This is a genomic window from Curtobacterium luteum (assembly GCF_014646995.1).
Lineage (GTDB): Bacteria > Actinomycetota > Actinomycetes > Actinomycetales > Microbacteriaceae > Curtobacterium > Curtobacterium luteum.
On the sequence record NZ_BMOI01000010.1, the window covers coordinates 1 to 55,280 of the forward strand.

At 72.7% G+C, this 55,280-nt stretch carries 57 protein-coding genes (1 of these 57 running past the window's edge); 30 read left to right on the forward strand and 27 right to left on the reverse strand.

The genetic code is table 11. The features are described 5' to 3' along the window. Positions 1–113 precede the first annotated feature (113 nt). Positions 114–377 (reverse strand): hypothetical protein, encoded by a 264-nt coding sequence (locus IEY20_RS17115; protein ID WP_229728018.1) that lies wholly within the window; start codon positions 375–377, stop codon positions 114–116. Here IEY20_RS17115 and IEY20_RS17485 point away from each other — a divergent pair. Further along, the gene (locus tag IEY20_RS17485) at positions 259–549 is read left to right on the forward strand and encodes a four-helix bundle copper-binding protein (protein ID WP_504739297.1); all 291 of its coding nucleotides are present in this window, start codon (positions 259–261) and stop codon (positions 547–549) included. The two genes, IEY20_RS17115 and IEY20_RS17485, sit on opposite strands and share 119 nt — an antisense overlap. Before the next feature lie 43 nt (positions 550–592). On the opposite strand, the gene IEY20_RS11575 is transcribed toward IEY20_RS17485, so the two are convergent. Together IEY20_RS11575 and IEY20_RS11580 are read right to left on the reverse strand one after the other, a co-directional pair. Beyond that, on the reverse strand, positions 593–841 hold the full coding sequence (locus tag IEY20_RS11575) for a nuclease (RefSeq protein WP_175328786.1): 249 nt from the start codon (positions 839–841) through the stop codon (positions 593–595). Between the two features lie 172 nt (positions 842–1,013). Next, the gene (locus IEY20_RS11580; RefSeq protein WP_022904357.1) at positions 1,014–1,850 is read right to left on the reverse strand and encodes an exodeoxyribonuclease III; all 837 of its coding nucleotides are present in this window, start codon (positions 1,848–1,850) and stop codon (positions 1,014–1,016) included. 76 nt (positions 1,851–1,926) lie between these two features. Between IEY20_RS11580 and IEY20_RS11585 the strand changes: the two genes are divergently transcribed. Genes IEY20_RS11585 through IEY20_RS11605 form a run of 5 tightly spaced genes read left to right on the forward strand, consistent with a single transcriptional unit; the run spans position 1,927 to position 4,139 of the window. Beyond that, the gene (locus tag IEY20_RS11585) at positions 1,927–2,370 is read left to right on the forward strand and encodes an Asp23/Gls24 family envelope stress response protein (RefSeq protein WP_031273832.1); all 444 of its coding nucleotides are present in this window, start codon (positions 1,927–1,929) and stop codon (positions 2,368–2,370) included. Continuing rightward, entirely contained in the window at positions 2,367–2,558 is a 192-nt protein-coding gene (locus IEY20_RS11590) for a DUF2273 domain-containing protein (RefSeq protein ID WP_175328785.1), read from the forward strand. The genes IEY20_RS11585 and IEY20_RS11590 overlap by 4 nt, the downstream gene beginning before the upstream one ends. Beyond that, a complete protein-coding gene (locus IEY20_RS11595) occupies positions 2,555–2,926 on the forward strand; it encodes a hypothetical protein (RefSeq protein WP_175328784.1) in 372 nt (123 codons plus the stop codon). Before IEY20_RS11590 ends, IEY20_RS11595 begins: the two co-directional genes overlap by 4 nt. Continuing rightward, the gene (locus IEY20_RS11600) at positions 2,923–3,546 is read left to right on the forward strand and encodes a hypothetical protein (protein ID WP_175328783.1); all 624 of its coding nucleotides are present in this window, start codon (positions 2,923–2,925) and stop codon (positions 3,544–3,546) included. The genes IEY20_RS11595 and IEY20_RS11600 overlap by 4 nt, the downstream gene beginning before the upstream one ends. Then, complete coding sequence (locus IEY20_RS11605; protein WP_175328782.1) at positions 3,543–4,139, forward strand: hypothetical protein; 597 nt, start codon at positions 3,543–3,545, stop codon at positions 4,137–4,139. The genes IEY20_RS11600 and IEY20_RS11605 overlap by 4 nt, the downstream gene beginning before the upstream one ends. 220 nt (positions 4,140–4,359) lie before the next feature. On the opposite strand, the gene IEY20_RS11610 is transcribed toward IEY20_RS11605, so the two are convergent. Together IEY20_RS11610 and IEY20_RS11615 are read right to left on the reverse strand one after the other, a co-directional pair. Continuing rightward, a complete protein-coding gene (locus tag IEY20_RS11610) occupies positions 4,360–5,727 on the reverse strand; it encodes a M23 family metallopeptidase (RefSeq protein ID WP_175328781.1) in 1,368 nt (455 codons plus the stop codon). A gap of 63 nt (positions 5,728–5,790) precedes the next feature. Then, the gene (locus IEY20_RS11615) at positions 5,791–7,449 is read right to left on the reverse strand and encodes a hypothetical protein (RefSeq protein WP_022904350.1); all 1,659 of its coding nucleotides are present in this window, start codon (positions 7,447–7,449) and stop codon (positions 5,791–5,793) included. A gap of 98 nt (positions 7,450–7,547) precedes the next feature. Between IEY20_RS11615 and pyrE the strand changes: the two genes are divergently transcribed. Both pyrE and IEY20_RS11625 read left to right on the forward strand, forming a co-directional pair. Further along, complete coding sequence (gene pyrE, locus IEY20_RS11620) at positions 7,548–8,099, forward strand: orotate phosphoribosyltransferase (RefSeq protein WP_175328780.1); 552 nt, start codon at positions 7,548–7,550, stop codon at positions 8,097–8,099. Continuing rightward, a complete protein-coding gene (locus IEY20_RS11625) occupies positions 8,096–10,342 on the forward strand; it encodes a septum formation family protein (RefSeq protein WP_175328779.1) in 2,247 nt (748 codons plus the stop codon). The genes pyrE and IEY20_RS11625 overlap by 4 nt, the downstream gene beginning before the upstream one ends. A 139-nt stretch (positions 10,343–10,481) precedes the next feature. On the opposite strand, the gene IEY20_RS11630 is transcribed toward IEY20_RS11625, so the two are convergent. After that, the gene (locus IEY20_RS11630) at positions 10,482–11,435 is read right to left on the reverse strand and encodes an aldo/keto reductase (RefSeq protein WP_175328778.1); all 954 of its coding nucleotides are present in this window, start codon (positions 11,433–11,435) and stop codon (positions 10,482–10,484) included. 106 nt (positions 11,436–11,541) lie between these two features. Here IEY20_RS11630 and IEY20_RS11635 point away from each other — a divergent pair, with 106 nt between their 5' ends. Beyond that, positions 11,542–12,186: a HEAT repeat domain-containing protein gene (locus tag IEY20_RS11635; protein WP_175328777.1), complete on the forward strand. Its 645-nt coding sequence runs from the start codon at positions 11,542–11,544 to the stop codon at positions 12,184–12,186. A 341-nt stretch (positions 12,187–12,527) separates the two neighbouring features. Continuing rightward, positions 12,528–13,832 (forward strand): calcium:cation antiporter family protein, encoded by a 1,305-nt coding sequence (locus IEY20_RS11640; protein WP_022904344.1) that lies wholly within the window; start codon positions 12,528–12,530, stop codon positions 13,830–13,832. Here IEY20_RS11640 and IEY20_RS11645 read toward each other — a convergent pair. Beyond that, on the reverse strand, positions 13,762–14,655 hold the full coding sequence (locus IEY20_RS11645; protein WP_229728020.1) for a metal-dependent transcriptional regulator: 894 nt from the start codon (positions 14,653–14,655) through the stop codon (positions 13,762–13,764). The genes IEY20_RS11640 and IEY20_RS11645 overlap by 71 nt on opposite strands. 23 nt (positions 14,656–14,678) lie before the next feature. On the opposite strand from IEY20_RS11645, the gene IEY20_RS11650 reads away from it, so the two are divergent. Next, positions 14,679–15,557 carry a CPBP family intramembrane glutamic endopeptidase gene (locus IEY20_RS11650; protein WP_175328776.1) on the forward strand — a complete coding sequence of 293 codons (879 nt, stop codon included), beginning with the start codon at positions 14,679–14,681 and terminating at the stop codon, positions 15,555–15,557. A gap of 118 nt (positions 15,558–15,675) precedes the next feature. On the opposite strand, the gene IEY20_RS11655 is transcribed toward IEY20_RS11650, so the two are convergent. After that, positions 15,676–16,473, reverse strand: a complete 798-nt coding sequence (locus IEY20_RS11655; RefSeq protein ID WP_022904341.1) for an HAD-IIA family hydrolase — start codon at positions 16,471–16,473, stop codon at positions 15,676–15,678. 184 nt (positions 16,474–16,657) lie between these two features. Here IEY20_RS11655 and IEY20_RS11660 point away from each other — a divergent pair, with 184 nt between their 5' ends. Together IEY20_RS11660 and IEY20_RS11665 are read left to right on the forward strand one after the other, a co-directional pair. Further along, positions 16,658–17,356 carry a TetR/AcrR family transcriptional regulator gene (locus IEY20_RS11660; RefSeq protein ID WP_175328775.1) on the forward strand — a complete coding sequence of 233 codons (699 nt, stop codon included), beginning with the start codon at positions 16,658–16,660 and terminating at the stop codon, positions 17,354–17,356. A 10-nt stretch (positions 17,357–17,366) separates the two neighbouring features. Beyond that, on the forward strand, positions 17,367–18,029 hold the full coding sequence (locus IEY20_RS11665; protein ID WP_188889153.1) for a TrmH family RNA methyltransferase: 663 nt from the start codon (positions 17,367–17,369) through the stop codon (positions 18,027–18,029). Between the two features lie 8 nt (positions 18,030–18,037). On the opposite strand, the gene IEY20_RS11670 is transcribed toward IEY20_RS11665, so the two are convergent. From IEY20_RS11670 to IEY20_RS11690, 5 genes are all read right to left on the reverse strand, one after another. After that, complete coding sequence (locus IEY20_RS11670; RefSeq protein ID WP_175328774.1) at positions 18,038–19,198, reverse strand: PP2C family protein-serine/threonine phosphatase; 1,161 nt, start codon at positions 19,196–19,198, stop codon at positions 18,038–18,040. 54 nt (positions 19,199–19,252) lie between these two features. After that, positions 19,253–20,275 (reverse strand): LacI family DNA-binding transcriptional regulator, encoded by a 1,023-nt coding sequence (locus tag IEY20_RS11675; RefSeq protein ID WP_229728021.1) that lies wholly within the window; start codon positions 20,273–20,275, stop codon positions 19,253–19,255. Between the two features lie 232 nt (positions 20,276–20,507). Next, positions 20,508–22,742, reverse strand: a complete 2,235-nt coding sequence (locus IEY20_RS11680) for a YhgE/Pip domain-containing protein (protein ID WP_175328773.1) — start codon at positions 22,740–22,742, stop codon at positions 20,508–20,510. A 1-nt stretch (position 22,743) separates the two neighbouring features. Then, positions 22,744–23,430, reverse strand: coding sequence for a P-loop NTPase family protein (locus IEY20_RS11685; protein WP_175328772.1), 687 nt, complete (start codon positions 23,428–23,430; stop codon positions 22,744–22,746). Continuing rightward, positions 23,427–24,080 (reverse strand): TetR/AcrR family transcriptional regulator, encoded by a 654-nt coding sequence (locus IEY20_RS11690; RefSeq protein ID WP_175328771.1) that lies wholly within the window; start codon positions 24,078–24,080, stop codon positions 23,427–23,429. Before IEY20_RS11690 ends, IEY20_RS11685 begins: the two co-directional genes overlap by 4 nt. A 160-nt stretch (positions 24,081–24,240) precedes the next feature. Here IEY20_RS11690 and IEY20_RS11695 point away from each other — a divergent pair, with 160 nt between their 5' ends. The 6 genes from IEY20_RS11695 to IEY20_RS11720 all read left to right on the forward strand — a co-directional run bounded on the left by IEY20_RS11695 (position 24,241) and on the right by IEY20_RS11720 (position 31,425). Then, a complete protein-coding gene (locus tag IEY20_RS11695) occupies positions 24,241–27,897 on the forward strand; it encodes a S8 family peptidase (protein WP_175328770.1) in 3,657 nt (1,218 codons plus the stop codon). 75 nt (positions 27,898–27,972) lie between these two features. Continuing rightward, positions 27,973–28,143, forward strand: coding sequence for a hypothetical protein (locus tag IEY20_RS11700; RefSeq protein WP_022904330.1), 171 nt, complete (start codon positions 27,973–27,975; stop codon positions 28,141–28,143). A 184-nt stretch (positions 28,144–28,327) separates the two neighbouring features. Further along, positions 28,328–29,620 carry an adenylosuccinate synthase gene (locus tag IEY20_RS11705; RefSeq protein WP_175328769.1) on the forward strand — a complete coding sequence of 431 codons (1,293 nt, stop codon included), beginning with the start codon at positions 28,328–28,330 and terminating at the stop codon, positions 29,618–29,620. A gap of 2 nt (positions 29,621–29,622) precedes the next feature. Next, positions 29,623–30,180, forward strand: coding sequence for an arsenate reductase/protein-tyrosine-phosphatase family protein (locus IEY20_RS11710; protein WP_175328768.1), 558 nt, complete (start codon positions 29,623–29,625; stop codon positions 30,178–30,180). Positions 30,181–30,587: 407 nt separating this feature from the next. After that, positions 30,588–30,917, forward strand: a complete 330-nt coding sequence (locus tag IEY20_RS11715; protein WP_022904328.1) for a hypothetical protein — start codon at positions 30,588–30,590, stop codon at positions 30,915–30,917. Between the two features lie 175 nt (positions 30,918–31,092). Beyond that, positions 31,093–31,425, forward strand: coding sequence for a hypothetical protein (locus tag IEY20_RS11720; RefSeq protein ID WP_175328767.1), 333 nt, complete (start codon positions 31,093–31,095; stop codon positions 31,423–31,425). Positions 31,426–31,560: 135 nt separating this feature from the next. Here the strand turns inward: IEY20_RS11720 and IEY20_RS11725 are convergent, their stop codons facing one another. The 3 genes from IEY20_RS11725 to IEY20_RS11735 form a co-directional block, all read right to left on the reverse strand. Then, entirely contained in the window at positions 31,561–32,289 is a 729-nt protein-coding gene (locus tag IEY20_RS11725; protein ID WP_175328766.1) for an SOS response-associated peptidase, read from the reverse strand. A gap of 181 nt (positions 32,290–32,470) precedes the next feature. After that, on the reverse strand, positions 32,471–34,063 hold the full coding sequence (locus IEY20_RS11730) for a GMC family oxidoreductase (protein WP_188889155.1): 1,593 nt from the start codon (positions 34,061–34,063) through the stop codon (positions 32,471–32,473). Further along, positions 34,060–35,418 carry an alpha/beta hydrolase gene (locus tag IEY20_RS11735; protein WP_188889157.1) on the reverse strand — a complete coding sequence of 453 codons (1,359 nt, stop codon included), beginning with the start codon at positions 35,416–35,418 and terminating at the stop codon, positions 34,060–34,062. The genes IEY20_RS11730 and IEY20_RS11735 overlap by 4 nt, the downstream gene beginning before the upstream one ends. A gap of 91 nt (positions 35,419–35,509) precedes the next feature. Between IEY20_RS11735 and IEY20_RS11740 the strand changes: the two genes are divergently transcribed. After that, positions 35,510–36,124, forward strand: a complete 615-nt coding sequence (locus tag IEY20_RS11740; protein WP_175328763.1) for a hypothetical protein — start codon at positions 35,510–35,512, stop codon at positions 36,122–36,124. Positions 36,125–36,126: 2 nt separating this feature from the next. On the opposite strand, the gene IEY20_RS11745 is transcribed toward IEY20_RS11740, so the two are convergent. Then, a complete protein-coding gene (locus IEY20_RS11745) occupies positions 36,127–36,795 on the reverse strand; it encodes a hypothetical protein (RefSeq protein WP_175328762.1) in 669 nt (222 codons plus the stop codon). 31 nt (positions 36,796–36,826) lie between these two features. Between IEY20_RS11745 and IEY20_RS11750 the strand changes: the two genes are divergently transcribed. Further along, positions 36,827–37,219, forward strand: coding sequence for a YchJ family protein (locus tag IEY20_RS11750; protein ID WP_022904321.1), 393 nt, complete (start codon positions 36,827–36,829; stop codon positions 37,217–37,219). On the opposite strand, the gene IEY20_RS11755 is transcribed toward IEY20_RS11750, so the two are convergent. Further along, on the reverse strand, positions 37,206–38,075 hold the full coding sequence (locus IEY20_RS11755; protein ID WP_175328761.1) for a shikimate dehydrogenase family protein: 870 nt from the start codon (positions 38,073–38,075) through the stop codon (positions 37,206–37,208). The genes IEY20_RS11750 and IEY20_RS11755 overlap by 14 nt on opposite strands. Positions 38,076–38,129: 54 nt before the next feature. On the opposite strand from IEY20_RS11755, the gene IEY20_RS11760 reads away from it, so the two are divergent. Continuing rightward, the gene (locus tag IEY20_RS11760) at positions 38,130–39,137 is read left to right on the forward strand and encodes an iron-siderophore ABC transporter substrate-binding protein (RefSeq protein WP_229728022.1); all 1,008 of its coding nucleotides are present in this window, start codon (positions 38,130–38,132) and stop codon (positions 39,135–39,137) included. 160 nt (positions 39,138–39,297) lie between these two features. Here IEY20_RS11760 and IEY20_RS11765 read toward each other — a convergent pair whose 3' ends face one another. Continuing rightward, on the reverse strand, positions 39,298–39,702 hold the full coding sequence (locus IEY20_RS11765) for a DUF1304 domain-containing protein (protein WP_175328760.1): 405 nt from the start codon (positions 39,700–39,702) through the stop codon (positions 39,298–39,300). A gap of 66 nt (positions 39,703–39,768) precedes the next feature. On the opposite strand from IEY20_RS11765, the gene IEY20_RS11770 reads away from it, so the two are divergent. From IEY20_RS11770 to IEY20_RS11780, 3 genes are all read left to right on the forward strand, one after another. Further along, entirely contained in the window at positions 39,769–40,089 is a 321-nt protein-coding gene (locus IEY20_RS11770) for a chorismate mutase (protein ID WP_175328759.1), read from the forward strand. Then, positions 40,086–41,237, forward strand: coding sequence for a lactonase family protein (locus IEY20_RS11775; RefSeq protein ID WP_175328758.1), 1,152 nt, complete (start codon positions 40,086–40,088; stop codon positions 41,235–41,237). Before IEY20_RS11770 ends, IEY20_RS11775 begins: the two co-directional genes overlap by 4 nt. A 207-nt stretch (positions 41,238–41,444) precedes the next feature. Next, positions 41,445–41,858 (forward strand): GNAT family N-acetyltransferase, encoded by a 414-nt coding sequence (locus tag IEY20_RS11780; RefSeq protein ID WP_175328757.1) that lies wholly within the window; start codon positions 41,445–41,447, stop codon positions 41,856–41,858. Positions 41,859–41,877: 19 nt separating this feature from the next. Here the strand turns inward: IEY20_RS11780 and IEY20_RS11785 are convergent, their stop codons facing one another. From IEY20_RS11785 to IEY20_RS11800, 4 genes are read right to left on the reverse strand one after another with little or no spacing between them, the layout of a single operon-like run. Further along, positions 41,878–42,798 carry a 2-hydroxyacid dehydrogenase gene (locus tag IEY20_RS11785; RefSeq protein ID WP_175328756.1) on the reverse strand — a complete coding sequence of 307 codons (921 nt, stop codon included), beginning with the start codon at positions 42,796–42,798 and terminating at the stop codon, positions 41,878–41,880. A 58-nt stretch (positions 42,799–42,856) separates the two neighbouring features. Then, a complete protein-coding gene (gene purL, locus IEY20_RS11790) occupies positions 42,857–45,259 on the reverse strand; it encodes a phosphoribosylformylglycinamidine synthase subunit PurL (RefSeq protein ID WP_175328896.1) in 2,403 nt (800 codons plus the stop codon). A 17-nt stretch (positions 45,260–45,276) separates the two neighbouring features. Then, positions 45,277–45,972 carry a phosphoribosylformylglycinamidine synthase subunit PurQ gene (gene purQ / locus IEY20_RS11795; protein ID WP_022904800.1) on the reverse strand — a complete coding sequence of 232 codons (696 nt, stop codon included), beginning with the start codon at positions 45,970–45,972 and terminating at the stop codon, positions 45,277–45,279. A gap of 4 nt (positions 45,973–45,976) precedes the next feature. Continuing rightward, positions 45,977–46,228, reverse strand: coding sequence for a phosphoribosylformylglycinamidine synthase subunit PurS (locus tag IEY20_RS11800; protein WP_022904799.1), 252 nt, complete (start codon positions 46,226–46,228; stop codon positions 45,977–45,979). Positions 46,229–46,373: 145 nt separating this feature from the next. Between IEY20_RS11800 and IEY20_RS11805 the strand changes: the two genes are divergently transcribed. Beyond that, positions 46,374–46,988 carry a PadR family transcriptional regulator gene (locus IEY20_RS11805; RefSeq protein WP_175328755.1) on the forward strand — a complete coding sequence of 205 codons (615 nt, stop codon included), beginning with the start codon at positions 46,374–46,376 and terminating at the stop codon, positions 46,986–46,988. After that, positions 46,985–48,607 (forward strand): DHA2 family efflux MFS transporter permease subunit, encoded by a 1,623-nt coding sequence (locus IEY20_RS11810; RefSeq protein ID WP_229728024.1) that lies wholly within the window; start codon positions 46,985–46,987, stop codon positions 48,605–48,607. The genes IEY20_RS11805 and IEY20_RS11810 overlap by 4 nt, the downstream gene beginning before the upstream one ends. On the opposite strand, the gene IEY20_RS11815 is transcribed toward IEY20_RS11810, so the two are convergent. Further along, on the reverse strand, positions 48,604–49,587 hold the full coding sequence (locus IEY20_RS11815; protein WP_175328754.1) for a cytochrome c oxidase assembly protein: 984 nt from the start codon (positions 49,585–49,587) through the stop codon (positions 48,604–48,606). The two genes, IEY20_RS11810 and IEY20_RS11815, sit on opposite strands and share 4 nt — an antisense overlap. A 141-nt stretch (positions 49,588–49,728) precedes the next feature. Then, positions 49,729–51,033, reverse strand: a complete 1,305-nt coding sequence (locus tag IEY20_RS11820) for an acyltransferase family protein (RefSeq protein WP_175328753.1) — start codon at positions 51,031–51,033, stop codon at positions 49,729–49,731. A 181-nt stretch (positions 51,034–51,214) separates the two neighbouring features. Between IEY20_RS11820 and IEY20_RS11825 the strand changes: the two genes are divergently transcribed. Then, positions 51,215–51,739: a Fur family transcriptional regulator gene (locus IEY20_RS11825; protein ID WP_229728025.1), complete on the forward strand. Its 525-nt coding sequence runs from the start codon at positions 51,215–51,217 to the stop codon at positions 51,737–51,739. A 104-nt stretch (positions 51,740–51,843) separates the two neighbouring features. Then, the gene (locus IEY20_RS11830; RefSeq protein WP_175328752.1) at positions 51,844–53,370 is read left to right on the forward strand and encodes a catalase; all 1,527 of its coding nucleotides are present in this window, start codon (positions 51,844–51,846) and stop codon (positions 53,368–53,370) included. A gap of 99 nt (positions 53,371–53,469) precedes the next feature. On the opposite strand, the gene IEY20_RS11835 is transcribed toward IEY20_RS11830, so the two are convergent. Continuing rightward, positions 53,470–54,036, reverse strand: coding sequence for a GNAT family N-acetyltransferase (locus IEY20_RS11835; RefSeq protein ID WP_175328751.1), 567 nt, complete (start codon positions 54,034–54,036; stop codon positions 53,470–53,472). 34 nt (positions 54,037–54,070) lie between these two features. Beyond that, complete coding sequence (locus IEY20_RS11840; protein WP_022902826.1) at positions 54,071–54,940, reverse strand: VOC family protein; 870 nt, start codon at positions 54,938–54,940, stop codon at positions 54,071–54,073. A gap of 109 nt (positions 54,941–55,049) precedes the next feature. On the opposite strand from IEY20_RS11840, the gene IEY20_RS11845 reads away from it, so the two are divergent. Next, positions 55,050–55,280, forward strand: the beginning of a protein-coding gene (locus tag IEY20_RS11845) for a hypothetical protein (RefSeq protein ID WP_175328750.1). The gene runs 294 nt beyond the window's last position; the window shows 231 of its 525 coding nt (coding positions 1–231); its start codon is at positions 55,050–55,052; its stop codon lies off the right edge, out of view.

Here is a 55,280-nt window from a genome sequence, read left to right on the forward strand (position 1 = left end):
CGCACCGTGCCTCCCGTCGGGTGGTGGGCGCGGACGCGCCGAGAGCGAGCGGGTGCTGCGGACTCTTCACGCGCTCGTAGCCTGCGCCGCGGACGGCGCGCGTACCGTGGCGGTCACGACCACGAGGAACGGGAGACCACGATGGACACGATGGCGATGATGAAGACCATGTCGGCGGACGCGATGCCGATGGCGATGGACATGGAGATGATGCAGGACACGATGATGGCGATGAACGCCGCGTCGATGGCCGCGACCATGTGCTCCGCCTCCGACATGCGCACGGGCGGCGAGATGGCCACCTGCGCGGCGATGTGCTCGAACACGGCGATGCTCGCGGACACCGGCATGCGCATGATGATGCGTCCGATGGGCATGGACGCCGAGGCCATGCGCACGATGCTCGCCGCCTGCGTGGCGATGGGCACGGCGTGCGCAGCGGAGTGCCGGCAGCACGCGGACATGGACGAGTCGTGCCGCTACTGCGCGATGGCGTGCGACGAGATGGTCGCCAAGTGCCGGGCGATGATGGACGCGATGCCCGCCTGACGACGTGACCCCGCGTTCGGCGGGCCGTGCTCAGCCGAGGCGGTCAGGCGTCCCGAGCGGTCGTGCGGACCCCGCCGGAGCTGAGGAGCTCAGCCACCGGATGGTGGGCGACCGGGGCCCCGACGGACGCGAGGGCGTCGGCGTCCGCCACCCGGAGCCGGGTCAGCGCGCCGTCGAGGAACGCGACGACGAGGTGAGCCTCGTGCGCCTCGACGACGATGCCGTCACGCCACGCGGCGGGGTTGGCGTCGGCCATGACGCGCTGGATCGGGAGGACGGTCGTGCGGGACATGGCTTCACCTGCTCTCGGGAGCGGCGACGGTGCGTCGCCGGTGCAGGAAACCTACGTCCGCCCCGGGCCGTCGACAACGGCGGCGGACGCCGGGCGTAACAGAGCCGCACACGGTGCGGTGCCGCTGTGCTCCGAGCGGTGCAGCTGTGCTCCGAGCGGTGCCGCTCGGGCGTCAGAAGATCATCGGCCGGTCGTCGTCGAGCGAGGTGTCCAGGTCGAGGTCGACCGACACCGGCACGTGGTCGCTCGGCGCGTCGCCCTTGCGCTCGTTGCGGTGGATCGCGGCGTCGGTCACCACGTCGGCGAAGGCCTGGGAACCGAGCACGAAGTCGATGCGCATGCCCTCGTTGCGGGGGAAGCGGAGCTGCTTGTAGTCCCAGTACGTGTAGCCGTCCGGCACGATCGGCCGGACGACGTCCTGCAGCCCGCGCTCCTCGAACGCACGGAACGCGGCGCGCTCGGGTTCGCTCACGTGCGTGGCGCCCTCGAACACCCGCACGTCCCAGACGTCCTGGTCGAGCGGCGCGACGTTCCAGTCGCCCATGAGCGCCAGCGGCAGTTCCGGGTCGTCGGACAGCCACTCCGCGGTGCGGTCGGCGAGCTGCGCGAGCCAGTCGAGCTTGTACGTGTAGTGCGGGTCGCCGAGCTCGCGACCGTTCGGCACGTAGAGGCTCCAGAGGCGGACACCGTCGACCGTGACGCCGATCGCGCGGGCCTCGACGGGGAGGTCCGGGCCCTCGTGGCCCTTGAGGAAGCCGGGCTGCCCGGGGAAGTCGCGCGTGACGTCCTCCATCGGCAGCCGGCTGGCGAAGGCGACGCCGTTCCACTGGTTCAGGCCGTGCGCCTCCACCTGGTAGCCGGCCGCCTCGAACGCCTCGGTCGGGAACTGCTCCGGTTTGCACTTGATCTCCTGCATGCCGAGGACGTCGACGTCCTCACGCACGAGCCAGTCGACGATCCGCCCCACTCGGGTGCGGACGGAGTTCACGTTCCAGGTCGCCACGCGCATGGTCCGAACCTACCGGTCCCTCCCCGGCCGGATGGTGTTCGCTGGGGTGCACCACCGGATCAGATCGGGGACCACCATGGCACCCACCACGGACCGCGTCGACGGGCCCACCACTGGCTCGCCGACGACGCAGGTCACCACCAAGGGTAGGACGATCATCGACGACGCGGTCGTCGCGAAGGTCGCCGGCATCGCCGCCCGCGACGTGCCCGGCGTGCACGCCCTCGGCGGCAACGCGGCCCGGGCGTTCGGCGCGATCCGCGACGCCATCGGTTCCAGCGCCCTCGGGCAGGGCGTCCGCGTCGAGGTGGGTGAGACGCAGGCCGCGGTCGACGTCACCATCGTCGTCGAGTACCCCGTCCCGATGATGGAGGTCGCCTCGGCCGTCCGTGCTGCCGTGACCACCGCCGTCACCGACCTGGTCGGGCTCGAGGTCACCGAGGTCAACGTGGCGATCAACGACGTCGAGATCCCCGGACTGCCCGCCGCGACCGAGGACGCCGAGGGCCGCGTGCGATGAACGCCACCGTGGTCGGCGCCGGGGTCGGCGCCGTGCTCGCGATCGTCGCCGTCACGCTCGGCTTCTGGGCGTTCGTGGTGGTGGCGGCCGCCATGCTCGTCGGGGCACTGGTGGGTCGGATCGTGAGCGGCGACCTCGACGTCCGCCGCCTCGCCGACGTCCTCCGCGGACGCCGGAGCTCGTCGTGAGTCACGCCGTCGTCGCCGGCGCTCCCGGCAGCGGCGGCGTCGTCCCCGGTTGGGACCGCATCGGTTCGGCCGCGCTCGTGCACACGGCCCAGGCCGTCGCCGCCGAGGCGCTCCGCGCGCCCCTCCGGGACGTTCGCGCCCGGGTCACCGGCGACGGGCGCGGTTCGCTGTCGGTCGAGGTCACCGCCCCGCTGCGCGTCCCCGTGCTCGGCTCCGGCGCGGTGCCGACCGAGCCCGTGCTCGTCACCACGCACCGCGCCCGGGGCACCATCGCGGACCGGGTCCACGCCATCACGGGACGCCAGGTCGACCGGGTCGACGTCACCTACGCCTCGTCGGTCGTCGACGTCCCCCGGAGGGTCCGGTGAGCGCCGCCGCTCCACGCGACGTCGACGTGCCGCGCGCCGCCCCGGACGACCGGGTCCACCGCCGCGTGCTCCGTCGCGAGACGACGGCGTCCCGCTCGGGGACCGTCGTCGTCGCGATGCTGCTCGTCGTGCTCCTCGCCGCCGTCGTGGTGATCGCCGCGTCGGCCGTCCTGCTCGGCCAGGGGGTGCTCGGCGTCGACCCACGCGCGGTCGTCGACGCGGCTGCGCGGGCGCCCGGCGGGCTCGACACGACCGTCGTCGTCACCGTCGGCGCCGTCGTCGCGGTCCTCGGGCTGACCCTGCTGCTCCGGGGTCTCCTGCCGAAGCGCCTGCCCCGGCACACGATGCCGTCCGAGCGGCTCGCGGTCATCGTGGACGACGAGGTGCTCGCCTCCGCCGTGGCCCGCGCCGCCCGCTCGGCGACCCGGCTCGAACCCGACGCGGCCGTCGGCACCGTCGGGCGCCGGACCGTGGACGTGGTCCTCCGCCCGGCCGCCGGCGTGGACGTCCCCGTGCTCGACGCCACCGACGCCGTGCAGCGCGAGCTCGACGCCGTCGCCGCACAGCCGACCGTCACCGCGCACGTCCGGGTCCAGCCGACCGGGAGGGTGGACGGGTGAACGCGACGAACCGTGTCCTCGGACGCATCGCCCTGGTGCTCGTCGGGCTCGCCCTGCTGGGCGTCGGGGTCGTGACCGCGCTCGTGCCGACCATCCCGGCCGTCGGGGCGGTGTGGCAGGACGTCGCCCGGGCGGGGCTCGCCGACCTCGCCCCCGGAGCGGCACGGCAGGCCTCGATCGCGGCGTGGACGGCGCTCCTCGGCGGGGCCGTCGTGCTCGGCGTCCTCGCCCTCGTGGTGCTCAGCACGCTCGGCGGCGGGCGGACCGGCACGGTCGTCGAGGACGACGGCGGCGCGGACGGTGTCGCCGGCTCCGTGCGGATCGAGGCCGCGGCGGTCCAGCACGCGCTGTCCTCGGCGATCGGCGACCTGCCCCAGGTGCCCTCGCTCGCGGTCGACGTCTACCGGGTCCGGGGGCGTCGGGCCGTCCGCATCCGTGTCCGGCCCCGCCGGGGTGCGGGACCGCGGGAGCTCACCGAGCGTGTCGAGGCCGTCGTCGCGGACCTCGACGCGGTGCTCGGGGAGCGGCTGCCCGTGCTGCTCGAGATCGCGCGCGGGGGAGCGGGGTCGGGGAAGCCGGACCGCGTGCACTGACGCTGGCGGCGGTGCCGGTGCGGGCGGTGGCGCCTGCCGGTGCCGGTGCGGGTGCCGGTGCGGTGTGCTGGCGCACAACCGAAAGCACCCCGAACCACGCGATCACGCGGTTCGGGGTGCTTTCCGTTGTGCGAGCGCGAGCGCGGGCGCGGGCGCGAGCGCGCGGCGGCGGGGCGCTGCGCGGGCGCGCGGCCGCCCGCCGCCCGCGCGCGGCGCTCGGCTAGAACGCGACGCCGCGGGCCGCGAAGAACGGCACCGGGTCGGTGGTGGTCCCGCCCGTGTGCACCTCGATGTGCGAGTGGCAGCCCGTCGAGTTGCCGGTCGACCCCACGAGCGCGATGAGCTGTCCGGCCGAGACCTGCTGGCCGGGCGACACCCGGAACCCGCCGTTCACGATGTGGCCGTAGGCGGTCTGGTAGCCGCCCGCGTGGGAGATGCGGACGTAGTTGCCGTAGCCGCCGTACCACCCGACGTAGTCGACCGTGCAGGCAGCCGCCGCGACGATCGCACTCGAGCACGCACTCCCGAGGTCGACGCCCTCGTGGAAGATCACGCCGCCGTGGATCGGGTGCACCCGGTACCCGTACGGGCTCGTGATCCAACCGCTCGCGGGCCGCACCCAGCCGGTGCCGGAGCCGGACCCGGCGGAGCCACCGGACGAACCGCCGCTCGACCCGCTCGACCCGCTCGACCCACCCGACGAACTCCCGCTCGACCCGCCGCCGCTGTTCGCCGCGGCTGCCCGCGCGCGTTCGGCGGCCGCGGCGCGCTCGGCTGCTTCACGCGCTGCCTTCTCCTCCGCGGCCTTGCGGACGGCCTCGCCCTTCGCGAACTCCTTCTCGGAGCGGACGCGCCCCGAGGTCAGGGTCGCGAGCTGCGCGTCGAGCCTCGCCTTGTTCGACTGCTGTTCGTCGTAGGCCGTCTGCACCCGGTCGGACGCCGCCTGCGCCTCGTCCATGCGGTCCTGCGCCGCCTGCGCGAGCTCGTCGAGCTTCTCCGCGGCGCGGTCGGCCTGCGCGGTCAGCGACCGGGCCACCGCGGCGTCGGCGGTCGCCGCGGCCTCGACCCGTTCGGCCTGCTCCGACAGCTTGCTCAGGGCGCCGAGGTTGTAGAGGAGGTCGGAGGCGTCCTCGGTGCTCCCCACGACGGAGGCGGTGACGTCCGCACCGCCGGAGCGAGCCATCTGCGCGGCGAGCTGGCCCGCCTGTGCGGCGCTCTGCTCGGCCACCTCGGCGTGCTCATCGGCATCGGCGCGGAGGCGCTGCTCGCGTTCGGCTGCCTGCTGGGCTGCGGTCTGGGCGTCGTAGAACTCGTCGCCGAGCCGCTCCGCCTCGTCCTGCGCCGCCTCGAGGTCGGCGGACAGCCCGTCGATGATGCCGCGGATCCGGGTGATCTGGCCCTGCTTGTCGGACTCCTTGCCGCGGGCGGCGAGGACGTCGTCCCACGAGGGGTACGTCTTCGCCTGCGCTGCCGGGGCGTCCAGCACGACGGTGCCCACGAGTCCGGCGAGCGCCAGGCCGGTCACGGCGAGACGGAGCGGGAGGACCGGGAGCCGGCGGGCGGGACGGTGGCGGGTGGCGCGGGTCACGGTGGCGAGCCTATACATCCGTACAGGCAGGACCGGCTGTCGGCGCGCCGCTGTGGACGACTCTCAGAAGCCGCGGTCCCGGAGCGTCTGCTCGGCGCTCTGCACCACGCGGTCGCGGAGCACGGCCGCCCCGGTGGTCCCCGCGTAGTCGTAGACGTCGAAGCCCGTGCAGTGGGTGATCGACGCGGGGCTCCCGAGCGAGTCCTCCACAGCCCGGGTCCACACGTCCCCGGACCCGATGACGACGAACGTCGGCCGTGCCCCGCGGTACGCGCCGAGGTCGACGAGCCAGGGGTAGGTGTCGAACGTGTCCCGGACCTGCAAGAGTTCGACGTTCGGGGCGGCGTACGTCGCGAGCGGCCGCACCGTCCAGAACTGACCGACGCCCGTGACGTCCCGTCCGGCCGCCCACCGGTCGAGGCAGCGGGCAGCGGTGTAGCGCGCGTCCGTGACCGTCCGGACCGTGCCCGGGACGGCCGCGACCCCGGCGACGAGCACCGCCGCCGCGCCGATCGCGAGGACGGTCCGCACCGCCCGCGACGGTCGGTGCACCCGTGTGGCGCGGACCGCGGTGCGGGTGAGCTCGGCGACCGCGACGATCGCGAGCAGCGGCGCGGTGACGATCGGCTCGAGGTAGCGCGGGGTCTCCGATCCGGCGACGACGACCCCGACGGACACCGCCACGACCGTCACCAGCGGCAGCACCGTGGCGACGAGGACCGTCCGTGCGGTCCGGACCCGCCACGCCCACACGGTGCCGCCGACGGCGAGCAGCACGCCGACGAAGAGCAGCAGCAGCCCGGCGTCGCCTGCCGCGGAGGCCGCACGGTCGTCGGTGAGCTGCGCGAAGAACGCCAGGGTGTCGACCGCACGGGACGGGTGCACGTACGTCGCGGGGTCGAGGGAGACGAACGGGCGCAGCGGGACCCGGACGAGGTACCCGGCCACGGAGCCGACCACGAGGACCGACCCGAGCAGCAGTGACGGCCGCCACGGCACCCGGCGCGCGAGCGCGAGCAGCACCAGCGTCACGATCACCGGCCCGGCCGACCACGGGACGTACAGGGGGTTCGACGCCGTCGTCAGCGCGGCGACGAGCCCGAGCGTGACGAGGACGGGCACGGACGCCCGGCCGGTCCGCACCGCGCGGAGCACGAGCACGGCCGTGCCGAGCATGGCGAGCACCGCGCCGTAGTAGTAGGTGGTCGTGAGCAGCAAGGAGGCGAGCTCGAGCGACGTAGCCGTCGCCGTCGACTCCGTGAGCACGAGCGCCGTCACGAAGGCGAGCGCGAGCCCGGCGACCGCGATCCGTGCCGGGCGCCCGGCGGCGGGCATGAGCTCGTTCGCCGCCGCACGGAGGAGCGCGTACACGGCGAGCAGCACCAGCAGGCCGTTCAGCGTGAGCGCCTGCTGCGGCGTCGCGGTCACGACCGAGCACAGGAGGTAGACGGGCAGCTCGGGGAAGAAGAACAGCGCGGGGGACATCGCCCACTCGAACGGCTGCCCGGCGTCGAGCGACCGTCGGACCAGCGGCAGGAGCACCGAGTCGCCGTCGTACCAGAGGAGCGCGACGCGCGGCGTCGCGATGACGTGCCGCAACGCGATGACGGACAGGGCCAGCGCGACCAGCGCGCCCAGTGCCTCCCGGCCGACCGCGACCCACCTGCCCGCGGGGGCCGCGCGCCCGGCCTCGACTGCGGGCGACGGTGCGGAGCGGGACATGCTCCGGAGCGTACCGAGGCGGGCTCGGCGCAGGCCTCCCGGCGTGCAGCGGGCGATCAGCAGCGGCGTACCACCCCGACCGGCTACTCTGGTGCGCTGTGACGGACGTGCGTGCCCAGTTGATCGACCACATCAAGGCCGATGCCGTGTTCCACGGCGACTTCACCCTGACGAGCGGGAAGCAGGCGTCGTACTACATCGACCTGCGCAAGGTGAGCCTCGACCACCGGGTCGCGCCGCTCATCGGACAGGTGATGACCGACCTCATCGCCGAGGTGCCGGACGTCGCCGCCGTGGGTGGGCTGACCATGGGTGCCGACCCGATCGCGAGCGCGGTGCTGCACCAGGCGGCCGCCCGCGGACTCGCGTACGACGCCTTCGTGGTGCGCAAGGAGCCGAAGGACCACGGGCGCGGCCGCCAGGTCGAGGGCCCCGACGTCGCGGGCAAGCGCGTCATCGTGCTCGAGGACACCTCCACGACCGGCGGCTCGCCGCTCAAGGCCGCCGAGGCGCTCGAGCGCGAGGGCGCGATCATCGCCGCCGGGGCCGTCGTGGTGGACCGCGACACCGGGGCGAAGGAGAAGATCGAGGCCGCCGGGTACCCCTACTTCGCCGCGATCGGACTGGCCGACCTGGGGTTGTCCGCGTGACCGGGGAGCGTCCGGACGACGCGCAGCGCCCCGGGGACACCGCCGGTTCCGGAGACGGGACCGACGGCCTGGAGGCGCGGCGCGCGTCGGACGCGGACGCTCCGTTCCACGGTCTCCGCAGTGCCGCGGACATCTTCGGCGCTCCCCGCTCGGCCGACGACTGGCCGTCCCGACGGGAGCGTCGAGAGGCGATCAAGGCCGCCCAGGAGACGGGTGCACCGCTGCCGGAGCCGTTCGCCGCTCCGGAGGAGGAGCCGACCTCGGCGCCCGAGCCGACCTCGGCGCCGGAGCCGGACGACGCGACGCCGTCCCGTGCCGACCGCGACGGCGGTGCGGGTGCCGGAGCCGACGACGCCGCCACCCAGGCGATCTCGATGCCCGAGCAGCTCTCGGCGCCGTCGCAGCACGCACACCCGAGCTCGATCCAGCTCCCGACGGCCCGGTCGAACCGCGACGCCCGTGCGGCCGAGGCGCGGGCACTCGACGACGAGCGTCGACGGGTGGACCCGACCGGGACCGGACGCGAGGACGTCGACTGGCTCGGCCGCGCCACCGGGACGGGCACCGGCGCGGTGACCGTGGGCGAGCCGATGGCCCGCCAGCCGCTCGGGGTCGAGGACGCGCTGCCCTCCTCGGACGAGCCGCCGAGCTTCACCGAGCTGCTCGGGCTGGAGTCCTCCGACCGCGACGTCGACGCTCCGGGCCCGGACCGCCCGTTCGACTGGGCGGTGCGGGACGACGCGACCGGTGAGGTGCCGACGGCGCTCACCTCGGACGCCTTCGCGACGACGGCCTTCGAGACCGTCGCGCTGGCGGGGGAGCAGCCTGCGTCCGCGCCGGGTGCGGGCGGCATCGCTGCGGCCGGGGCGGGAGCGGCTGCGCTGGCCCCGGGCGAGCCGGCTTCGGGTGCGGCTCCTGCGGGTGCGCCGGCTGCCGGAGCGCCGTCGGACGGGGACGACCCCGACGCGCCGACCACGCGACTGTCCGTGCCGGACGCGGCCACGGGCCTCCCTGTCGAGCCGTCGCGCCCCGCGACACCGGTCGAGGCGGCACCGGCCGAGCCCTCCGCGACGACGCCGGCCACGAGCTGGTCGCTGTCGGACGAGGCCGAGGACACCCCCACCGTCGCCTTCGAGCCGCCCCGCTCGGCCACTGCGTCGCCCTGGTGGGCCGAACCCGACGACGTGGCCCCGCCGACGGCCGCTCCGCCGCTCGTCGAGCCCACCCCCGAGACCTACCCCGCACACCTGCCGCCCTCCGTCGGGCAGGACTTCGACGGCCTGCTCGGATCCGACGACGACCGTCCCGTCACCGAGCCCGTCGCCGCGCCCGCTGCCCGCCCGTTGCGCCCGGAGGACATCGACCAGTCGGAGTGGACCGACCGCGAGACGAGCGACACGAGCGCGATCAAGGACCTCTTCGGCACCGCCGCCGTCGACCAGCTCGGCGCGACCGGCTACGACCCGCACGACACCGGCACGGCGATGCTGCCCGCCGTCGGTGCGGCGTCCGGAGCCGCCGCCGGCTCCTCCGGCCGTGGGACCGGTGCCACGACCGCGCCGTCGTCCTCGCCGGCGAAGCAGGGCGTCATCAACCAGCAGTTCGCCCGGCTCCAGGGCGAGGGCAAGCGCGGGAAGCAGATCCTCATCGGCGGCTCGGTCGTGCTCATCGTCGTGCTGCTCGTGCTGGTGTTCCTCTTCGCCCGGTGGATCATGGGCAACACCGTCGCGGACCACCTCACGCCGACCTCGTCGCCGAGCGCTGCGGCGCAGTCCGCCGAGTCGTCGAGCTCGCCGTCGACCACACCCTCCGCCGAGGCGCAGCCCGCCCAGACGCAGCCGGCGGGCATCGTGTTCGCGACCACGCAGGCGACGCCCGGGGAGCACTCGTGGACCGAGCTCGCGGGCGGGGAGTGCCTGGCGGCGCCGTACACGGACGCGTGGGCCCAGACCTACACCGTCGTCGACTGCTCGGCGCCGCACGTGGCGCAGCTGACCGCGCGGCTCCCGGTGCAGGCGGATGCGTGGCCGGGGGCGGACGCGCTCGCGGCGCAGGCGAGCGAGCAGTGCCAGACCTCGGCGGCACTCGACACGGCGGCTGCGGCGTCGTACGGCGACGTGCAGGTGCAGGGGTCGTACGCGCCCGATTCGTCGACGTGGGACCGCGGGGACACGTTCATCGCGTGCTTCGTGACGCGGTCGTCGGGGCAGACGCTCACAGGGTCGCTCGCGCCGACGTCCTAGGCCGCGGGGGCGGTGCCGCTGTCGGGGACGCCGCTGTCGGGCGACGTGGTCGTCGTCGTGCGACCGCGGCGGTGTCGTTCCGCGTCGGCGCAGCGCGCCCGCGCCCGCACCCGCGCCCGCACCAGAGCCCGCGGCCGGGTCAGCGCGCGGCGGGGACCTTCGCGGACGCGTCCGTCAGGGTCTGCAGCTCCTCCGGCGTGAGCTCGAGTTCCGCCGATGCCAGCAGGGCAGGCAGCTGCTCGGTGTTCCGTGCACTCGCGATCGGCGCGACCACGTCCGGCTGTGCCTGCAGCCAGGCGAGGGACACGGTCGCGATCGCCACGCCGTGGGCGTCGGCGATGGTGTCGAGGGCGTCGACGACCGCGAGCCCCTCGTCGGTGAAGTATCCCGACACCTGCCCCTCGCGGTCCGCGCCGGCGAAGTCCTCCTTCGTGCGGTACTTGCCCGTCAGGAAGCCGGCCGCGAGCGCGAAGTACGGCACGACCCCGAGGTGCTCGGCGGCGGCGAGCGGCGCGATCTCCGACTCGTACGGCTCCCGCGTCACGAGGTTGTAGTGCGGCTGGATCGCGACCGGCTTCGCGAGTCCGTTCTCGTCCGCGATCCGGATCCACTCCTCCGCGCGAGCTCGGGAGTAGTTCGAGATCGCGGTGTACCGGACGAGCCCCTCGCGGACGAGCTGGTCGAACGCGCGGACGGTCTCCTCCAGCGGCGTCGACTCGTCGTCGAAGTGCGCGTAGTAGAGGTCGATGCGGTCCGTCCCGAGCCGCTCCAGGCTGGCACGCGCTGCCGCCGCGACGGTCGACGCCGACAAGCCCTTGTACTCCGGGTGCTGCGAGACCTTTGTCGCGATGACGACGTCGTCGCGCTTGCCCGACGCCCGGAGCCACGATCCGATGACCCGCTCGGACTCGCCGCCGCTGTTGCCCGGCGCCCAGGCCGAGTACACGTCGGCGGAGTCGACGAAGTCGCCGCCGGCGCCCGCGTAGGCGTCGAGGACACGGTGTGAGGTCTCCTCGTCAGCGGTCCAGCCGAAGACGTTGCCGCCGAGGGCGAGGGGGAACACGGTCAGGTCACTGGTACCGATGCGGGGCATTGCGGGTCCTCTCGTGGTCGTTGCCGCGGCGGACCGTCGCGACCCTCCCACGCTATGCCCGGCGACCTGTCGCCCGACCAGAGGCTTCGCAGTGTTGCATGAGGGGATGCCCACGCTCACCGACCACCTCGCCGACCCCCGCTCCTCCGTCCGGCTCCGGGCGGTCATGGCGGCCGGGACGACCGCGGACCCGGCCGACCTCGACGTCCTCCTCGAGCAGTGCGCGACCGACCCCGACCTGCAGGTGCGCGAGGCTCTGACCTGGTCGCTCGTCCGGCTCCCGGCGGAGCTCGTCGTGCCCCGGCTCGTCGCGGAGCTCGACCGCCCCGAGGCGCAGGCGCGTTCGCAGGCGCTGCACACGCTCTCGAAGATCCGCGACGGCTCGGTGTTCGACGAGGTCGCGGAGCGGATCGGGGACACCGACCCCGGCGTCCGGCGGACCGCCTGGCGTGCGGCGGTGGTCCTCGCCCCCGACGCGGAGCGTCCGGCCCTGGCCCGCCGCCTCGCCCTGGAACTCGGCGAGGGCGACCGCGACCGGCGCCTCGCGCTGAGCCGCGCGCTCGTGTCGCTCGGCGAGGACGTCGTCGCACCCGTCCTCGCGGGGGCGACAGCACGACGCGGCGACGCGGTCCGTGCGCACGTGGCCGAGACGGAGCGGCTGCTGCACGACCCGGACGCCGCCTCCTCGCTGGCGCTGGAGCGCGCGCGACGCGAGATGGCGCTGGGACGCAGCAAGCGCGCCTCCGGCTGACGAGGGCCGCTGCGGTGACCCCGTGACGGCCTGGAGGCGCGTGGCGGGCCCGTCCCGTGCCTCCAGGCCGTTCCGCGCCAGCGCTGGGCGGGTGACGGAACCCACGGATTCGGCGTCTCGAACACCCCGGATCGGCTTGCGTGTCGGCGTCGACACCGGCCAGGGTGGGTGTCGAAGGGGAGTAGCTCCCAGCGCGTGCATCGACACACTGACCATCACGACGATCGGTCCGGTGCACCACCCGCGGCCGTCCGGCCCGGGCGAGCGAGACCTTCGGCCGTTCCGCCGTGGCCGAGGTCCTCCCGTGATGCTCCGCCGTGGCTCCGACCAGGAGACCCACCATGACCGACACCCTGTCGAACCCGACACCGCGCACCGCGTCGACACCGACCGCAGGCGCCTCCCGCATGGGCCGCAGCGCCTGGGGCCGCGTCGCGATCTGCGTCGTGCTCGCCGTCCCCGCCGTCGTCTTCCGTCTGACCGGCTTCGCGCCGAACCCCGTCGTCGACCTCCTCGTCTTCGGCGGTGCGGTCGTCGCTGCGTCGTTCCTGCTCGCGTGGGCCGCCGAGGCTGCGCAGAAGGACATCGCGGGTGCCCTGGCCATCGCGATACTCGCGCTCATCGCGGTGCTGCCCGAGTACGCCGTCGACCTCTTCTACGCGTTCCGCTCCGGCTCCGACCCCGCGTTCGAGCAGTTCGCCGCCGCGAACATGACCGGGTCGAACCGGCTCCTGCTCGGGTTCGGCTGGCCGCTCGTCGTGGTGATCTCGCTGCTCGTCGCCCGCCGGTACGTCCGTGCCGGGTCGCTGCCCGCCTCGGCGACGAAGGTGCTGCAGCTCGAGCAGTCCTCGCGGCTCGACATCGGGTTCCTGGCGCTCCTCGCCGTCGTCGCGTTCCTCATCCCGCTCCTCGGCTCGATCCCGCTGTGGTTCGGGTTCGTGCTGCTCGCCGCGTTCGTCGCCTACCTGTGGCGCGCGTCGAAGGTCGCCGACGGTGACGACGACGAAGAGGAGATGGTCGGCATGGCGGGGAACATCGCCTCGATGCCGACCCGTGCCCGGCGCTGGACGATCGTCGCGCTGTTCGTCGTCGCCGCCGCCGTGATCCTGTCGTCCGCCGAGCCCTTCGCCGAGGCGCTCGTGTCCTCCGGCAGCGCACTCGGCATCGACAGCTACTTCCTCGTGCAGTGGCTCGCGCCCCTCGCGACCGAGGCGCCCGAGTTCATCGTCGCCGCGCTCTTCGCCCTGCGCGGCATGGGCGGCGCGGCCATCGGGACGCTCATCGCCTCGAAGGTGAACCAGTGGTCGCTGCTGGTCGGGTCGCTGCCGATCGCACACGTCCTCGGCGGCGGGACCACGGGCGGGCTGCCGCTCGACGGTCGGCAGGTCGAGGAGTTCATGCTCACCGCGTCCCAGACGGTGCTCGGCGTGGCGATCATCATCGCGCTGCGGTTCCACCGGTGGTCGGCGATCGCGCTCGTGGCCCTGTTCGCGGTCCAGTTCGTGGTGACGGACACGAGCGGACGGTGGGTGCTCAGCATCGTGCACCTCGTCGCCGCGGTGGTCGTGTTCTGGATCAACCGGCGGGACATCGCGCCGACGCTCGCGGCACCGTTCCGGCGGCAGCCCGCGGTCGAGCGCGGCTGAGCGCGGGGCGCGGGGCCGAGTCTTGCGTTGAGCGACAGATCTCGCGCGGTTCCGCGCGAGATCTGTCGCTCACCCCGAGTCCCGGGGCCTCGCCGGGGCCGCGCGGCTGCCGCGCGGCCGCGGCGGCCGCGCGGCAGTCGCCGTCGGGGGCGAGCCAGATCGCGGTCGCGGCCGCGGCCGGCAGGTCCACGAGCGACTCCGAGCCGTCGGACGACCGCCGAGACACCGCGATCACGCCCGCGTAGTCCCGGACCTGCTCGACGCGCAGGTGCGTCCCGAGGGCGACTCCGAGCTCGTCGAAGTACCGCAGGAGCGAGGGGTCGTCGTCCGACACCCGGTCGACCGTGCCGCACGCCCCCGGGGCCACGGTGCCGAGGAGCGCACCCGGCGAGTCCGGCACGGAGCCGTCCGCGCGCGGGATCGGATCGCCGTGCGGGTCGTGCGTGGGGTGCCCGAGGTCGACGTCCACCCGGTCGAGGAACGTCTCCGAGACCGCGTGCTCGAGTGCCTCGGCCTCGGTGTGCACCTCGTCCCAGCCGTACCCGAGCCGCTGCACGAGGAACGTCTCGATGAGCCGGTGCCGCCGGACCATCGCCACGGCGACCTGCTGGCCGAGCGGCGTGAGGACGACACCGTAGTACGGGGTGTGCTCGATGAGCCCGTCACGGTCGAGCTTCCGGAGGTTGCCCGACACCGTCGACGCCGAGACCCGGAGCGCCGCGGCGATGTCCCGCGTCGCGAGTCCGCCGCCGCCGCGTTCGCTCGCCTTCCAGATGAGCTTCACGTAGTCCTCGGCCATGGTGCTGAGGGAGGGAAGCCGCATGTGCCAATGGTACAAACGCAGACGTGACGTCAGCAGCCCCGGTCCGCGGGCGGCGCTGGCCGGTCCCTCCGTCGCTGCTGGTCGGCCTCGCCCCGCTCGTGCTCTTCGCCGCGGTCAGCGCCTGGCGGGCACGGCCGAGCGACGACTACCCGACCCTCGGCCAGACCGTCGACAGCGTCGTCCGTTCCCTGGTCGTCCCCGAGGGGATCGCGGTCGTGGCGCTCGCCGTCGTGGTCAGCGGCCTCGGCTGGTGGCGCATCGCGACCGTCGACCCGACCCGCACCCCGCTCCGGTGGACGATGATCGCCCCGCTGGGGATCCTGCTCGTCTGCCTCGTCCGGCTGCCGCTCATCGACTGGAGCGCGCTGCCCGTCCGCTACTTCCTCCTGCTCACGGTCGGGGTGCTGTTCGTCGGCGTGTTCGAGGAGCTGATGACCCGCGGTGTCCTGCTCGTCGGCCTCCGGCGACGCGTGCCCGAGTTCGCCGTGTGGGCGGTGTCGTGCGTCCTCTTCGGCCTGCTGCACCTGCTCAACGTCCTCGCCGGTGCCGGTCTCGGGACGACCGCCGTGCAGGTCGTCTTCGCGGCCTCGTTCGGGTCGACGCTGTACGTGACGCGGCGGCTCACCGGCTCGCTGGTCCCGGCGATGCTGCTGCACGCGTTCTGGGACTTCGGGTCGATCGGCTTCTCGGCGACGGTGCGGCCGGGCGACACGAGCCTGCTTGTCCCGGCCGGGATCATCGGGCTGTTCTCGTTCGCGGTCCTCGCGTTCGGCATCGTCGCCGGCGGGGTGGTCGCGTGGCGGGACGACCGGCCGCGCCGCCTGCGGCGCCGGTGGCGGACGGTCCCGCCCATGGCGGCCGACGCGGTGCGCGGGGACGAGCCGCGCCTCCAGGCGGTCTGACACCGCGCCACACGCGCAGCGCTCGGGCCTGCGGCCGCACGCGCCGCGCTCGGGCCTGCGCCCGTCCGCAACGGGCGCGCACGCCGCGTTCCCGCCCGCACGTGGCGGGCGCGCGCTGCTACAGCTCGACCTCGAACGGCTCGGTCCGGACGAGCTCGTGCACTCCGGAGATGACCTCGCTCGGGCGGAACGGGTAGCGCTCGATCTCGGCCTGGTCGCTGATGCCGGTCATGACGAGCACGGTGTGCAAGCCCGCCTCGATGCCCGCCTGCACGTCGGTGTCCATCCGGTCGCCGATCATGCCGGTGTTCTCGGAGTGCGCCCCGATGCGGTTCATCGCGGAGCGGAACATCATCGGGTTCGGCTTGCCGACGACGTACGGCTGCTTGCCGGTGGCCTTCTCGATCATCGCCGCGATCGCCCCGGTCGCCGGCAGCACGCCCTCGGCGCTCGGTCCCGTCGCGTCCGGGTTGGTGACGATGAAGCGGGCGCCGTCACGGATGAGCCGCACGGCCTTCGTGATCGCCTCGAACGAGTAGTTCCGGGTCTCTCCGACCACCACGTAGTCGGGGGCGGTCTCGGTCATGATGAACCCGGCCTCGTGCAGGGCCGTGGTCATGCCGGCCTCGCCGATCACGAAGGCGGAGCCGCCGGGCATCTGCGAGCGGCAGAAGTCCGCCGTCGCGAGCGCGCTCGTCCAGATGCGCTCCTCGGGCACGTGGAGGCCCGAACCGCGGAGCCGGGCGCTGAGATCGCGCGGGGTGAAGATCGAGTTGTTCGTCAGGACGAGGAACTCCGTGCCCTCGTCGAGCCACTGCTGGATGAGCTCGGGGGCCCCGGGGAGGGCCTGGTTCTCGTGCACCAGCACGCCGTCCATGTCGGTCAGCCAGCACTCGACTTCGTCGCGGGTCGCCATGGCCTCACCCTAGCGGGCGGGTCCGACCCGGCGCGGGTCGGGCCCGTGCCGTCAGGGAGCAGGCCGGGAGGCCCGGAGCGGCTCTTGTGCACCGGCCGCGGTGTGCGGGATGGTCGGTTCACCGAATGTCGTTCGGCTTTGCCCTAGGCTTTTCGGTACACGTACCAGAACAAGGAGTCCCACCGTGCTCGTCGACCCCGCCGTCCCCACCACCGCACCCCGACCCGCTGCCGCGGCGGGCGAGGCCGAGGTGGCACCGCGACGACGCCGGGGCCGACCGAACGTGCTCTCCCGCGAGCAGGTCATCGACGCCGCGACCCGGATCGCCAACGAGGAGGGACTCGACCGGCTCTCCTTCCGCGCCCTCGGTGCCGCGCTCGGCGTCGCGCCGATGACGGTGCACCGCACGATCGGCGGCCTCGAGGACCTGCACGCCGAGCTGGTGCGCCGCACGGTGGACGAGTTCGCCTCGACGTTCGTGTGGCCGTCGGACTGGCGCGAGGTCGTCCGGGTCTTCGCGGTCACCTTCCGCGACCTCATGACCACCCACCCGCTCGTGCTCGAGTCGCACAGCCAGCACGCACCCCTGGCGTCACGCGAGTCCGACGGGGTCGTCCGCACCGTCGTGGGCGCGCTGCGGTCGGCCGGGCTGCCGGACCGCGAGGCGATGTACGCGTTCTTCGTGGTCTACGACTTCGTGGTCGGACACGTCGGCGTCCTCGTGGGCCGGGGCTCCTCCGAGGCCGGACGCCCGGAGCGGCACGCCCTCGTCGGGGAGATCCTCGGCGAGCACTCGTACGAGGAGCGATTCGCCCTCGGCATCGACGTGCTGCTCGCCGGGATCGAGGCGCGGGTGGCCGGGCGACGGGCGTCCGCGTCCTAGTCTGGAGCGCGTGACCGAGCGCCTCCCGTCCGACCCCGGTGCCGCGCCGTCGCCACAGCCCTCCCACGAGCGCACGACCAACGGCGTCGGACCCCACCCCGAGCCGTGGCCGGACGACCCGCGACTCGACCCGGAGCTCCTCGCCGAGGGCGACTCCCGCAACGTCGTCGACCGCTTCCGGTACTGGTCGATGGAGGCGATCGTCGCCGAACTCGACACGCGCCGCCACGCCTTCGACGTCGCGATCGAGAACTGGCAGCACGACCTCAACATCGGGTCCATCGTCCGGAGTGCCAACGCGTTCCTCGCCGGCACCGTGCACATCATCGGCCGGCGACGCTGGAACAAGCGCGGCGCCATGGTGACCGACCGCTACCAGCACGTGCGGTACCACCCGGACGTCGCCGCGTTCCTCGAGGCCATGCGCGCCGAACGGCGGCCGGTCGTCGCGATCGACAACACCGACGGCGCCGAGCGCATCGAGACGGCAGCGATCCCGGAGCGCTGCGTGTTCCTGTTCGGGCAGGAGGGGCCGGGGCTGACCGACGAGGCGGTGGCCGGAGCTGACGCCCACCTCGAGATCACGCAGTACGGGTCCACGCGGAGCATCAACGCGTCGGCGGCCGCGGCCATCGTGATGCACAGCTGGATCGTCCAGCACGCCGCCGACTGACCGGAGCGTCAGGCGTCGCGGGTCAGCAGCACCACGGTCACGTCGTCCTCCGCCCGCTCGGCGGCTCGGAGCCGGACGGCGTCCAGGAACGCGTGGTGGTCCCGGGTGCGCTCGAACGTGCGGGCGAGTTCGGTGAGGGTGTCGATCGTGCCGTCGCCGAGGTCGAGCGCTCCGTCGCTGGCCACGAGCAGCGCGTCGCCGGGGTCCAGCGTCAGCCGGGTCACCGCCCGAGGCGCACCGCCGGGGTGGAGGCCGAGCGGGAGGTCGTGCGACCGGACGACCCGGTGCCGTCCGTCGGCCGCCAGGTGCACCACGAGCCCGTGCCCGGCGTCCACCGCCTCCACGGCACCGCTGTCGAACGCCACCCGGGCGTGGAAGAGCGTGGCGAACGCACTCGTCGCCACGAGGTCCTCCGCGAGCGCCGGCTCCGCGGCCCGGACGGCATCCGCGGGGGCCGCGTCCCGGTGCTGGCGCAGGGCCGCCCGGATGCCGGCCGCGAGGATCGCCGCGGGCTGCTCCTTGCCCATGACGTCGGCGAGCGTGACCGTGAGGTGGTCACCGTCGCTCGACCAGTCGTGCAGGTCGCCGCTCGTGTCGCCGTACGGGACGGACACGGCGGAGACCCGGAAGCCACGGACCGCGACGGACGCCGGCGTGAGCGCACCGACGACGTCGAGCAGACGGTCGTGGTGCAGGCCCTGGCCGAGGGCCCGCTCCGCCCAGCGCCCGAAGTCGATCAGTGCGGCCTCGTCCGCGAGCGAGAACTCGCGCGGTCGGGTGTCCATCAGGCAGAGCGTGCCGACCGGGACCCCGCCGGGCATGGTCAGTGGGACGCCCGCGTAGAACCGGATGCCGCGGTTCGTCACCCCGGGGAGACCGGCGGTCCGCGGGTCGGCGGTGGTGTCGGTGATGACCGTCGGTTCGACCTGCCGGACGGTGAGCTGGCAGAACGACCAGCCGATCGGCCCGGACACGATCTCGTCCGGGATGTTCGGGGTGAGCGTGTGCAGGAGGTCGTCGTCGAGGACGTTGACGTAGGACAGCGGCACGTCGAAGACCTCGCGCGCGACGCGGACGATCCGCTCGAAGCGCTCGGACGGTGCCGCCCCGACCACGTCGAGGGCCGCCACGAGCGCAGCACGCGTCGAGGCCGTGTCTCCGGTGTCCATCGCCCGCTCTCCTGATCCGTCGCGAACCAGGTCAGGCTACCTCTGGGGTCCGTGTCAGCGCCGTGCGGTCGTGCGCCGCGCCACCAGCCGCGGCTCGACCAGGATCTCCCGCGCCGGGGCACCCGGGTCGGCGATGCGCGCCAGCAGCCGCTCCCCGGCGCCCCGCCCGATCTCGACACTGCGGTCGTCGATGCTCGTCAGTCCGACGTAGCGGCTCGCCGCGACCGGGGTGTCGTCGTAGCCGATGACCGACACGTCCTCCGGCACGCGCAGGCCGCGCTCCGCGAGACCGGACAGGGCGCCGATCGCCATCACGTCGTTCGCGGCGAACACCGCCGTGACGTCGGGGTGCTCGTCGAGGAGCACGCCGACGGCCCGCACGCCGGCCTCCTCGGTCGGCTCGCCGGAGAGGACCGCACTGACGACGGACGCACCGGGCCCTGCGGCGGCGATCCGTGCCTCCAGGCCGGTCCGCCGTTCGTCGGAGGCGGCTGACCGCGCGCCCACGAAGCCGATGCGACGGTGGCCGAGGTCGAGGAGGTGCGCAGCGGCGATCGCGCCGCCGGTGCGGTCGTCGTTCGCGACGGTGTCCGCTCGGGGGATCGTGACGCGTCCGCCGGCGACGACGAGCGGCATCGACGCGGGGACCGCGAGGTCCGTGTCCGGCTCGCCCGCGATCACGATCCCCTCGACCCGCATCGACAGGAAGCCCTCCACGGGGGACGCGTCGAGCCCGGTGTTGAGGAACCGGTCGGCGACGACGAGCCGGTGGCCCTGGTCCTGCAGGGACTCGCGGAGGCCGGTGAGCAGGTCGACGAACCACTGGTTCCGGAAGTCGTCGAGGACCACGCCGATCGTGCGGCTCCGCGTGCCGGCGAGGGCGACGGCCGCGGTCGAGGGACGGTAGTCGAGCTCCTGGATCGCCCGCAGGACGGCGGCACGCCGCTGGTCGCTGACCCGGGGGGAGCGCTGGAGCACGAGGGAGACGAGCGACTTGGAGACGCCCGCCCGCGCGGCGACGTCGTAGATGGTCGCCGGCTTGCTGCCGGCGCGCTTGCCGTCGCCCATGATCGGCATCGACCTCCTGGTGTCCGTGTCGATCCTAGCGGGGGTGTCCCGGATGCTGTCGGCGTGACATTTCAGTTCGACCGCCCGGCTCGTGGCCTGTCCGTCGACCGGACGGCGGCGTCCGGCGGGTGCTGATCGGTGGCGCACAACCGAAGTCACCTCGAACCGGACGGATGCGCGGTTCGAGGTGACTTTGGTTGTGCGGCGGCCGAGCGTGCGGCGGCCGGACCCCGCGGCGCTGCTAGCCGATCAGGCTCGGCCGCAGGTCGCGCAGCGTGCGGCTCCGGGTCTGCCGGGCCGTCACGACGTACGACACGAGCAGCGCGCCGAGCAGCCAGCAGAGCAGGATGCCCGTGTCCGACCAGGCAGTGGCCGCCGAGCCGCCGTACATCGTCTGCCGGATCGCGTCGACCGAGTAGGTCATCGGCAACGCGAAGTGCAGCGCCGCCAACGGCCCCGGCAGCGTCTGCCACGGGAACGTCCCGCCGGCGGTCACGAGCTGGACGAGCATGAGCACGAGGCCGAGGAACTGCCCGACCGACCCGAGCAGCACGTTGAGCGCCATGATGATCGCCGCGAACGTCGCCGAGGCGAGCACCATGATGCCGATCGTCGGACCGGCCTGGACCACGTTCAGGTCGAGCGCGAACCGGACGATGAGGAACAGCGCCACCATCTGCACGACCCCGAGGAGTGCGGGGGTGAGCCAGCCGCCGAGCACCACGCGGAGCGGCTTCCGTACGGCGGTGATCGCCCGCTTCGAGATCGGCTTCAGGATGAGGAACAGCGCGTACATGCCGATCCAGGCCGCGAGCGAGATGAAGAACGGTGCGAGGCCCGCGCCGTAGTTGCCCGCCGACGCCACGTTGTCGTCGCCGACCTTGACCGGGTCGGAGATCACGGACGCCTGGGCTTCCCGCGACGACGCGGTGGACGACGGGATCTTCGTGCGACCCTCGTCGAGCTCGTCCGCGAGCTTCGTGGACCCGCTCTCGAGCTTCGTCAGGCCGGACGCGAGCGACTTCGCGCCGTCGTCGGCCGATGCCGCACCGGTGGCGAGCCGGGAGGCGCCGCTCGACAGGGTCGGGGCCGCTGCCGCGAGCTTCGACGTCCCCGCTGCGACCTGCGACGCACCGTTCGACAGGGTCGACGCGCCGTCGGCCGCCGAGGCGATGCCCGACGAGAGCTCGGGAGCCTTCGCGGCGAGGGTGGAGGTGCCCGCTGCGAGCCGGTCCGACCCGTCGGAGGCCTGCTGGATGCCCGAGGTCAGGGCCGGGGCCTTCGCCGCGAGGTCGGATGCGCCGGCGGCGACCTTCGCGCTCCCGGTCTTCAGGTCCTCGATGCCGGTCGACACCGCGGACGCGCCCGTGCCGAGCGTGGTGGAACTCGTCCGCAGCTGTTCCAGCGCGGCCACCAGCTGCGCCTTCTGGTCGGCGTCGAGCACGGTCGACGCCTCGACCACCGGCTCGAGCTGGGATGCCAGCGCGGGGGACTGCGCCGCCAACTGCTGTACGCTGGCGAGGAAGGGCGCAGCGTCGTCGGCCAGCTTCGCGTTGCCGTCCGCGACGGCCGTGGCGCCCTCGGACAGCGTCGATGTCCCCGAGGGCAGCGCCGCGCTCGCGTCCCGGAGCTGGTGCAGCCCGCTCTGGAGCTGCTTCGCGCCCGTGTCCAGCTGCTTCGTCTGCGACGGCAGCGCGGCCGTCTGCCGCTGGGCGTCGGACAGACCGGACGCCAGCTTCGACGCCCCCGTCGCGACCTGCTGTGCGCCGCTGTCGAGCTGCGCGGTCTGCGACGGCAGGTCCTCCGTGCCCGCCGCGAGTTCCGACGCCCCGGACGAGAGCTGCCCCGTGCCGTCCGCGAGCCGGTCGGCCCCGTCCTTCGCGCTCGTCGCACCGGACGCGAGCTGCCCGGCACCGTCGACGGCGTCGCCGAGGCTGTCCCGCACGTCCGCGAGGCCGACGAGCAGGGACTTCGCCGCCTGCTTGCCGACCCGCTCGGCCACGGCGGTCCGCATGGTCTTGCCCGCTTGCTCCGCGATGGTCGACGCGAGGTACGAGTTCGTGTCGGCGGTCGTCATCGTGAGCTTCGCCCGGCGAGGGTCGTCCGACTGCGCCGAGACGAGCGCGGCCGAGAAGTCGTGCGGGATGGTGACGACGAAGTCGTACGTGCCGTTGCGCACGCCCGAGCGCGCGTCGGCCGCGGAGGTCTCGGTCCACTTGAAGTCGCCGCCGTCGATCGCCTCCTTCGCGACGTCCTTGCCGTAGTCGACGCGGTCGCCGTCGAGCGTGGCCCCGGCGTCCTGGTCGACGATCGCGGCGGGGACCTGGTCGAGCTTCGCGTACGGGTCGCGGTTCGCCCACAGGTAGGCGCCGCCGTAGAGCAGCGGCACGCACATCAGCGCGATGAACGCGAGTCGGGCGAGGGGGGTGGCGGTGAGCCGCGCGAGCTCCGCGCGGACGAGCGAGGTGGTGGTCACGTCAGGACGCTTCCTGGAGGCGCGGGTCGTCTCCGTCGTTCCGGGCCGCGTCGTCGGGGCTCTGGTCTTCCGTTGGGGTGGGGATGGTGTCGAGGAGGGCGGAGGCGGTCTGGGCCGCCGCCTTCGAGGTCACGAGCAGGACGGTGACGCCGCGGAGGGCGACGTCGCGCACGACGGCGAACCAGTCCTCGACGGCGCCGCCGTGCCGCTCCGGCGAGGTGATCACGAGTCCGGAGACGCCCTCGCACAGCAGGGCGAGCTCGACGAGCAGGCGCACGCGGACCTCCGTCGGGACGCGCTGGACGTGCGTGTCGGCGAACCGGGTGATCCCGAGCGAGTCGAGCACGGTGTCGACGTGCTCCCGGGACGGGCGCTGCCCGGCGTACGCCAGTTCTTCGCGCACGATGCGGCGGCAGCTCATCACCGGGAAGGGCTCCGCGACGCCGGGGGTGTCGACGAGGGCGAACGCGCGTCGGACGGCTGCTGGGTCCTCGTGGCCGTCGACGAGCACGCGGCCCCGGTCGGGACGCATCCGGCCGCCGGCGACGAGCGAGGCGAGCACCGGCGCCTGTTCGGTCTCGACGGCGACGATGCCCGGTCGTCCGGGGCCGGCCACGGCCGACACGGTCGGCAGTGCGGCACCGGGCTCGTCGCCGATGCCGACGTGGTCGAGTTCGAGCGTGGTCATGCGGCGGGCTCCTGGGTGGTGGTGTGCGCGGGGGCGGGTTCGGAGAGCAGCGCGGTACGCCAGTCGATGCCGGCCATGCCGAGCGCCGAGAGGACGACCATCCGGCGGCCGTCCTCGTCGCTCGTGCCGGACCGGGTCGCCTCGTCGAGGACCGCGATGCAGGCGCCCTCGACGAGGCGACCGAGGGTCGCCGCGTCGACGTCGTCGCGCATGCTGCCGTCGGCGATCCCGAGCGCGCAGGCGTCCCGGACCTGGGCGCGCAGCGGTTCGAAGACGGCGGCGACCGCCTCGATGAACGGACCGCGGACGGCGACGCGCGCCATCGAGCGGACGTGCGAGACCTCGCTCCAGAGCGTCACGGCGATCGCCGCGACCCGGGCGGCCGGCGGGAGGTCGGCGAGGTCCGAGGTGGAGGGCATGGCCGCGGCGATCCGTGCTGCCCCGGCGGTGACGACCTCGCGCACGAGGTCGTCCCGGGACGGGAAGTGTCCGTACACCGCACGGCGGGAGAGTCCGGCGGCCGCGGCGATCGTCTCGAGGCCGGCGTCCGGGTCGCGCTGGAGTTCGGCCTTCGCCGCCTCGATCAGTGCGGCCCGGTTCTCGGTGGCGTCGCGGCGGGGCGCGCGGATGGGCGGGACGGGGGTGTTCACGGGCCCATCGTAATAACTTGCACAGTGCTGTGCAAGTTGTCCTACGCCGTCCCCCGAACGGGTGTCGGTCCTCCGAAGTGGGGACTAGGCGGCCTGAGAGGAACCGCATAGCTTCACAGGAATTCCACGAGAACCACGGACAGAGCCAGGAGTGCGCCCTTTGAACCGTGCAACACCGAACCCCGACCCGACACCACGCCGACTCACCCGCGTCCTGACCGCCGGCATCGCCGCCGCGGCCCTGGCGTGCGGTGGGCTCGCGGTCGGCGGCGCAGCAGTCGCCGCGCCCGCCAGCCACACCGGCGTGTCCATCCCCGGGCTGAAGCTCGCGCAGCCGCTGCGTGACGCCAAGCCCACCAAGACGGTCACCGCGTTCGTGCGGACGACCGGCAAGGGCGCGCTCGAGGTCGACGCCCAGGCGAAGGGCGGGGACCTCACCCGCTCGAAGGCCCCGTCCGCACAGGCGAAGCAGCGCGTGCAGGCGATCAAGTCGACGACCGAGGCCGTGCGCGCCGCCGTGCAGAAGGCCGACAAGCGCTCGACCGAGCTGTACACGACCGAGTACACCGTCCCCGGTGTCGCCGTCGTCGCGGACGTCGCGGCCCTCCAGGAGATCGCGAAGCGCTCCGACGTCGAGAGCATCATCCCGCTCACGCCGAAGAAGATCGTCGAGCCGACCGTCAACGCCGACGCCTCGGCCGCGCCCTCCGGCGTCGACCCGAGCACGGCCAAGGCCGGTGCCGACGGCGTCGCGCCGAAGAACGCCGCGAGCGACGTCTACACCCGGGCGCTCAACGCCTGGACGCAGACCGGCCACACGGGCAAGGGCGTCAACGTCGCGGTGCTCGACACCGGACTCGACTACACGCAGGCCGACTTCGGCGGCCCCGGCACGGCCGAGGCCTACCAGGCCGCGCTCGACTCGACCGCGGCGCCGGCCGACGGCTCGTACGACCCGCAGAAGTTCCTCGGCGGGTACGACTTCGCCGGCCCGACCTACAACGCGGACCCGAGCGACCCGGACAGCTACCAGCCGGTCCCCGAGCCGGACGACAACCCCATCGACGGCAAGGGCGGCGACCACGGGACGCACGTCTCCGGCACCGTCGCCGGGTACGGTCTCACCGCCGACAAGCAGACCTTCGACGGCGACTACACGAAGCTCACCGCCCAGCAGGTCCAGGACATGTGGGTCGGCCCCGGCACCGCGCCCGAGGCGGGCCTCTACGCCCTGAAGGTGTTCGGTGACGGCGGCGGTTCGACCGACCTCACCGGTGCCGCGCTCGACTGGGTCGGCCAGGCGCTCACCGAGGGCAAGGACATCAACGTCCTGAACCTCTCGCTCGGCTCCGACTACGGTGCGCCGGACGACCCCGACAACGCCAAGATCGACGCCCTCACCGCCCGCGGTGTCCTCCCGGTGATCGCCTCCGGCAACGCCGACGACTTCACCGACATCGGTGGTTCCCCGGGGACCGCCGAGGGTGCGCTGACCGTCGCCGCGAGCGCGACCGGCCAGTCCCTCTACGACGGCGTCGAGGCCACGGCCCCGAGCGACGTCGCGAAGACCTGGCGCGGGCAGTACTCGCAGGACTACCAGGGCACGCTCCCGGTCGAGGGCGACGTCGCCGTCCCGACCACGGACATCGACGGCTGCAAGCCCTTCACCGGGGCGGACGCCGCGGCGATCGCCGGCAAGGTGGCGTGGCTGAAGTGGACCGACGGCGCGCTCGAGTGCGGGTCGAAGACCCGCTTCGACAACGTCGCCGCCGCAGGCGGCGCCGGCGTGCTGCTCGCGGGCACGGTCAACACCTTCGACTCGGGCATCGCCGGGAACGCGACCATCCCGGGAGCCGAGCTGACCAAGGACAGCGTCACGGGCCTCCAGGCCGCCGCGAAGGCGGGGACCCTGCACGTGCGCTTCGCGGACGAGCTCGAGGGCTTCGAACTCGCCACCGACCCCGAGGCCGTGAACACGCTCGCGTCGTTCACCAGCCGGGGTGTCCACGGTTCCTTCGGTGACATCGTCAAGCCGGACATCGCGGGCCCTGGCGTCAACGTCATCTCGGCCGCCAACGGCACCGGTGACGGGCGCATGTCGATGAGCGGCACGTCCATGGCGACCCCGGACGTCGCGGGCATCGCGGCGCTCACGTTCGAGGCGCACCCGACCTGGTCGGCACCGGACGTCAAGGCAGCGCTGATGAACACCGCGACGCACGACGTCAAGGACGGCTCCACCACGGCGACCCTGCTCCGCCAGGGCACCGGCAGGGTCGACGCGCTGCAGGCGGTCAACGCCGACACGACGGTCCGGAGCGTGCAGAACGGCCAGCTCGTCACCGCCTCGTTCGGTGTCGTCGAGGTCGCGGCCAGCACGTCCGAGAAGCGGTCGCTGCTGATCGAGAACACGGACTCCGTGGCGCACACCTACGACGTGGCCTACCAGTCGCGCGTGGCACAGCCCGGCGTCGCGTTCTCGCTCAGCACGAAGCGCGTCACCGTCCGTGCCGGTGGCGGTGCCGTCGTCGACCTGACGATGACGGTCGCCGACCCGACGAAGCTCCGCCGGGTGATCGACCCCACGCAGGAGGCCGTCCAGCTGGGCTACCAGCGCGAGTTCGTCGCCGCGGCGACCGGGCTCGTGACGTTCACCCCGACCGACTCGTCGCTCGACGCGCTGCGCGTCGGCACCTACGCGGCGCCGAAGCCGACGAGCTACGTCAAGGGCCACACGGCGACCTTCACGAAGACCCGTGTCGCGGACGTCGAGCTGACCGGGCGCACGCTCGACCAGGGCGGCCTCACCACCGGGTACCACGCGGCCGTCGCGCCGTTCGTGCTCGGCGGCACGGACGCTGCGGAGTCGTTCCCGGACGGGTCGGCGAAGCAGTCGCTCCAGGCTGCCGACGTGCGCTCCTACGGCGCCAGCTACGACAAGGCCTCGGACGTCCTGTCGTTCGGTGTGCAGACGGCCGGTCCCGACGCCAACCCCGGCGCCGTGACCAACGTCGAGGTGTACATCGACGTGGACGGTGACGGCACGGACGACTTCCTGGTCTACGACGCCAAGTCCTCCGCGGTCGACGCCACCTTCGTCACGACGATCGACCTCGCCAAGGCCGCGTCCGACGACCCGGACGTCGACCCCGTGGTCGACGCCTACCCGCTGAACGGCGGCGCGCCCGGTCAGGACGTCAACACCTTCGACAGCTCCGTCAAGGTGCTGCCGGTGACGGCCTCCCTGATCGGTGCGACCGGCAAGCTCACCTACCGGGTCGAGACGGAGTCGGCGTACGCGCCGGGTGCCGCGACGACCGGCTCGTCCGTGGTGGACGTGACCGAGCCGACGACGTTCGACGTCGCGAAGCCCGCGCTCACCTTCGCGCAGGGCGGCACCGGTGGGACGCTCTTCGCCGACCAGGGCTCCCTCCAGGTGACCCGTGCCGCCGGTGTGACCGACGCCCAGGTCCTGCTCCTGCACCTCGACAACGGGGTCGGCAAGCAGGCCCAGGTCGTCGCCACGAAGGTCGTGCCGAAGCTGACGCTCGTGAAGGGCAGCAGCGTCACGATCAGCGGCAAGGCCAAGGTCGGGCAGCGCCTGACCGCGGCCCACGGCACCTGGGACGCGAAGGGCGTCACGTACCAGTACCAGTGGTTCCGGAACGGGAAGGCCATCGGGAAGGCGACCGCGTCGAGCTACAAGGTCGCCTCGGCCGACGTCGGCTCGACGCTGACGGTGCGCGTGTACGCCAAGGCCAAGGGGTACGTCGACGGATCTTCCACCTCGAAGCCGACCGCGAAGGTCACGAAGTAGTCGGACGGTTCGCCCGGAGTGCGCTGACGGGACAGGTAGTTAGACAAACTAGTTGTTCTCTGGGATGGTGATCGCATGCGAACGCAGAGCGAGATCAAGCAGCTCCGGGCGAACCCCATGGAGTGGCGTCGACGGGGACTCACCCCGCCCGACGTGATCCAGGCCATGGTCGAGGAACGGCTCCGCGAGCCGGGCCACAGCCAGCCGGTCGGGGATCCCGCCTACGCGGACTTCTTCCGCAGCTGACGCTGCGGCAGCGGTCGCGATTCGGGCGCGACCGTGCAACCAACGGGAGGCGCGGTGCCAGGTGGCACCGCGCCTCCCGTCCGTCTGTCCGGACGGTGGCGGGCAGGTGACCAGCCGATAGACTCGGGTGGACCACCGGCAGGAACGGCCGCGTGCGGTCCTCCGCCAACGTGAGGAGAACCAGATGCCCGCAGCAGTCATCATCGGCGCCCAGTGGGGCGACGAGGGCAAGGGGAAGGCCACCGACCTCCTCGGGGCCCGCATCGACTACGTCGTCAAGTTCAACGGCGGGAACAACGCCGGCCACACGGTCGTCGTCGGCGGCGAGAAGTACGCGCTCCACCTGCTGCCGTCCGGCATCCTCACGCCCGGCGTCACCCCGATCATCGGCAACGGCGTCGTCGTCGACCTCGAGGTGCTGTTCCAGGAGCTCGACGCGCTCCGCGCCCGCGGCGTCGACACGTCGAGGCTGCTCGTGTCCGCGAACGCGCACGTCATCACGCACTACCACCGCACCATCGACAAGGTGACCGAGCGGTTCCTCGGCAAGCGCCAGATCGGCACCACCGGTCGCGGCATCGGCCCGACCTACGCCGACAAGATCAACCGCGTCGGCATCCGCATCCAGGACATCTTCGACGAGAACATCCTGCGGCAGAAGGTCGAGGCGGCCCTCGACCAGAAGAACCACCTGCTCGTGAAGGTCTTCAACCGCCGGGCGATCGACGCGGACGAGGTCGTCGAGTCGCTCCTGTCCTTCGCGGACCGGCTCCGCCCGATGGTCGCGGACACCGCCCTCGAGATCCACCGCGCACTCGAGCGCGGCGACACCGTGTTGTTCGAGGCCGGCCAGGCGACCATGCTCGACGTCGACCACGGCACCTACCCGTTCGTGACGTCCTCGTCCGCGACGGCCGGTGGTGCCGCGACGGGCTCCGGCATCGGCCCGGGCAAGCTCGAGCGGATCATCGGCATCGTCAAGGCCTACACGACCCGCGTCGGCGCCGGGCCGTTCCCGACCGAGCTGTTCGACGAGTCGGGGGAGTTCCTCCGCGCCAACGGCTTCGAGTTCGGCACGACCACCGGCCGCCCGCGTCGCTGCGGTTGGTACGACGCCCCGATCGCCCGGTACACGGCGCGCATCAACGGCGTGACCGACTTCGTGCTGACGAAGCTCGACGTGCTCACCGGCCTGGAGACCATCCCGGTGTGCGTCGCGTACGAGGTCGACGGGGAGCGCGTGGACGAGGTCCCCGTGAACCAATCGGACTTCCACCACGCGAAGCCGATCTACGAGGAGTTCCCCGGCTGGACCGAGGACATCACCGGTGCCCGGTCGTTCGAGGACCTGCCGGCGAACGCCCAGTCGTACGTCCTGGCGGTTGAAGCGATGTCGGGCGCGCGGATCTCGGCGATCGGGGTCGGCCCCGGCCGTGACGCGATCGTCGTGCGGCACGACCTGCTCGGCGCCGTCTGAGCATGCGGGTCCTGTTCGTCTGCAGTGGCAACATCTGCCGGTCGCCGCTCGGAGCACAGGTACTCGTCGCCCGGCTCGGCCCGGACGCTCCGGCGTTCGAGGTCGAGTCGGCGGGCACCATCGCCGATGACGGCGCCCCCATGGACGGTGCCGCTGCCGAACAGTCGCGCCGACTCGGCGGCGACGCGGCGTCGCACCGTTCGCGGTACCTGACGCCGGAGATCGTCGAGTCCGCCGACCTCGTGCTCACCGCCGAGCGCTCGCACCGGGCCGCCGTCGTCTCGCTGGCGCCGCGTGCCACGAAGCGGGCGTTCACGATCAAGCAGTTCGCGCGGGTGCTCGACGGGCTCGAGCCCGGTGACCTCGCCGGGGTCTCGACGCCCGAGGAGCTCGTCGAGACGGTCGCGCGGCTCCGGGGGACCGTGGCGCCGCCGGCGGACCCGGCCGACGACGATGTCGACGACCCCTACCGGCGCTCGGCCGCCACGCACGCGCGGGTCGCGGACGAGATCGACGCCGCGGTCACGGTGATCGCGGACGCAATGCGCGCGGTGCGCTGACGGCGCGGGCTGCGGGCTGCGGGCTGCGGCCCGCGTGCTGCGGGCTGGTTGGGCGCGTGGCGCGAGTCTCGTCGTGAGCGACATGGCTCGCGGCGACCGTCACGAGAGATGTCGCTGACGGCGAGTCTCGGCGGCACGGGGGCGAGTCTCGGCGGCACGACGGCGAGTCTCGGCGGCACGGGGGCGAGTCTCGCGCGTACCCCGAAAGCAGTTCATCCGCGGAACGAGTACCCCATCGGGGGACGTGTACCCCGAAGTGCCGTCGTCGCCCCCCGGAAATCCGGGCTTCGGCGATGGACCGCATTGACGGAACCCGTGAATCGACGGGGCTGGCTGGCGAGTGGCCCCTCGCTCCCCGTAGCGTTCTGGTGTCAGCACATGTACCCCGGAACGCGAAGGAGCACGACATGAGCACCACTGTCCAGACCGACTCTCGGGCCGAGGTCACGCTCGACACGGACACCGTGGACACGATCGCCATCCTCGAGGCGGACGCCGCCGTGCACGGTCGCCCGGCGCGCGCCAAGCTCACCTGGTCGCAGGAGGACGACGGCGAGTGGGTGGCGACCTACGGCGGCTACTTCGGCGGCTCGGTCGACAAGCGCGACGGCCGGTACGTCGCCTCGGACACGTTCGGCCTCGTCGTGGGCGACTTCGCCTCGCTCGAGGAGGCGCAGGGCCGCCTCGCCGACCAGCTCCACGTCATGCTCCCCCCGGTGATCCGTCCCGTGGAGTGACGCGACCCGTCACGAGCACCGCTGCGGCCGGCAGCACCCTTACCACCAGCACGCCCCGCACCGCCAGCAGCACCCGTACCGCCAGCAGCACCCGTACCGCCAGCACGTCCCGTACCGCCAGCACGTCCCGTACCGCCAGCAGCACCTGCATCGCAGCACCACCCGAAGGAGCACCATGAGCACCACCGTCACCCACCGCCCGCAGGCCGAGGTGACCCTGGACACCGAGACGATCGAGGTCATCGTCGAGATCGAGGCGCAGGTCATCGCGACCGAGCCGGTCCGGGCAACGGTGTCCTGGAACGTCGCCGACGAGGGCCTGTGGGTCGCTGACTACGCCGGCTACTACGGCGGCACGGTCGACCGGCAGGGTGCGCACTACTTCGTCGCGGACACCTTCGGCGCGTACGTCGGTGACTTCCGGTCGCTCGAGGTCGCGCAGGCCAAGCTGGCCGAGCGCCTGCACGTCGTGCTGCCGTCGGTGCTCCGCCCGGTCGTCCAGGGCTGACGACCGACCGCAGCGCAGCGCGCCTCGACCACACCGCGCCCCGTCCGGACCTCGTCCGTTCGGGGCGTTCGTGCGTCCGGCAGCTCCGACGACGGGCGTGCAGCGTGGCTGGCGTCAGCGCCCCCGCGTCCGGGATCACACGGGCTCGATGAGCTGCGGCCCCTGGTTCCGCACGCTGTTCACGGCACGGGAGACCTCGTACTGCTCCAACCCCGCAGCGACCGCCAACGACTCGTGGTCGAGCAGGGCGAGCAGGTCGTCCGTGCCGAGGCCCCCGTCGAGCCAGTCGTCGTAGCCGCCGGGCGTGAGGAACGCCGGCATGCGGTCGTGCACCTCGCCCGGGGCGACGTGGGCGTCGCGCGTGATGATCGCGAGGGACAGCCGCCACTTGTCCGGGTCGTCCTCGGGCTTCGTCGGGTCGGGCCAGGCGCTCACCACACCGGCCATCGCGAGGGCACCGCCGGGCTCGTGGACGAAGTGCGGCTCCTTGCCGTCCTCGCGCACGACCCACTCGTAGTAGCCCTGCGCGGGGACGATGCACCGGTTCGCGGCGAACGCCCGCTTGAACATGCCGCTCGTCGCGACGGTCTCGATGCGGGCGTTGATCGGCTTCGGCCGCTGCTTCTGGAAGTCCTTCGCCCAGCTCGGCACGAACCCCCAGCTGATCTGCGGGAGCTCGCGCTGCCCGTGACGCTGGCGCACCGCGTACACGGGGTCGGTCGGTGCGACGTTCCAGCTCGGGGCGAGGCCGGGGCGGACCTCGCCGGTGTCTTCGTCGACGTGCTCGGTCCGCGCGGCGAGATCACCGACGAGCTCGGGGAGCAGGTCGGCGGTGGTGTCGGAGACGACGAACCTTCCACACATGCCGCCAGTCTGCCCGCCACCGCCGACAGGCGCGCACGGCACCCGCGCACACGCGCACACGCGCACACGCGCACACGCGCACACGCACGCACACGGCACACGCGCACGCGCACGAACGCACGAGCGCACGCGCACGAGCACGAGCACGCGAGCACACGAGCGCCCGAGCCCCCGCCGCGCCTCAGGCCTGCGCGCCCGCCATCCCGCGCGCGCCGCTGCCGTCCGGCGCCTCGGCGAGCATCCGGTCCGCCGTCCGCAGGGACAGCGCCATGATGGTCAGCGCCGGGTTCGCGATGACCGAGCTCGGGAACACCGAGTTGTCGCACACCCACAGGTTCGGCACGTCCCACGAGCGGCCGTCCCGGTCCACGACCGACGACCCTGCCTCGGTGCCCATCCGCGCGGTCCCGATCGTGTGCGCGGTGCGCGCGAGGACCCGGACGTCCGTGCCGCCCGCGGCCTCGACGATCGCGGTCATCGTCCTGATCGAGTGGCGCTCGATGGCCTCCTCGTTCTCCCCGGCGCTGAACGTGACGCGGACCCGCGGGACCCCGTGTGCGTCGAGCTCGTCGGTCAACTCCAGGCGGTTGCGGTCCGACGGCAGGCACTCGGCGTTGATGCCGACGCCGGCCATCCGCGGGTAGTCCCGCATCGCGTCGACGAGCGCCTTGCCGCGCAGCCCGCCGCCGCGCACGAGGGTCGTGGCGAAGGTCTGCGGCTGCACGCCGAGGCTCTGGATGAGGTAGCCACCCGCGAAGTCGGCGTCGGCGGGCCGGACGAAGTCCTCCGTGATGATCGAGGACGGGTACCCGCGGTAGGAGCGCATCGACTCGTCGAACGTCGCCCAGACCTGGGTCGCACCGTGCGCGGTGAAGTTCCGGCCGACCTGGCCACTGGAGTTCGCGAGCCCGGTGTGGAGCAGCAGTCGCGGGGTCTCGACGCCACCGGCGGCGAGCACGAGCGATCGAGTGCGCTGCCGGTGGTCCCGACCGCCCTGGTGGTAGACGACGGCCTCGACCCGCCCGCGGGCGTCGAGCTCGATGCCGTGCACGAACGCCTCCGGTCGGATCTCGGCACCGAAGGCGACGGCGGCGGGCAGGTAGGTCGTGTCCATCGACACCTTCGCCCCGTTGCGGCAGCCCTGGTGGCACGAGCCGCACGAGACGCAGGCCTGGCGCAGGCCGTGGTGCTCCTGGTGCCGGTCCTCGGTCGTCAGGCCGACGGGTGCGTCGGTGGCGGTGATGCCGAGCGCAGCGGTGCCGCGCATCATCATGTCCGACGACGCGTTGCGCGCCGGCGGTCGCATCCGGTACCGCCGCGACGGGTCCCACGGGTAGTACTCGGGTCCGGCGACGCCGACGTCGTGCTCGACGTGCTCGATGTACCCGGTCAGCTCGTCGTGGTCGATCGGCCAGTCCTCGCCGACGCCGGACTCGGTGCGCAGCTGCAGGTCGTGCCGACTCGGCCGCGGCGTGAAGGCACCCCAGTGCAGTGTCGAGCCGCCGACCCCGGTCCCGCTGTTGTTCGGGCCGAACGCGGTCGGGACTTCGCCACCGCTGATGCGGTCGTCCATCCAGTTGATGTCCGCGGGGGCGAGCACCTCGTCCGGCGTGTGGTCCCCGGGCTCCGTGTTGCGACCGGCCTCGAGGGCGACGACCGAGAGGCCGCGCCGCGCGAGGGCTGCCGTCAGGGGAGCCCCTCCGGCCCCCGTGCCGACGACGACCACGTCGACGACCTCGTCCTCGTCCCAGTGCCGCTGTCCGTCGAGTCTCATCGGGCTGCCTCCGCGTCCGTCGTCGGGGCGGCTTCCGGCGCCCCTGCTTCCCATGCCTCGCGCTGCCCGGCCCCGAGCAGCTGGAAGCCCTGCTTCCGCACGCCGTCGCCGCCGTTCGCGTAGCCGTCGTAGTCGATCGCCGCCATCGTCGCCGGGTGCGCGAGCCACTGCTTCGCGAGGTCCACGGCGGCGTCCTCGGCCCACGCCGCGAGTTGGTCGACGGTGAGCGACCCGCGCGGCTCGTACGTCCCGTCCTCGACGGCCGTGAGCGTCGCGTCCACCGCGCCGGCACCCGCGAGCTCGTCGAGCGCAGCGCGGTAGGCCTCGACGTCCGTCGGGAGTCCGTCCGGACGCCACCCGTCCCCGGCGCCCTCGGCGAGCTGCGCGTCGACCCGGAGCGCCACGTCGACGGTCCGGTCACCGGGCTGCGGCACGACGACCGCCGCGACCGCACGGAGGGTCGCGAGCTGCTGCCGGTCGAGCGCCTGCGGCTCTGCGTCCGGGTCGTCGGCGAGCGACCGGACGGCCAGTGCACCCCGCGTCGTCGCACTCACCCGAGGGGAGGCGATGACCCGGGCGTGGTCGGCCGGCACGACGGGGCCGTTGTCCGCGTGGTGCTCCCAGAACCGTCGGATGCGGTCGGCGACGGCGTCCGGCTGCTCCCACGGCAGCAGGTGCGCGGCGCCGGGAACGACGTCGAGGGACCCGTTCGACCAGTGCGGGAGCACGAGCTCCTGCTGGGCGGACGGACCGAGGTCGCCGTCCTCCGCTCCGGCGAGCACGAGCGCGGGCACCGGGTTCGTGACGTCGTCGGACCAGTCCTCGCGGCTGCCGCGTTCGAGCCAGGCGCGCCAGGCCTCCGGATCGGCGCGCTCGACGTCGTGCAGCGCCGACCGGAGTCGCTCGTGGGGGAGCGGCGCGGCGGTGTTCGCCTCCACGAACTCGCCGGCGTGGTCCGTGGAGATGTGTCCGGAGTCGACCCAGTCGAGCATCGAACGCCGACGGTCCTCGCCCATCGGCTCCGGTGACCGAGGCGACGCGGCCAGCAGCACGACGCCACGGAGGCCGAACAGGCCGTTCGCGCCGGACACGGTCCGGTCGGCCACCACGGCGGCGATCTTGCCGCCCATCGAGTGCCCGACGAGCGCCCACTCGGTGGCCCCGCTGCGTCCGATGGCCCGCTCGACGAGTTCGACCATGTCCTCGATCGTCGTGCCGGAGGTGGCCGGGCTCGTCCCGAAGCCGGGCAGGTCGATGCCCACGAGGTCGAGCGTGCCCTCCAGACGGTCGTGCAGCAGTGCGAACTCCTCGGAACTCGAGCCGAGGGCGTGGAGGCAGAACGCGGTGGCGGGCATGCGTCCGTTCCTACGCGCCGCGCCATGTGGACTTCGAACAGCGCTGTACCCCTCGTGGCGGGATCGGGTGACATCCGGTAGAACGCGAGGAGTGTTCCGACTCGGCTGCTCCGTCCTCCGTCGCCACGCGGGCGACGTCTTCGACCCCGCGCGGGTCCGGCGCGCGGTCGGCATCGCCGCGGCGGCCGTCGTGATCAGCGTGGTCGCGATGGTCGGCCTGGAGGCACGGCTCGGCTGGACCCACACCGGTCCGGTCCGCAGCGTGGTCGCGATCGCACTGCTCGCGCTCGGCGTCGGGCTCTTCGTCCTCGGGTGCGTCCCGGCCCGTCGCCCGCTCGACCCGGCCGCGACGATCAACGGCCGACAGGTCCGGATCGACTGGCGACTCGCCGCCCGGCCGGCCACGAAGCGGTACTTCGGCTGGCGGGCCGTCCCCGTCGACCCGTCCGACCGCGACGCCGTGCTCGCCGACGCGGTGCTCCTCCGACGCGGCCTCACCGGACTGATCGGCCGCGCGGCCCCGCTCCTCGGTGCACTCGCCTTCGCCGTGGTCGGGTTCCGCTCCGCGGGGTTCGAGTACTGGCTCCCGGTGTTCTGGGTGGTGCTGTACGGGTGCTCGCTGGTCGGGTACGTCGCCGACCTCGGCCGGACCGAGCGCGCCCGGCTCGCGGCACGCGCGCTGCCGGAGCCCGCGACGACGGACTGACCTCACTCACCCGGCAGCGCGAGCTTGCTCCCGCTCGGGCCACCGGGTCGTCCGCGCTTCGGCGCTGCCGGCGGGACGGGTGGGAGCGCCGACGCCTCTGCGCGCAGCTGCTCCTGCCTGCCGAGCGTCCAGATTCCGACACCGCCGGAACTGCCGGCGAGCAGCGGCCACAGCGGAGCCCACAGGAAGACCGGACCGTGCACACTCGATCCGGAGACGGCCACCAGGACCGCGGCGACCACTGCCAGCAGCCAGGAGGCCAGGAGGAACGAACTCTGGAACGTCGTCCGGACGATCCGGTCACGTGCGTCGTCCATCCCCGCGAGCACGGCGTCACGGTGCTCCGGAGCGACCGGCTGCGCGCTGCGCCGGTAGTACCGCGCCACGGCATCCTGTGTCCGCCAGCCGATCGAGGGCACCGCCGGGATCGACCAGCCCTTCGGGCCCAACCGGCAGAACAGCATCGAGAAGGCGCCCGCCGCGGCCGCGTACGCCGCCGACGCGGCCACCGACGCGACCGAAACGTCATCGGTCAGCACGACCACGACGACCAGCCCGACGAACACCACGGGCGCGACGATCGACGCCACCACCACGAGCCGCCGTCGATCACGATCGGAGACGAGCTCGGGCAGCCGAGCGCGGAACACCTGCCAGCCGAGTCGGAACACCGCTCCTGCCTACACGCGCTACCGTCGTCCGGTGATCGCCGACACCGACCGCTGCCCGTGCCTGAGCGGCAACCCCTACGGCGAGTGCTGCGGACCCCTGCACGCCGGCGCTCCCGCACCGACCGCCGAACGCCTCATGCGCTCCCGGTTCACCGCGTTCGCGCTCGGCCTCCCCGAGTACCTCCTCGCCACCTGGCACCACAGCACCCGCCCGACGTCGCTCGAGCTCGACACGGCGCAGCGCTGGACCCGACTCGACGTCATCGGCACCCGAGCGGGTGGCCCGTTCGACACCGAGGGCACCGTGGCCTTCCGAGCGTGGTGGCGCTCCGACACCGAGCGCGGCGTGCTCGAGGAGACGAGCACGTTCGTCCGCGAAGGCGGTCGGTGGTCCTACGTCGACGGGGTCGTCAGCGCGGGCTGATCACCGGCTCGAGGCCGACGGCGCTGCGCATCGCCCGTCGCACGGCGGCCTCGTCGGGCAGCAGGGCGTCCTGGTCGCCCGTCAGGAAGAACCGGATCTGGCCGATCGCCTGCTCGGTCAGCATGTCCAGGCCGTTGAGCACCCGGCCGCCGGCGTCCGCCCAGCGCGTGGCGGCCGCGGTCGGCCACGGCTCGTAGGCGACGTCGAAGAGCACCGCGTCCGGACCGGACGGGAGCAGTTCCAGCTCGTCGGCAGCCCCGCCGGGGAGTGTCGACAGGACGAAACCGTGGTGCGTGCCCGCCAGCTCCGCGAGAGGGCGCACCTCGAGGGTCACCCCGAGCCGGACGGCGAGGTCGACGAGCTTCCTGGACTTGGCCGGATCACGCAGGAAGACCCGGACGAGCCGGGCGCCGAGTCGGACCGATGCGGTCAGGGCGCTCGCCGCGGTCGCGCCGCCGCCGAGGACCGTGGCCTCGCCGGGGAGGTGTCCGAGGGCCTCGACCGGTCGCACGAGTCCCTCGACGTCGGTGTTCGCCCCGACGAGCTCGACCCGGTCGCCGACCGTACGGAACGCGACCGTGTTGGCGACGCCGAGCTCGTCGACGAGCGGGGTCGTGCGGTCGAGGAGGGGCAGCACCTCGCGCTTCAGCGGCATCGTCAGGCTCAGGCCGCGCCACTCCGGACCCAGCCCCGCGACGAACGCGGCGAGCCCGTCGGAGGTGACCTCGTGCCTCCCGTACGTGAACGGCACCCCGAGCGCGTCGTAGGCCGCTGCGTGCAGCGTGGGTGAGAGCGAGTGCGCGATGGGGGAGCCGAGCACCGCGAGGTGGGAGCGGCGCGGGTCGGTGTACTGCACCCCGTCAGCGTACTCAGGCCGATCCCGCAGAAGTCTTAGGGTAGCCTTACCTACGTGACCCGCTCTCCTTCCCGACTCCGCCGCGTGCTCGCCGCCGCGGGCGCCGTCGTCGCAGCTTCCCTCGTCCTCGCCGGGTGCGCCTCCGGTTCCGGCGCCACCGGCGACCCCTCGTCGTCCGCGAAGGCCGACGGCCAGTTCCCGGTGTCGATCACCACGGCACTCGGCACCACCGAGATCCCCTCCGCGCCGAAGCGCGTCGTCGCGCTGGGCTGGGGCGACGCCGAGACGGCGCTCGAACTCGGCGTGCAGCCGGTCGGCGCGAGCGACTGGCTCGGGTTCGGCGGCGACGGGGTCGGCCCGTGGCTCAAGGGTGCCTACACGAAGTCGCCGAAGATCATCCAGACGCTGGAGCCGAGCTACGAGGACATCATCAAGCTCAAGCCGGACCTCATCCTCGACGTCAAGAGCTCGGGTGACGAGGACCGCTACGCGAAGCTCTCCGCGATCGCGCCGACCGTCGCGGTGCCGAAGGGCGGTGCGAACTACCTCACGACTACGAAGCAGCAGGTCGAGATGATCGCGAAGGCGCTCGGCAAGGAGTCGGAGGGCAAGAAGCTCCTGTCCGGCCTCGACGACGCCTACGCCGCCGCGCGCAAGGCCCACCCGGAGTTCGCGGGCAAGACCGCGGTCGTCGGCTCGTACTCGTCCGAGGGCTTCGGTGCGTACGCCTCGTCGGACAGCCGGTCGCAGTTCATGCAGAACCTCGGGTTCACCGTCCCGAAGGCGATCGACCAGCAGGCCGGGAAGCAGTTCTCGGTGCAGCTCTCGGACGAGAACCTCGACCTGCTCGACGCCGACCTCACGCTCGTCCTGCCGATCTTCGTGGACGCGTCCGAGGTGACGTCGAACAAGCTCTTCCAGAAGGTGCCGTCGGTCGAGGCCGGGCACGACATCGTGTTCCAGGACACGGACGTGTCGAACGCGTTCTCGATCGGCACGACCGCCGCGATCGAGTGGGCGCTCGACAGGCTGCCGTCGCAGTTCGCGGCGAAGCTCGGCTGACGTTCCGCGCCCGGCTGGGACGGGCGGAGCAGGTCGAACCGGGCGGAGCTGGTCGTTCGTTCCGGTCAGCTCTGCCCGTTTCCCGTTCCGATCAGCTCCGCCCGGTTCCGCCGTCCACCACGGCCGTGATGGGAAGGACCGTGCCGCGTCGCGCGGCGCGTCAGCCGCCGAAGGTCGACCCGAGCAGCGCGAAGAGCAGGGCGAGGAACGGCAGCGAGCCCTGCGCCACCGCGGCGCGCAGGTAGCGGCGACCCGTGCCGAGCAGCACCACGGCGGCACCGAGCATCGACGCCGTCGCGAACACCGTGATCGGCCACCCGACGTCGCCGTTCCCGGCCGCGACCAGGACGACACCGAGGACCGCCCCGATCGCGAGGAACAGGTTGTAGAAGCCCTGGTTGAACGCGAGCGAGCGGGTCGCGAGGGCATCCGACTCCGTCTCGACGCTGAAGATCCGGCGGACACGGGGGCTCGTCCACGCGATCGACTCGAGGAAGAAGATGTACACGTGCACGAGTCCGGCGAGGACTGCGAACACGCTCGAGATCACGAGGAGGGCCGTCATGCCCACCATTCTGGCAGTCCCGTCACCGACGCGAGGACGGGCGCAAACGGCCAGTAGGCTCGGGTCATGAGCGACGACCAGAGGCCCGCGTACGACCAGGCTGCGGTCGCCGAGCTGCAGAGCATCCGGCAGAGCATCGACAACATCGACGCCGCCGTGATCCACATGCTCGCCGAGCGCTTCAAGTACACGCAGCGCGTCGGGTACCTCAAGGCCTCCGCCGGGATGCCCGCCGCAGACCCGGCTCGCGAGAAGGTGCAGGTGTCGCGGCTGCGGTCCCTCGCCGCCGACGCCCACCTCGACCCCGCGTTCGCCGAGAAGTTCCTCAACTTCATCGTCGCGGAGGTCATCCACCACCACGAGCGCATCGCCGGCGGCGACGAATGAGCCAGCCCGAGCTGCCGGACCTGCCGGACCTGCCCGACCTGCCCGACCTGCCCGACCTGCTCGTCGGCTCCTACACGGCCACCGGCGGAGGGAACGCCACCGGCATCTCGGCCGTGCACGACGGAGTCGCCACGACGGTCGCGGTCATGGACGACCCCTCGTTCCTCGCCGTCTCCGGTGACCGGGTCTACGCCGTCTCCGAGACGGCGGACGGCGGTGTCTCGGCCTTCCGCCGGTCGGGCTCCGGCCTCGAGCACCTGTGGGACGCCCCCGCCGGGGGCGACGCGCCGTGCCACGTGCGGGTCGACCCGTCCGGCGCGCTCGTCGTCACCAACTACACCTCCGGCACCGTCACGGCCGTCTCCCTGGAGCAGGCCGAGTCGCACGCCGCCTCCGTGCTCGCGAGCGACGGCGTGGTCGGGGCACACACCGCGGACCGGCGCGGCGGGCCCGACACCGCGGACCGGCTGGGGGCGCACGGTGCGGGGGATCGGCTCGTCGTGCCGGACTCGGCGGTCGTCACCGAGGTCCTCCCGGACGTCACGGGCCCCGTCGAGGACCGCCAGGAGGGCCCGCACGCCCACCAGTCGGTCGCCACCCCGGACGGCACGGTGCTCGTCGCCGACCTCGGGGGCGACGCCCTCCACGAGTTCCGCGTCACCGCCGACCCGGACCTCGCCCTCGTCCGGGTCCACCACGTCGCTCCGGGCGTCGGTCCGCGCCACATGGCCTGGTACGACGGTGACCTCATCGTCGCGGGGGAGCTCGACGGTGCGGTGCACCGGCTCCGTCGTGACGAGTCGGGATCGTTCGTCGTCGTCGCGTCGGAACCGACCTTCGACGGGGAGGTCGGTGACTCGCTCCTCAGCCACATCGAGGTCGACGACGACGGCCGCGTCCACGTCGCCGTGCGCGGGCGTGACCTCATCGTCGTGCTCGATGCCTCTTCCGGCGGGCTGTCGGTCGTCGGGTCGGCACCGTCAGGAGGCGTCTGGCCGCGACACTTCGCTCGCGTGCCGGGGTACCTGCTCGTCGCGAACCAGATGTCCGACGCGATCGCGGTCCTGCCGCTCGACGCCGACGGGCTGCCCGGTACTGCGGTCGCGCAGATCGCGGTCGGCACGCCGGCCTGCATCGTCCCGGTCTGAGCGGTCCGCGCGCCGGGCTGCGCCGGGCGCTGGCGCGCCCACGCCCCGCTGCGCGGGCGGCGAGACTCGGGCTGAGCGACCGGATCCGCGCTTCGGAGCGCGAGAACTGTCGCCTGCGCCGAGTCTCGGGGCGAGGGCGCCGAGTCTCGGACCCCGCGCCGGCCTGGAGGCACGGTGCGCGTCACCGGGATCGACCAGACTGGGCGCATGGATGCGTCCTACACGCTCGTCAGCGGTCCGCCGCCGCTCGCCGACTACCTCCGGCTGCGCCGTGACTCCGGACTGACGCCGAAGACCGCCGAACAGGGCGCCGGAGCGATCGCGGGCAGCTGGACCGCCTGCCACGTCGTCGCCGCCGACGGGAGCGTCGTCGCGATGGGACGGGCGATCGGCGACGGCGGCTGGTACTTCCACATCGCCGACATCGCGACCGATCCGGCGCACCAGCGTCACGGCATCGGCCGGTCCGTCGTGGAGTGGCTCGTCGCGGACATCAGGGCTCGGGCCCCGGAGGGCGCGTACGTCACCCTCGTCGGGGACCCGCCCGGCCAGCGGCTCTACCGGTCGCTCGGGTTCGAGGACGTCGCACCGAGCCTCGGGATGGCGCTGCCGAACCACTGACCGGCGCGCACGACCGGAGTCAGCGCTCGATGACGTTCTCGAACGGCTGACGTTCCACGAGGGCTGCCACCTGCCGGCGCACCAGCTCGATCGAGCGCGGCACGCTGAGGTCGGTGTTCCCGCCCACGTGCGGCGTCAGCACCGTGTTCGGCGTCGTCCAGAGCGGGTGGCCGGCCGGGAGCGGCTCCGGGTCGGTGACGTCCAGCGCTGCCGAGAGCCTGCCGGACCGCAGTTCGGCGACCAGGGCGTCGGTGTCGACCACCTTGCCGCGCGCGACGTTCACCACGAGGGCGCCGTCGGGCAGTGCGGCGAGGAGCTCGGCGTCGACCAGCCCCGCGGTCTCGTCGGTCAGCGGGGTGATGAGCACGAGCACGTCGGTCGTCGCCGCGAGGGTGCGGAGTTCCGCGAAGGAGTGCACCTGCCGGCCGTCCTGCTCGCGTGCCGTCCGGGCCACCACCGTGACCTCGGTGCGGAACGCCTCGAACCGGGTCGCGATGGCCGAGCCGATCGCCCCGTACCCGACGACGGTCACGCGTCGGTCGGCGAGGGACCGCGTCGTCCGGGAGTCCCAGACGCCGGCTGCCCGGTCAGCCTGGAACGCCCCGAGCTCCCGCAGGCTCGTCAGCGCGAGGCCGACCGCGAGTTCGGCGGTCTCGTCGTCGTGGATGCCCCGACCGTTCGCGAGCAGTGCGTGCCCGGGGACGTGCGGGACGGCGTGCTCGTAGCCCGCGCTCGGCAGCTGCAGCAGCGCGAGGTTCGGCAGGTCGTGCACGAACTGCCACCGGTGGCGTCCGGCGAAGTAGAACGGCAGGAGCGTGATCGCGACCTCGTCCGGCCGGTCGAACGGCTGCTCGACGTCCCACACCGCGAGCTCGACGCCCTCGGGTACCGGGCCGAATCGGTCGACGAGCTCCTGGAACGGGAGGGTGACGACGGGCATCAGGCGATGCCCGTCGTCATCACGCCGGCCGACGCCTGCGCGCCAGCGGACGACCCGCTCAGGAGTCGGTCCGGGGCGAGAAGGACCCGCGGTCGTCGAGCGGACCGCGACCGACGTAGCCCTCGGTGACGTCCTCGGTGATCACGTCGCCGAAGCGCGCCGGGAGCGTCGCCGCGTGCGTGCCGCGGAGCTCGTCGACGGTGGCCTCGAACGCCCCCTGGACCTCGAGCGACCCGCTCGCGGCGTCGGTCACGCCGATGCGGAGGACCGGGAACCCGCGGCCGTCGCACAGGCCCTGGAACCGGACGTCGTCCTCACGGCGGACCGTCACGATGACGCGGCCCGTCGACTCCGAGAACAGCGCGGTCGCGGTGTCCACACCGTCACGGGTCTCGAGCTCGTCCAGGACGACGCGCGCGCCGATGCCGAAGCGCAGCACGGACTCCGCGAGGGACTGGCCGAGGCCGCCGTCCGCGAGGTCGTGCGCACTCGTCAGCAGCTGCTCGCCCGATGCCGCGTGCAGGAGGTCGGCCAGGGCCTTCTCCTGCTCGAGGTCCACCGCCGGAGGACGGCCACCGAGGTGCCCGTGCACCGTGCCGGCCCAGGCGGAGCCGTCGAGCTCGAGCGCGGTGGTGCCGAGCAGGTAGATGTTGTGGCCGTCGTCCTGCCAGCCGGACGGGACGCGCAGGGCGACGTCGTCGATGATCCCGAGCACGCCGACCACGGGGGTCGGGTGGATCGGGGTCGTGCCCGTCTGGTTGTAGAACGACACGTTGCCGCCGGTGACCGGGATGCCGAGCTCCATGCAGCCGTCGGCCAGGCCCTCGACGGCCTCGGAGAACTGCCACATGACCTCGGGGTTCTCCGGCGAGCCGAAGTTGAGGCAGTCCGTGACCGCGGCCGGGACGGCGCCCGTGACGGCCACGTTGCGGTAGGCCTCGGCCAGCGCCAGGCGGGCGCCCTGCTTCGGGTCGAGCTGGCAGTAGCGGCCGTTCGCGTCCGTGGCGATCGTCACACCGAGCCCGGTCTCCTCGTCGACGCGGATCATGCCGCCGTCGTCGGGGAAGGACAGCGCGGTGTTGCCGAGCACGTACGTGTCGTACTGGTTCGTGACCCAGCTCTTCGATGCGAGGTTCGGCGACCCGAGCAGCTGCAGGAACTGCGCCTTGAGCGCGGGGCCGTCCGCCGGGCGGTCGAGCGAGGCGGCCGTGTCGGTCTGGAGCGCGTCGATCCAGGTCGGGTAGGCGACGGGACGGTCGTACACGGGACCGTCGACGGCGACCGTGCGCGGGTCGACGTTCACGATCTCCTGACCCTGCCAGTCGATGACCAGGCGGCCGGTGCCGGTGACCTCGCCGAGGACGCTGGTCTCGACCTCCCACTTGCCGACCACCGCGAGGAAGTCGTCGAGCTTCTCGGGCCGCACGACCGCCATCATGCGCTCCTGGCTCTCCGACATGAGGATCTCCTCGGCGGTGAGCGTGGGGTCGCGGAGCAGCACGTCGTCGAGCGAGATGTGCATGCCGCCGTCGCCGTTGCTCGCGAGCTCCGACGTGGCGCAGGAGATGCCGGCCGCACCGAGGTCCTGGATGCCCTCGACGAGCTCCTCCTGGAACAGCTCGAGGCAGCACTCGATCAGGACCTTCTCGGCGAAGGGGTCGCCGACCTGCACGGCCGGACGCTTCGTCGGGCCGCCCTCGGTGAAGGTGTCGGACGCGAGGATCGACGCACCGCCGATGCCGTCGCCACCGGTGCGTGCCCCGAAGAGCACGACCTTGTTGCCGGCGCCGGACGCGTTCGCCAGGTGGAGGTCCTCGTGCCGGAGGACACCGACCGCGAGGGCGTTGACGAGCGGGTTGCCCTGGTACACCGGGTCGAAGTAGGTCTCGCCGCCGATGTTCGGCAGGCCGAGGCAGTTGCCGTAGAACGAGATGCCGCCGACCACGCCGTGCACGACACGCTGCGTGTCCTCGTGCTCGATCGCGCCGAAGCGGAGCTGGTCCATCACGGCGACCGGGCGGGCCCCCATCGAGATGATGTCGCGGACGATGCCGCCGACACCGGTCGCGGCGCCCTGGTAGGGCTCCACGTACGACGGGTGGTTGTGCGACTCGACCTTGAAGGTGACCGCCCAGCCGTTCCCGACGTCGACGACACCGGCGTTCTCGCCCATGCCGACCATGAGGTTCTTCGTCATCTCCGGCGTGACCTTCTTGCCGAACTGGCGGAGGTAGTTCTTGCTCGACTTGTACGAGCAGTGCTCCGACCACATGACGGAGTACATCGCCAGCTCGCCCGAGGTGGGGCGACGGCCGAGGATCTCCTTGATGCGGGCGTACTCGTCGGCCTTGAGCCCGAGCGCCTCGTACGGCTGCTCCTTGTCGGGCGTCGCGGCGGCGTCCTGGACGGTGTCGGGCTTCGGGCGAACGTGTGTCGTCACGGTGGTGTCGTTCCCTGTCACTGGAGTCGTGTCCGTCGTCACTTGACGAGCGTCGACTCGATCACGGAGGTGAAGAAGGTGAGGCCGTCCGTGCCGGAGGCCATCGCCGCGGGGGTGTCCGGGCCGAACCCGGGCTCCGTCGCGTGCTCGGGGTGCGGCATGAGCCCCACGACGTTGCCGCGCTCGTTCGAGACGCCGGCGATGTCGTCGATCGATCCGTTCGGGTTCACGCCGACGTAGCGGAACACGACCTGGCCGTTGTCCTCGATGCGCTTGATCGTGTCGGCGTCCGCGACGAAGCGGCCGTCGGCGTTCTTCAGCGGGATGGTGATCTCCTGCTGGGCCGTGAAGCCGCTCGTCCAGGCGGTCGCGGTGGTCTCGACGCGGAGCTTCTGGTCGCGGCGGATGAACTGCTGATGGGCGTTCCGCGTGTGCGCGCCGGGGACGAGGCGGGCCTCGGCGAGCATCTGGAAGCCGTTGCAGATGCCGAGCACCGGCATGCCCTTGCCGGCGGCGTCGATCACCTCGGCCATGATCGGGGCCTTCGCCGCGATCGCGCCGGCGCGGAGGTAGTCACCGTAGGAGAACCCGCCGGGGAGGACGATGGCGTCGACGCCCTGCAGGTCGTGGTCGCCGTGCCAGAGCGCGACGGGCTCGGCACCGGCGAGTCGGACCGCGCGCTGGGCGTCGCGGTCGTCGAGGGATCCGGGGAAGGTGATGACGCCGATCTTCATCGGGTCACTGGCCCTCGACGCTGACCGAGACGACGTCCTCGATCACGGCGTTCGAGAAGACGTCGGCCGCGATCGCGCGGACCTCGGCGAGCTTCGCGTCGTCGACCGGGCCGTCGACGGCCACCTCGAAGCGCTTGCCGATGCGGACGTTGGTCAGGTCGGCCTTGCCGAGACGGGCGAGCGCGTTGCCCACCGCCTTGCCCTGGGGGTCGAGGATCTCGGCCTTGGGCATGACCTCGACGACGATCGTTGGCACGTGTTCACTCCAGCACTTCGGGGATGGGTGGGACGAGACCAGTCTAGGCGGCGGGCTCGACGCGCCCGACCGCTTGTGGAGAAGTGTTCGGGAGCGTATATTCCAAGTCGAATAGTCGCATTCGAACACCGGACTGGAGGCACGGATGGCGTCGCTCACACCGCTCGCGTTCGCGGCGCTCGGGCTCCTCGCCGAAGCGCCCATGCACCCGTACGAGATGTTCCAGACGATGCTGCAGCGTCGCGAGGACCAGAACGTGAAGGTCCGGCCCGGCACGCTGTACCACCAGATCGGTCGCCTCGTCGACCTCGGCTACGCCGAGGCGCTCGGCACGGCGCGCGAGGGCAACCGCCCGGAACGCACCACCTACGCGATCACCGACCACGGGCGCGCGGCGCTCGAGGACGGACTCCGGCGCATGATCGCGGAGCCGGCCGACGAGTACCCGGAGTTCCAGCTCGCCGTCTCGCACGTCGACAACCTGAGCGCCGCGGATGCGGTGACCGCCCTGCGGGCACGCGCCGACGCACTCGCCGTGGAACGCGACGTGTACGACGAGGCCGCCACGGGCCTCCAGGCCAAGCGCCTGGCAGACCGCTACTGGCTCGACGTGTCGTACGTCCGTGCCATGCTCGCCGCGCAGATCGAGTGGCTCACGGCGACCGCCGACCGCATCGAACGCGGCGACGTCCCCTGGGACGGCCCGGCCGTCCCGCCGAACTCCGCAGACCCCCACCACGACAAGGAACGCTCTCGATGACAACCGCCGAAAAGAAGCCGTGGCCCGCCCTGTGGGCCCTGGTCGTCGGCTTCTTCATGATCCTCGTCGACTCGACCATCGTGTCGGTCGCCACCCCCACCATCGCCGCGAAGCTGCACGCGGACATCAACGCGGTGATCTGGGTGACGAGCGCGTACCTGCTCGCCTACGCCGTGCCGCTGCTCATCACCGGGCGGCTCGGTGACCGCTTCGGCCCGAAGGCGCTCTACCAGATCGGTCTGGTCGTGTTCACGCTGTCGAGCCTCTGGTGCGGTCTCGCCGGGTCGATCGAGGTCCTCATCCTCGCCCGCGTCGTGCAGGGGCTGGGCGCCGCGATGATGACCCCGCAGACCATGGCCGTGATCACGCGCATCTTCCCGCCGCAGAACCGCGGCGCGGCGATGGGGCTGTGGGGTGCCGTCGCCGGTGTTGCCTCGCTCGTCGGGCCGATCGTCGGCGGCCTGCTCGTGGACGGCTTCGGCTGGGAGTGGATCTTCTTCGTCAACGTGCCGGTCGGCGTCGTCGCGTTCGTGCTCGCGCAGCGGTTCGTCCCGTCGTTCGAGCGGCACGGACACCGGTTCGACTACCTCGGCATCGTATTGAGCGCGCTCGGCATGTTCCTGCTCGTGTTCGGCATCCAGGAGGGCGAGACCTACGACTGGGGCACCATCACCGGGCCGATCTCGGTGTGGTCACTCATCGTTGCCGGCGTCGTCGTCCTCGCGGGGTTCGTGGTCTGGCAGGGCGTGCAGAAGGGTGAGCCGCTGCTCCCGCTCGGCCTCTTCAAGGACCGCAACTTCACGCTCGCGAACATCGCCATCACCTCGGTGGGCGTCGCGATCTCGTCGTTCGCGCTCCCCATCATGCTGTGGGCGCAGGACGTCCTCACGTTCAGCCCGACCCAGGCCGCGCTGCTGCTCGTCCCGCAGGCCGTCCTGTCCGCCGGGCTCGCGCCGCTCGTGGGCAAGAACCTCAACCGGTGGAGCCTCCGCTGGGTCGCCGCGTTCGGACTCGCGTGCTTCTCGGGCGCGCTGTTCTGGTTCGGCTCGCTGCTCGCCTCGGGTGCCGCGTGGGGCTGGGTGCTCCTGCCGTCGACGCTCCTCGGCCTCGCCAACGCCTGCATGTGGGGTCCGCTGTCGGTCTCGGCCACGCGGAACCTGCCGCCGAAGCTCGCGGGCGCCGGCTCCGGCGTCTACAACACCACGCGGCAGATCGGCGCGGTGCTCGGCTCGGCCGGCATCGCCGCGCTGATCGAGGCCCGGATCACGGCGAACTTCCCGGCGTCCACCGGTGGGACGAGCGCCGGCGGTGCCGAGCAGCAGGTCGGCGCGCTGCCCGCGTTCCTGCAGCAGCCGTTCTCGACGGCCATGGGGCAGTCGCTCGCGCTGCCGGCACTGGTGCTGCTGGTCGGCATCGTCGCGGCACTGTTCCTGGCGAAGCCGAAGCAGACCGTCGCGTGGCAGCAGACCGGGGCCGTGGCGACGCAGGGCTCGGCCGCAGCGGCGCACGAGTCGGCTCCCGGCGATCGACGCGGGGTGCACGCTGCCGCGCCGGCACCGGAGACCCCGGAGGCCGAACTCGCGGCGACCGACCACCACGGGCGGCACGCGGACGCCTAGGCCGTCGGGCACGGCCCGGGTTGCCCTGGAACGACGTCCCCGTTGTCGTACGACGACGGGGACGTCGTTCCACATCGGCGCCCGACGCCCGCCGCCCGACGCCCGCCGCGCCCGACGCCCGCCGCGCCCGCCCGGCCCGCCGCCCGACGCACCCGCGACCGATACCCGCGGCGCTCGAGGTGCGCCCGGGTGAGGGCGTCCATCTCCTCGTCGCTGAGGTCGTCGACCACCCGGGCCTCCCGACGGTCCGTCCGCTGCCACCGCACGAACAGCGAGATCAGCACGGGGATGTCCGCGACCTCGGCGATGAACCACAGCAGGTCACCGGCGAGGTGCTGGTCCTGGAGCGGTGACGGGTACCAGGCCTTCCCCACGAGCGTCGTCGTCGCTCCGTCGAGCACGTGGTTCGTGATCCGCAGCACGATGCCCGGGACGGCATCGAGCATGAGCTCCACGAAGGCGAGCAGGAACTCCGCCGTCACGAACGTCGACGACCGCAGGATGCCCGGTTCGGCCAGGGGCGCGAGCAACCCGAAGCCGAGCACCGGCACGAACACCGTGATGGCGACCGCCCAGACCGGCGACGTCCTGATCGCGGCCGACAGTGGCGTGAGGAGGACGCAGAACATCGCGAGGGCGATCAGCGGCGAGACGATCGCGTTGCCGAGGACCCGGACCGGGCGCGACCCGAGGGCGGCGGTGGCGGCGCGCGCGAGGCGATCCGGGCCTCCCGTCCGGAGCAGGGAGACCGGAGCGGCCAGCGCCGCGAACGTCGGCACGGCGAAGAAGAGGAGGGCGAGCCGGAGGACGAACGCCCACCGGAGCCGTTCGGCGTAGACGCCGACGATCCCGAACTGCAGGACCCCGAAGAGCAGGAGCGCGGCCACGAACGCGAGTGTCTGCCACCACGGCCAGCGCGCGCCGCGTCGGGCGGCACCGACCGACCACCACCCGTAGGCGACGGCACCGACGAGGATCATCGCGGCCGCCAGGGGGTCGAAGCGCCACGTGGACCAGAACTCGGGTGTCGACGGCGTGGGGTGCCTCCTGGTGCTCGTGCTGCAGGAGCCATCCTCCGCCCCCGGCAGGGGCACCGAGGTCCCGCGTCCGTGAGAACCGGTTCAGATCCGGGTCACGCCCCGCGCCGGGGTCGTCCGGGTGAGCAGCCACACCCCGATCGGGACGAGCACCGCGCCCGTGACGGCGACCGGGAAGGAGAGGTGCAGCTGCATGACCGCGAAGGCCGGTCCGACCGTGCACAGCGCCGCCACGACGAGCACCGGCCACGCGGGCCGGTCGGCTCCGGGGACGAGCCGGGGGAGTGGCCGATCGAAGGATCGGAGCGCCCGGGCGACCACGATCGCGGCGCCGAGCAGGAGGACGAGCGCGAGGGGTCGCGTGGCCCACCACAGCGCGCCGCCCGGCTCCGGGAACGGCACCCCGACGAGCAGGGCGACCCCGTTGAGCGCGATGAAGAGCGGCAGGTACCAGAGGTAGACCGCCATGCCGTCGCGCCCGAGCACGAAGACGACCGCCTGGGCGCCGCGCGTCCGCATCAGGGACGCCAGCGGCCGGTGGACCAGCTGGACGAGACACGCCTGCGCGATCGCGAGGAACGCGAGCGGCACCATCGGCGGGTTGAGGTCCTGGAGCATGTCGGGTGCCCAGAGCCCGATCGATGTCAGGGGCACGAGGACCACGTACGCGGCGACGGCGACCACGGCGAGGAGCAGGCGCGATCGCCGCGCGAACCAGCCGTCGGCCCAGAGGAACCCGAGCTGCTGGGCGAACAGCCAGACCGGGCCGAGGTTGAGCAGCCCGACCTCCGCGACGCCCGTCGCCAGGCGAACGGTGTCGACGAGGACGGCCGCGCCGAGCAGCACGGCCAGCGTCCTCCACGGCGCCCGTTCGTGCAGGCGGACCATGAGGGGGACGCAGCACTGCGTGATGCCGTACGCCGCGAGGAACCAGAGCGGGGAGCCGATGCCGAACGCGACCTCCGCCAGGAGCCCCGGCGGCGTCCCCAGCGCCGTCGCGATCCCCAGTCCGAGCGCGAGCACGACGAACAGCGGGACGGCGGGGCGGAACAGACGGACGAGGCGGGTCGACCAGTAGTCGCGCGCGCCGCCGCCCCGCGTCACCGTGCTCCGCCACCCGACGATGCTGGCGAACCCGCCGACGACGAAGAAGAGCGGCATGACCTGCCCGACCCAGGTCGCCGGCACGTACCAGGCGAGCTCCTGGAGCGGGCTCGTCACCTCGATCCCGTCGGCGGTCCCGACCCCGACCATCGTCACGTGGACGAAGACGACGAGGACGACGCACGCGGTCCGGATGAGGTCGACGACCAGGTCGCGCTGCGCGATGATCCCCCGGACGTCCCGTGCTGTGTGTGCCTGCTCCGGCACGCTCTGCTGCGAGGACATGCTGGGACGGTACCCGGCGCTGCGGCCGTCCCAGCGGAGCTCCAGCAGATCGCGGCCGTTTCGTGACCCCTCACATGCCGCGTCCGGCATGCGACGGCACCGCGCCGACATGGGCTCGAAGGCCCGGTGCCTGGTGCTAGGGTGAACCCGTTGTCTTGATCACTGCAAGAGAAGGGCCCCGATGGAAGACGCAGAGCTGCTCCGCACCGCGGGCCTGCGGGTCACCACACCGCGGTTGGCCGTCCTCCGCGCCACCGGATCCATGCCCCACGCGACCGCGGACGACATCGTCACCGCCCTCGCCGCCGAGCTCCCGACGACGAGCCACCAGGCCGTGTACGGCGTCCTCGCCGCGCTGACCGGGGTCGGGCTCGTGCGCCGGATCGAGCCAGCCGGCAGTCCGGCGCGGTACGAGCGGCGGACCGGGGACAACCACCACCACATCGTCTGCACCATGTGCGGCGCGATCGAGGACGTCGACTGCGCCGTCGGGCACGCTCCGTGCCTGACGCCGTCCGAGACGCACGGCTTCGCGGTCACCACGGCCGAGGTCACCTACTGGGGGATCTGCGACCGATGCGCCGCAGCGGAGCGCGAGGACGCGACCCCCGCCGGAGCACCCGCGGCCCCTGCGGCCCCCGGCGGAGCACCCGCGGCCCCCGCGACCCCCGCGGGAGCACCCGCGACCCCCGGCGCAGTCGTCTGACGCGCCCGGCGCGACCGCCGCAGTCGATCCCTCTCCCGGCACCGAACCGGGACCACGAGCAACCCCGAGCATCCCTGACCGAACCAACGTTCCGAGGAGGAACCGTGTCCGACCAGAACACGACCGGCAAGCCCGCCGGCACCCCCACCACCACGACCAACAGCGGAGCGCCCGTCTCCAGCGACCAGCACTCGATGGGGGTCGGCGCCGACGGGCCCCTCGCCCTGCACGACCACTACCTCGTCGAGAAGCTCGCCCAGTTCAACCGTGAGCGCGTGCCGGAGCGCGTCGTCCACGCCAAGGGCGGCGGCGCCTTCGGTACCCTCACCGTCACCCACGACGTGAGCCGCTACACCCGCGCCGCGTTCCTCCAGCCGGGCAAGCAGACCGAGGTGCTCGCCCGCTTCTCGAGCGTCGCCGGCGAGCAGGGCTCCCCGGACACCTGGCGCGACCCCCGCGGCTTCGCACTGAAGTTCTACACCGAAGAGGGCAACTACGACCTCGTCGGCAACAACACCCCCGTCTTCTTCATCCGCGACGGCATCAAGTTCCCGGACTTCATCCGCTCGCAGAAGCGCCTGCCGGGTTCGCACCTCCGCGACCACGACATGCAGTGGGACTTCTGGACGCTCTCGCCCGAGTCCGCCCACCAGGTCACGTGGCTCATGGGCGACCGTGGCCTCCCGGCGTCGTGGCGTGAGATGGACGGCTTCGGCTCGCACACGTACCAGTGGATCAACGCCGACGGCGAGCGCTTCTGGGTGAAGTACCACTTCATCACCCAGCAGGGCCACAAGACCCTCACGCAGGAGGACGCCGACCGCATCGCCGGTGAGGACGCCGACTTCCACATCCGTGACCTCCACGCCGCCATCGAGCGCGAGGACTTCCCGAAGTGGACGCTCAAGGTGCAGGTCATGCCCTACGCGGACGCCGAGTCCTACCGCTTCAACCCGTTCGACCTGACGAAGGTCTGGCCGCACGCCGACTACCCGCTCATCGAGGTCGGCGAGCTCGAGCTCAACCGCAACCCGGAGAACTACTTCGCGCAGATCGAGCAGGCGACCTTCGCGCCGTCGAACTTCGTCCCGGGCATCGCGGCCAGCCCCGACAAGATGCTCCTCGCGCGCATCTTCAGCTACGCGGACGCACACCGCTACCGCGTCGGCACGAACCACGCGCAGCTGCCGGTGAACGCGCCGAAGAACGAGGTGCACTCGTACTCGAAGGACGGCGCGATGCGCTTCGACTTCCAGAAGGCCGAGGTGCCGGTGTACGCGCCGAACTCGCTCGGTGGTGCGCACGCCGACGCGCAGGCGACCGACGACGTGCCGGGCCGGGAGTCCGACGGCGCGCTGCAGCGCTCCGCGGCGACCCTGCACCCGGAGGACGACGACTTCGGCCAGGCCGGCACGCTGTACCGCGAGGTCCTCGACGACGCCGCCCGTGAGCGCCTGGTCGGCAACATCGCCGGGCACGTCTCGAAGGTGACCCGCGACGACCTGCGCGAGCGCGTGTTCGTCTACTGGACGAACGTCGACGCGGACCTCGGCGCGCGCGTGCGCGCCGCTGTCGCGCCGAGCGCGCCGGGTTCCAACGAGGACCCGGAGAAGGTCGCGGTCGAGGCGTAGCCCGGTCAGCGGAGGGGCGTGAGCCCCACCCCGCCACCTGACGGACGGGAGGCACGGTGCCAGCTGGCACCGTGCCTCCCGTCCGTCGTCTGGTCGCGTTCAGACCTGCTGGGCGTTCAGGCGGACCGGACCGGCCGGCCAGTCCTCGAGGGGTGACGCGACGGGCAGCACCATCCAGCCGCCCTGTTCGGTCATCGGCATGCCCGCGCCCTCCGCGGTGAAGGCGGTGTAGTCGGTCACGACCTCGTCGAGGTGGTGCCAGCCGAGGTTCGCGTAGAACGGCACGCGGTCCTCGCCGGCGCCGAGGAAGCCGAACGGGACGTCGAGTCCCTCGAGCACGCTCCGGGCGCGTTCGAGGAGGTCGCGGCCCATGCCGGCTCCTTGCAGTCGTGGCGAGACCGCGACCAGGCCGGTGTCGCCGACGAGGACGTCCTCGCTGCCGACGCTGATGAACATGCGTCGTACCCCGACGTGGGCGAGGACGACGCCGTCGGCGTCCCGGGCGAGCACGCGGCGCTCCGGTTGCATGCCGCTCCAGCTGCGGCTCCCGAGGAACCAGTGCGACCAGTCCGGGAAGGCCTGCGCGAGCAGCGCCGTGATCGCCTCGTGGTCGGCGAGCGTCAGCGCACTCTCCTCGACCACCTCCCAGCGGATGTCGTCAGTCACCCGACCATCCTGCCGGAGGGGCAGCCGGCGGGGTTCAGCCGCGTCCGGGCGCCGTCACCTCGATGCGGTTCGCCCACGGATCCTCGAACGCGACCGTCCTGCCGTCGTCTGCGAGCTGCAGGCCGTGGTCCCGCATCCGTTCGGTCAGGGAGCCCAGGTCGTCGAGCGCCGGTACCTCGATGCGGACGAGGCCGAGCCCGAGTGCGAGCTGGCGACGCCCCGCGCCCCGGGAGTTCCACGTGTTCATCGCCATGTGGTGGTGGTAGCCGCCGGCGGAGACGAACAGCGCCTCGCCCCACCCCGCGGTCGTGGCGAAGCCGAGTCGATCGACGTAGAACGTCTTGGCCGTGGCGACGTCCCCGACCGACAGGTGCACGTGCCCGACCCGCCCCGGACGGGCCGTGGCACCGTCGAGTGCCTCCTGCGTGAGGTGCTCCTGGAGGAACGCGTTCGGGTCGAGCGCGATCGTGGCCATGTCGACCATGCCGTGCGTCCACGACCATCCGGACCGGTCGCGGTCCCAGTAGAGCTCGACGCCGTTGCCCTCGGGGTCCGTGCAGTAGAAGGCGTTGCTCACGAGGTGGTCGGCGCTGCCCGTGAACGACTGCGGGTACCGCGTGGCGACGGAGTACAGCGCGGCCGCGAGGTCGGCACGCGTGTCGAAGAGGACCGCGGTGTGGAACAGCCCGGCCTCGTGCGCGCCGGCGTGCCGGAGTTCCGGGGCATGCTCGAGCACGACGATCGGCACCGACCCGCGGCCGAGGACCGTGCGTCCGGGCGACGAGGAGACGACGCTGAGCCGGACGCCCTCCGTGTAGAACGCCGTCATCCGGTCGAGGTCGGCCACGCGGAGGGTGACCGCGCCCATGCCGGTGTCGGCGGCGAGGAGGTCCTGGGTGTGCATGCCACCAGTGTCCATCCATTTGGTTGACGCGTCAACCAAATGGATGACGATCGCATCGCACTCGGTGTCCTGTCGGCGGAGGGCACCACCGGGAGGCCATGATGGACGGATGCCACGACGTCCGGACCCGCGCGACCTCCCCGCCGAGCACGTCCGTGACCGCATGTCGTCGTACATCTACGGCAACATCACCGTGCTCAGCGCCGCGATCGCCGTCGACCCCGAGCAGATCGAGCGCGGGGCGGCCGTCCTCACCGTGCTCGCCACGGCGGTGCTGACCTACCTCGCGCACGTGCTCGCCCACCTGGTCGCCCACGGCATCGGCGCCGACCGGGGTGCG

Bases quoted from the DNA above. Each gene is read 5' to 3' on its own strand.
- IEY20_RS17485 (WP_504739297.1), top strand. From the start codon at position 259: ATGTGCTCCGCCTCCGACATGCGCACGGGCGGCGAGATGGCCACCTGC.
- IEY20_RS17115 (WP_229728018.1), bottom strand. From the start codon at position 377: ATGCCCATCGGACGCATCATCATGCGCATGCCGGTGTCCGCGAGCATC.
- IEY20_RS11575 (WP_175328786.1), bottom strand. From the start codon at position 841: ATGTCCCGCACGACCGTCCTCCCGATCCAGCGCGTCATGGCCGACGCC.
- IEY20_RS11580 (WP_022904357.1), bottom strand. From the start codon at position 1,850: ATGCGCGTGGCGACCTGGAACGTGAACTCCGTCCGCACCCGAGTGGGG.
- IEY20_RS11585 (WP_031273832.1), top strand. From the start codon at position 1,927: ATGGCACCCACCACGGACCGCGTCGACGGGCCCACCACTGGCTCGCCG.
- IEY20_RS11590 (WP_175328785.1), top strand. From the start codon at position 2,367: ATGAACGCCACCGTGGTCGGCGCCGGGGTCGGCGCCGTGCTCGCGATC.
- IEY20_RS11615 (WP_022904350.1), bottom strand. From the start codon at position 7,449: ATGTCCCGCTCCGCACCGTCGCCCGCAGTCGAGGCCGGGCGCGCGGCC.
- IEY20_RS11630 (WP_175328778.1), bottom strand. From the start codon at position 11,435: ATGCCCCGCATCGGTACCAGTGACCTGACCGTGTTCCCCCTCGCCCTC.
- IEY20_RS11635 (WP_175328777.1), top strand. From the start codon at position 11,542: ATGCCCACGCTCACCGACCACCTCGCCGACCCCCGCTCCTCCGTCCGG.
- IEY20_RS11640 (WP_022904344.1), top strand. From the start codon at position 12,528: ATGACCGACACCCTGTCGAACCCGACACCGCGCACCGCGTCGACACCG.
- IEY20_RS11645 (WP_229728020.1), bottom strand. From the start codon at position 14,655: ATGCGGCTTCCCTCCCTCAGCACCATGGCCGAGGACTACGTGAAGCTC.
- IEY20_RS11655 (WP_022904341.1), bottom strand. From the start codon at position 16,473: ATGGCGACCCGCGACGAAGTCGAGTGCTGGCTGACCGACATGGACGGC.
- IEY20_RS11670 (WP_175328774.1), bottom strand. From the start codon at position 19,198: ATGGACACCGGAGACACGGCCTCGACGCGTGCTGCGCTCGTGGCGGCC.
- IEY20_RS11675 (WP_229728021.1), bottom strand. From the start codon at position 20,275: ATGCCGATCATGGGCGACGGCAAGCGCGCCGGCAGCAAGCCGGCGACC.
- IEY20_RS11685 (WP_175328772.1), bottom strand. From the start codon at position 23,430: ATGACCACGCTCGAACTCGACCACGTCGGCATCGGCGACGAGCCCGGT.
- IEY20_RS11700 (WP_022904330.1), top strand. From the start codon at position 27,973: ATGCGAACGCAGAGCGAGATCAAGCAGCTCCGGGCGAACCCCATGGAG.
- IEY20_RS11705 (WP_175328769.1), top strand. From the start codon at position 28,328: ATGCCCGCAGCAGTCATCATCGGCGCCCAGTGGGGCGACGAGGGCAAG.
- IEY20_RS11710 (WP_175328768.1), top strand. From the start codon at position 29,623: ATGCGGGTCCTGTTCGTCTGCAGTGGCAACATCTGCCGGTCGCCGCTC.
- IEY20_RS11715 (WP_022904328.1), top strand. From the start codon at position 30,588: ATGAGCACCACTGTCCAGACCGACTCTCGGGCCGAGGTCACGCTCGAC.
- IEY20_RS11720 (WP_175328767.1), top strand. From the start codon at position 31,093: ATGAGCACCACCGTCACCCACCGCCCGCAGGCCGAGGTGACCCTGGAC.
- IEY20_RS11725 (WP_175328766.1), bottom strand. From the start codon at position 32,289: ATGTGTGGAAGGTTCGTCGTCTCCGACACCACCGCCGACCTGCTCCCC.
- IEY20_RS11730 (WP_188889155.1), bottom strand. From the start codon at position 34,063: ATGAGACTCGACGGACAGCGGCACTGGGACGAGGACGAGGTCGTCGAC.
- IEY20_RS11735 (WP_188889157.1), bottom strand. From the start codon at position 35,418: ATGCCCGCCACCGCGTTCTGCCTCCACGCCCTCGGCTCGAGTTCCGAG.
- IEY20_RS11765 (WP_175328760.1), bottom strand. From the start codon at position 39,702: ATGACGGCCCTCCTCGTGATCTCGAGCGTGTTCGCAGTCCTCGCCGGA.
- IEY20_RS11770 (WP_175328759.1), top strand. From the start codon at position 39,769: ATGAGCGACGACCAGAGGCCCGCGTACGACCAGGCTGCGGTCGCCGAG.
- IEY20_RS11775 (WP_175328758.1), top strand. From the start codon at position 40,086: ATGAGCCAGCCCGAGCTGCCGGACCTGCCGGACCTGCCCGACCTGCCC.
- IEY20_RS11780 (WP_175328757.1), top strand. From the start codon at position 41,445: ATGGATGCGTCCTACACGCTCGTCAGCGGTCCGCCGCCGCTCGCCGAC.
- IEY20_RS11785 (WP_175328756.1), bottom strand. From the start codon at position 42,798: ATGCCCGTCGTCACCCTCCCGTTCCAGGAGCTCGTCGACCGATTCGGC.
- purQ (WP_022904800.1), bottom strand. From the start codon at position 45,972: ATGAAGATCGGCGTCATCACCTTCCCCGGATCCCTCGACGACCGCGAC.
- IEY20_RS11805 (WP_175328755.1), top strand. From the start codon at position 46,374: ATGGCGTCGCTCACACCGCTCGCGTTCGCGGCGCTCGGGCTCCTCGCC.
- IEY20_RS11810 (WP_229728024.1), top strand. From the start codon at position 46,985: ATGACAACCGCCGAAAAGAAGCCGTGGCCCGCCCTGTGGGCCCTGGTC.
- IEY20_RS11815 (WP_175328754.1), bottom strand. From the start codon at position 49,587: ATGATCCTCGTCGGTGCCGTCGCCTACGGGTGGTGGTCGGTCGGTGCC.
- IEY20_RS11820 (WP_175328753.1), bottom strand. From the start codon at position 51,033: ATGTCCTCGCAGCAGAGCGTGCCGGAGCAGGCACACACAGCACGGGAC.
- IEY20_RS11825 (WP_229728025.1), top strand. From the start codon at position 51,215: ATGGAAGACGCAGAGCTGCTCCGCACCGCGGGCCTGCGGGTCACCACA.
- IEY20_RS11840 (WP_022902826.1), bottom strand. From the start codon at position 54,940: ATGCACACCCAGGACCTCCTCGCCGCCGACACCGGCATGGGCGCGGTC.